50 protein-coding genes, 1 tRNA gene and 2 pseudogenes (1 of these 53 running past the window's edge) are annotated in these 57,671 nt (G+C 37.3%); 32 read left to right on the top strand and 21 right to left on the bottom strand.

Annotated elements, in window-relative coordinates; genetic code table 11:
- The 4 genes in view from B0186_RS00885 to mlaF are tightly spaced (at most 38 nt apart) and all read right to left on the bottom strand, a layout consistent with a single transcriptional unit that may run on beyond the window.
- On the bottom strand, positions 1-15 hold the 5' portion of the coding sequence (locus B0186_RS00885; RefSeq protein ID WP_078217502.1) for an ABC transporter substrate-binding protein. It extends 612 nt beyond the left edge of the window; 15 of the gene's 627 nt are visible here — the first part of the coding sequence; its start codon is at positions 13-15; its stop codon lies off the left edge, out of view.
- A 38-nt stretch (positions 16-53) separates the two neighbouring features.
- Positions 54-560, bottom strand: coding sequence for an outer membrane lipid asymmetry maintenance protein MlaD (mlaD, locus tag B0186_RS00880; RefSeq protein ID WP_078217501.1), 507 nt, complete (start codon positions 558-560; stop codon positions 54-56).
- A 35-nt stretch (positions 561-595) separates the two neighbouring features.
- Positions 596-1,378, bottom strand: coding sequence for a lipid asymmetry maintenance ABC transporter permease subunit MlaE (gene mlaE, locus B0186_RS00875; RefSeq protein ID WP_078217500.1), 783 nt, complete (start codon positions 1,376-1,378; stop codon positions 596-598).
- Positions 1,375-2,169 (bottom strand): phospholipid ABC transporter ATP-binding protein MlaF, encoded by a 795-nt coding sequence (gene mlaF, locus B0186_RS00870; protein WP_078217499.1) that lies wholly within the window; start codon positions 2,167-2,169, stop codon positions 1,375-1,377. The genes mlaE and mlaF overlap by 4 nt, the downstream gene beginning before the upstream one ends.
- Positions 2,170-2,394: 225 nt before the next feature.
- Here mlaF and lptC point away from each other — a divergent pair, with 225 nt between their 5' ends.
- From lptC to rapZ, 5 genes are read left to right on the top strand one after another with little or no spacing between them, the layout of a single operon-like run.
- Positions 2,395-2,970, top strand: coding sequence for an LPS export ABC transporter periplasmic protein LptC (gene lptC / locus B0186_RS00865; protein WP_078217636.1), 576 nt, complete (start codon positions 2,395-2,397; stop codon positions 2,968-2,970).
- Positions 2,951-3,460 carry a lipopolysaccharide transport periplasmic protein LptA gene (gene lptA, locus B0186_RS00860; protein WP_078217498.1) on the top strand — a complete coding sequence of 170 codons (510 nt, stop codon included), beginning with the start codon at positions 2,951-2,953 and terminating at the stop codon, positions 3,458-3,460. The genes lptC and lptA overlap by 20 nt, the downstream gene beginning before the upstream one ends.
- A 15-nt stretch (positions 3,461-3,475) precedes the next feature.
- Positions 3,476-4,201 (top strand): LPS export ABC transporter ATP-binding protein, encoded by a 726-nt coding sequence (lptB, locus tag B0186_RS00855; protein ID WP_078217497.1) that lies wholly within the window; start codon positions 3,476-3,478, stop codon positions 4,199-4,201.
- 2 nt (positions 4,202-4,203) lie between these two features.
- The gene (locus tag B0186_RS00850) at positions 4,204-4,776 is read left to right on the top strand and encodes a PTS sugar transporter subunit IIA (protein ID WP_078217496.1); all 573 of its coding nucleotides are present in this window, start codon (positions 4,204-4,206) and stop codon (positions 4,774-4,776) included.
- 3 nt (positions 4,777-4,779) lie between these two features.
- Complete coding sequence (gene rapZ / locus B0186_RS00845; protein WP_078217495.1) at positions 4,780-5,640, top strand: RNase adapter RapZ; 861 nt, start codon at positions 4,780-4,782, stop codon at positions 5,638-5,640.
- 47 nt (positions 5,641-5,687) lie between these two features.
- Here the strand turns inward: rapZ and metG are convergent, their stop codons facing one another.
- Positions 5,688-7,757, bottom strand: coding sequence for a methionine--tRNA ligase (gene metG, locus B0186_RS00840; RefSeq protein WP_078217494.1), 2,070 nt, complete (start codon positions 7,755-7,757; stop codon positions 5,688-5,690).
- A gap of 143 nt (positions 7,758-7,900) precedes the next feature.
- On the opposite strand from metG, the gene apbC reads away from it, so the two are divergent.
- A complete protein-coding gene (gene apbC, locus B0186_RS00835) occupies positions 7,901-9,022 on the top strand; it encodes an iron-sulfur cluster carrier protein ApbC (RefSeq protein ID WP_078217493.1) in 1,122 nt (373 codons plus the stop codon).
- Positions 9,023-9,066: 44 nt separating this feature from the next.
- Here apbC and modC read toward each other — a convergent pair.
- The 3 genes and pseudogenes from modC to modA all read right to left on the bottom strand — a co-directional run.
- A pseudogene (gene modC, locus B0186_RS00830) lies at positions 9,067-9,735 on the bottom strand (molybdenum ABC transporter ATP-binding protein); the annotation flags it as partial.
- Complete coding sequence (gene modB / locus B0186_RS00825) at positions 9,722-10,450, bottom strand: molybdate ABC transporter permease subunit (RefSeq protein ID WP_078217491.1); 729 nt, start codon at positions 10,448-10,450, stop codon at positions 9,722-9,724. The gene modB and the pseudogene modC, both read right to left, overlap by 14 nt.
- A gap of 5 nt (positions 10,451-10,455) precedes the next feature.
- The gene (gene modA / locus B0186_RS00820) at positions 10,456-11,220 is read right to left on the bottom strand and encodes a molybdate ABC transporter substrate-binding protein (protein ID WP_078217490.1); all 765 of its coding nucleotides are present in this window, start codon (positions 11,218-11,220) and stop codon (positions 10,456-10,458) included.
- A gap of 144 nt (positions 11,221-11,364) precedes the next feature.
- Between modA and B0186_RS00815 the strand changes: the two genes are divergently transcribed.
- A complete protein-coding gene (locus B0186_RS00815; protein ID WP_078217489.1) occupies positions 11,365-12,126 on the top strand; it encodes a TOBE domain-containing protein in 762 nt (253 codons plus the stop codon).
- Positions 12,127-12,198: 72 nt separating this feature from the next.
- Here B0186_RS00815 and fdhD read toward each other — a convergent pair whose 3' ends face one another.
- The gene (gene fdhD, locus B0186_RS00810) at positions 12,199-13,023 is read right to left on the bottom strand and encodes a formate dehydrogenase accessory sulfurtransferase FdhD (RefSeq protein WP_078217488.1); all 825 of its coding nucleotides are present in this window, start codon (positions 13,021-13,023) and stop codon (positions 12,199-12,201) included.
- A gap of 181 nt (positions 13,024-13,204) precedes the next feature.
- Between fdhD and fdnG the strand changes: the two genes are divergently transcribed.
- From fdnG to ycaO, 6 genes are all read left to right on the top strand, one after another.
- Positions 13,205-16,255: a formate dehydrogenase-N subunit alpha gene (gene fdnG / locus B0186_RS00805; protein WP_078217487.1), complete on the top strand. Its 3,051-nt coding sequence runs from the start codon at positions 13,205-13,207 to the stop codon at positions 16,253-16,255.
- Between the two features lies 1 nt (position 16,256).
- The gene (gene fdxH, locus B0186_RS00800; RefSeq protein ID WP_078217486.1) at positions 16,257-17,159 is read left to right on the top strand and encodes a formate dehydrogenase subunit beta; all 903 of its coding nucleotides are present in this window, start codon (positions 16,257-16,259) and stop codon (positions 17,157-17,159) included.
- On the top strand, positions 17,152-17,826 hold the full coding sequence (locus tag B0186_RS00795; RefSeq protein WP_078217485.1) for a formate dehydrogenase subunit gamma: 675 nt from the start codon (positions 17,152-17,154) through the stop codon (positions 17,824-17,826). The genes fdxH and B0186_RS00795 overlap by 8 nt, the downstream gene beginning before the upstream one ends.
- A 62-nt stretch (positions 17,827-17,888) precedes the next feature.
- A complete protein-coding gene (fdhE, locus tag B0186_RS00790; RefSeq protein ID WP_078217484.1) occupies positions 17,889-18,794 on the top strand; it encodes a formate dehydrogenase accessory protein FdhE in 906 nt (301 codons plus the stop codon).
- A gap of 5 nt (positions 18,795-18,799) precedes the next feature.
- On the top strand, positions 18,800-19,093 hold the full coding sequence (locus B0186_RS00785) for a DUF4298 domain-containing protein (RefSeq protein ID WP_078217483.1): 294 nt from the start codon (positions 18,800-18,802) through the stop codon (positions 19,091-19,093).
- A gap of 74 nt (positions 19,094-19,167) precedes the next feature.
- Positions 19,168-20,931, top strand: a complete 1,764-nt coding sequence (ycaO, locus tag B0186_RS00780) for a 30S ribosomal protein S12 methylthiotransferase accessory factor YcaO (RefSeq protein ID WP_078217482.1) — start codon at positions 19,168-19,170, stop codon at positions 20,929-20,931.
- 89 nt (positions 20,932-21,020) lie between these two features.
- On the opposite strand, the gene metF is transcribed toward ycaO, so the two are convergent.
- The 5 genes from metF to hinT form a co-directional block, all read right to left on the bottom strand.
- Positions 21,021-21,905, bottom strand: coding sequence for a methylenetetrahydrofolate reductase (gene metF, locus B0186_RS00775; RefSeq protein ID WP_078217635.1), 885 nt, complete (start codon positions 21,903-21,905; stop codon positions 21,021-21,023).
- Positions 21,906-22,048: 143 nt separating this feature from the next.
- Positions 22,049-23,242, bottom strand: a complete 1,194-nt coding sequence (gene rlmC / locus B0186_RS00770; RefSeq protein ID WP_078217481.1) for a 23S rRNA (uracil(747)-C(5))-methyltransferase RlmC — start codon at positions 23,240-23,242, stop codon at positions 22,049-22,051.
- A gap of 1 nt (position 23,243) precedes the next feature.
- The gene (nagZ, locus tag B0186_RS00765) at positions 23,244-24,290 is read right to left on the bottom strand and encodes a beta-N-acetylhexosaminidase (protein WP_078217480.1); all 1,047 of its coding nucleotides are present in this window, start codon (positions 24,288-24,290) and stop codon (positions 23,244-23,246) included.
- 6 nt (positions 24,291-24,296) lie between these two features.
- On the bottom strand, positions 24,297-24,653 hold the full coding sequence (locus B0186_RS00760; protein ID WP_078217479.1) for a YcfL family protein: 357 nt from the start codon (positions 24,651-24,653) through the stop codon (positions 24,297-24,299).
- The gene (hinT, locus tag B0186_RS00755) at positions 24,653-25,003 is read right to left on the bottom strand and encodes a purine nucleoside phosphoramidase (protein ID WP_078217478.1); all 351 of its coding nucleotides are present in this window, start codon (positions 25,001-25,003) and stop codon (positions 24,653-24,655) included. The genes B0186_RS00760 and hinT overlap by 1 nt, the downstream gene beginning before the upstream one ends.
- 245 nt (positions 25,004-25,248) lie before the next feature.
- On the opposite strand from hinT, the gene focA reads away from it, so the two are divergent.
- From focA to pflA, 7 genes and pseudogenes are all read left to right on the top strand, one after another.
- Entirely contained in the window at positions 25,249-26,100 is an 852-nt protein-coding gene (focA, locus tag B0186_RS00750) for a formate transporter FocA (protein WP_078217477.1), read from the top strand.
- An 88-nt stretch (positions 26,101-26,188) separates the two neighbouring features.
- The gene (pflB, locus tag B0186_RS00745) at positions 26,189-28,513 is read left to right on the top strand and encodes a formate C-acetyltransferase (protein WP_078217476.1); all 2,325 of its coding nucleotides are present in this window, start codon (positions 26,189-26,191) and stop codon (positions 28,511-28,513) included.
- A gap of 146 nt (positions 28,514-28,659) precedes the next feature.
- The gene (locus B0186_RS00740; protein ID WP_078217475.1) at positions 28,660-29,118 is read left to right on the top strand and encodes an HvfX family Cu-binding RiPP maturation protein; all 459 of its coding nucleotides are present in this window, start codon (positions 28,660-28,662) and stop codon (positions 29,116-29,118) included.
- A gap of 22 nt (positions 29,119-29,140) precedes the next feature.
- Positions 29,141-29,448: pseudogene (gene hvfA, locus B0186_RS11930) on the top strand (oxazolone/thioamide-modified RiPP metallophore HvfA).
- A gap of 48 nt (positions 29,449-29,496) precedes the next feature.
- Entirely contained in the window at positions 29,497-30,417 is a 921-nt protein-coding gene (locus B0186_RS00730; RefSeq protein WP_078217474.1) for an HvfB family MNIO-type RiPP peptide maturase, read from the top strand.
- Entirely contained in the window at positions 30,402-31,094 is a 693-nt protein-coding gene (locus tag B0186_RS00725; RefSeq protein ID WP_078217473.1) for an HvfC family RiPP maturation protein, read from the top strand. Before B0186_RS00730 ends, B0186_RS00725 begins: the two co-directional genes overlap by 16 nt.
- A 150-nt stretch (positions 31,095-31,244) precedes the next feature.
- Complete coding sequence (pflA, locus tag B0186_RS00720) at positions 31,245-31,985, top strand: pyruvate formate lyase 1-activating protein (protein WP_078217472.1); 741 nt, start codon at positions 31,245-31,247, stop codon at positions 31,983-31,985.
- A gap of 214 nt (positions 31,986-32,199) precedes the next feature.
- On the opposite strand, the gene B0186_RS00715 is transcribed toward pflA, so the two are convergent.
- Complete coding sequence (locus tag B0186_RS00715; RefSeq protein WP_078217471.1) at positions 32,200-33,513, bottom strand: NCS2 family permease; 1,314 nt, start codon at positions 33,511-33,513, stop codon at positions 32,200-32,202.
- Between the two features lie 184 nt (positions 33,514-33,697).
- Here B0186_RS00715 and B0186_RS00710 point away from each other — a divergent pair, with 184 nt between their 5' ends.
- The 4 genes from B0186_RS00710 (at position 33,698) to B0186_RS00695 (ending at position 39,673) form a co-directional block, all read left to right on the top strand.
- On the top strand, positions 33,698-34,978 hold the full coding sequence (locus tag B0186_RS00710; protein WP_078217470.1) for an AmpG family muropeptide MFS transporter: 1,281 nt from the start codon (positions 33,698-33,700) through the stop codon (positions 34,976-34,978).
- Positions 34,979-35,057: 79 nt separating this feature from the next.
- Positions 35,058-36,950, top strand: coding sequence for a DNA topoisomerase IV subunit B (gene parE / locus B0186_RS00705; protein WP_078217469.1), 1,893 nt, complete (start codon positions 35,058-35,060; stop codon positions 36,948-36,950).
- Between the two features lie 92 nt (positions 36,951-37,042).
- Positions 37,043-39,295: a DNA topoisomerase IV subunit A gene (gene parC / locus B0186_RS00700; protein WP_078217468.1), complete on the top strand. Its 2,253-nt coding sequence runs from the start codon at positions 37,043-37,045 to the stop codon at positions 39,293-39,295.
- Positions 39,296-39,409: 114 nt separating this feature from the next.
- Positions 39,410-39,673 (top strand): GrxA family glutaredoxin, encoded by a 264-nt coding sequence (locus B0186_RS00695; RefSeq protein WP_078217467.1) that lies wholly within the window; start codon positions 39,410-39,412, stop codon positions 39,671-39,673.
- Positions 39,674-39,701: 28 nt separating this feature from the next.
- Here B0186_RS00695 and B0186_RS00690 read toward each other — a convergent pair whose 3' ends face one another.
- On the bottom strand, positions 39,702-40,778 hold the full coding sequence (locus B0186_RS00690) for a TIGR01620 family protein (RefSeq protein WP_078217466.1): 1,077 nt from the start codon (positions 40,776-40,778) through the stop codon (positions 39,702-39,704).
- Between the two features lie 9 nt (positions 40,779-40,787).
- Positions 40,788-42,197, bottom strand: a complete 1,410-nt coding sequence (locus B0186_RS00685) for a YcjX family GTP-binding protein (protein WP_078217465.1) — start codon at positions 42,195-42,197, stop codon at positions 40,788-40,790.
- 66 nt (positions 42,198-42,263) lie between these two features.
- Here B0186_RS00685 and B0186_RS00680 point away from each other — a divergent pair, with 66 nt between their 5' ends.
- The 5 genes from B0186_RS00680 to B0186_RS00660 are packed head-to-tail and all read left to right on the top strand — an operon-like array spanning position 42,264 to position 47,688.
- Positions 42,264-43,952, top strand: coding sequence for an ABC transporter substrate-binding protein (locus tag B0186_RS00680; RefSeq protein WP_078217464.1), 1,689 nt, complete (start codon positions 42,264-42,266; stop codon positions 43,950-43,952).
- A gap of 27 nt (positions 43,953-43,979) precedes the next feature.
- Positions 43,980-44,945 (top strand): ABC transporter permease, encoded by a 966-nt coding sequence (locus B0186_RS00675; protein ID WP_078217463.1) that lies wholly within the window; start codon positions 43,980-43,982, stop codon positions 44,943-44,945.
- A complete protein-coding gene (locus B0186_RS00670; RefSeq protein WP_078217462.1) occupies positions 44,935-45,822 on the top strand; it encodes an ABC transporter permease subunit in 888 nt (295 codons plus the stop codon). The genes B0186_RS00675 and B0186_RS00670 overlap by 11 nt, the downstream gene beginning before the upstream one ends.
- An 11-nt stretch (positions 45,823-45,833) precedes the next feature.
- Positions 45,834-46,880 (top strand): peptide ABC transporter ATP-binding protein, encoded by a 1,047-nt coding sequence (locus tag B0186_RS00665; protein WP_078217461.1) that lies wholly within the window; start codon positions 45,834-45,836, stop codon positions 46,878-46,880.
- Between the two features lie 13 nt (positions 46,881-46,893).
- A complete protein-coding gene (locus B0186_RS00660; RefSeq protein ID WP_078217460.1) occupies positions 46,894-47,688 on the top strand; it encodes a peptide ABC transporter ATP-binding protein in 795 nt (264 codons plus the stop codon).
- A 210-nt stretch (positions 47,689-47,898) separates the two neighbouring features.
- Here the strand turns inward: B0186_RS00660 and znuA are convergent, their stop codons facing one another.
- The 3 genes from znuA to mltA form a co-directional block, all read right to left on the bottom strand.
- Positions 47,899-48,933 carry a zinc ABC transporter substrate-binding protein ZnuA gene (znuA, locus tag B0186_RS00655; protein ID WP_078217459.1) on the bottom strand — a complete coding sequence of 345 codons (1,035 nt, stop codon included), beginning with the start codon at positions 48,931-48,933 and terminating at the stop codon, positions 47,899-47,901.
- A gap of 93 nt (positions 48,934-49,026) precedes the next feature.
- Complete coding sequence (tcdA, locus tag B0186_RS00650; protein WP_078217458.1) at positions 49,027-49,794, bottom strand: tRNA cyclic N6-threonylcarbamoyladenosine(37) synthase TcdA; 768 nt, start codon at positions 49,792-49,794, stop codon at positions 49,027-49,029.
- A complete protein-coding gene (gene mltA, locus B0186_RS00645) occupies positions 49,794-50,885 on the bottom strand; it encodes a murein transglycosylase A (RefSeq protein ID WP_078217457.1) in 1,092 nt (363 codons plus the stop codon). The genes tcdA and mltA overlap by 1 nt, the downstream gene beginning before the upstream one ends.
- Positions 50,886-51,074: 189 nt before the next feature.
- Here mltA and B0186_RS00640 point away from each other — a divergent pair.
- Positions 51,075-51,151, top strand: a tRNA-Met gene (locus B0186_RS00640).
- Between the two features lie 37 nt (positions 51,152-51,188).
- On the opposite strand, the gene uvrB is transcribed toward B0186_RS00640, so the two are convergent.
- Positions 51,189-53,219, bottom strand: coding sequence for an excinuclease ABC subunit UvrB (gene uvrB / locus B0186_RS00635; protein ID WP_078217634.1), 2,031 nt, complete (start codon positions 53,217-53,219; stop codon positions 51,189-51,191).
- 199 nt (positions 53,220-53,418) lie between these two features.
- Between uvrB and B0186_RS00630 the strand changes: the two genes are divergently transcribed.
- Positions 53,419-56,700 carry a helicase-related protein gene (locus B0186_RS00630; RefSeq protein ID WP_078217456.1) on the top strand — a complete coding sequence of 1,094 codons (3,282 nt, stop codon included), beginning with the start codon at positions 53,419-53,421 and terminating at the stop codon, positions 56,698-56,700.
- Positions 56,700-57,395, top strand: a complete 696-nt coding sequence (locus B0186_RS00625; protein ID WP_078217455.1) for a DUF4391 domain-containing protein — start codon at positions 56,700-56,702, stop codon at positions 57,393-57,395. Before B0186_RS00630 ends, B0186_RS00625 begins: the two co-directional genes overlap by 1 nt.
- Positions 57,396-57,671 lie beyond the last annotated feature (276 nt).

Below are 57,671 nucleotides of genomic sequence, written 5' to 3'. Positions count from 1 at the left end.
AAGTTTTTTTAACATAAATATTAGCTCCTAAATTTAAAGTTTATAAAAAATTGTTACTGAGCGCTTGCTTCAGCTTCTCCTTGGCTGCTTTTGCTGTCTTTACTGCCATACAAGAACTGCCCGATGAGATCCTCTAACACCATTGCCGATTTAGTATCTACAATACGACTTCCTTCTTTTAGCATTGGAGTTTCACCATCGTCAAAACCAACACTCAGGGCGATATATTGTTCACCTAATAAACCTGAGGTTTTAATAGATAATGAACTGTTGTCTGGAATTTCATTATATTTTTCATCAATGGCGATTTTAACCAGTGGTAAATAGGTTTGCGGATCAAGTTCAATAGATGAAACTCGACCAATCACAACCCCGCCTACTTTCAATGGCGCACGCACTTTCAGTCCACCGATATTATCAAAAACGGCATTAATTTGATAAGATTTTGCTTGATTAAAGCCTTGGATATTGGCAACTCTTAACCCTAAAAAAACTAGAGCTGCAATTCCAATTAATAAAAATAAGCCTACCCAAAATTCATATTTAACTGTTTGTCGCATAAAAAAATCCTTAATTTTCTACCGCACTTTACTTATTAACTTGCACCAAACATTAAAGCTGTTAGTACAAAATCTAATCCTAAAACAACAAGAGATGCATGCACTACTGTTCTTGTTGTTGCTTTACTAATACCTTCCGAGGTCGGAATACAATCATAACCGTTGAACAAGGCAATCCAAACCACTGCAATAGCAAAGCATAAGCTCTTAATAAAGCCATTTAATAAATCATAGCTCCAGCTCACAGAGTTTTGCATTACAGACCAAAAGCTCCCCGCATCCACGCCTTTCCAATCAACACCGACCAATGAACCGCCCCAAATACCAATAGCAGTGAAAATAACTGCAAGGATTGGCATTGCAATTACCCCAGCCCAAAAACGAGGAGAAATAACTCGACGTAATGGATCAACCGCCATCATTTCTAAGCTAGACAACTGCTCAGTCGCCTTCATTAAACCTATTTCAGCAGTCAGTGCTGAACCCGCTCGACCAGCAAATAAAAGTGCGGTCACAACTGGCCCTAATTCACGCAATAAAGACAATGCAACAAGTTGCCCAAGGCTTGTTTCAGCAGAGAAATCAACAAGCACCACATAACCTTGCAAGCCTAATACCATGCCAATAAACAAGCCAGATAACATGATAATTAATAAGGATTGCACGCCTAATACATGTAGCTGTTTAATCAACAAAGGGAAATGCTTTCTAATTTGTGGTTTTCCCACTAAAGCACCAAACAGCATAAAACCAGCTCGTCCTAAAGAACGGCAAAAATCTATGCCTACTCTACCAAGAGATGAAATAAGCTGGATCATGAAAATAACTCCTGTACATAATCTTGTGCTGGGAAATGGAAATGAACAGGCCCATCTTCTTTACCTTGAAGAAATTGTACAACTTGTGGATCTTGGCTCTGTAAAAGCTGTTCTGCAGTACCTTCTGCAATCACTCTCTTATCAGCAATAATATAAGCATAATCTGCAATACTTAACACTTCTTGCACATCATGGGAAACCACTATTGAAGTTAATTGCAAGGCTTCGTTCAAGCGTTTAATCAAGCTAATAATTACCCCCATGCTAATAGGATCTTGTCCAGCAAAAGGTTCATCATACATAATCAGCTCAGGATCAAGGGCTATTGTTCTCGCTAATGCGGCTCGTCTTGCCATACCACCAGATAATTCCGAAGGCATTAAATTTGCTGCACCACGCAACCCAACCGCCTCTAACTTCATCAATACAATTTGACGAATGAGCTCTTCAGGCAAATTCGTATGCTCACGAATAGGGAACGCAACATTATCAAAGGTAGATAAATCAGTAAATAATGCGCCAGATTGAAACAACATTCCCATACGTTGACGAACTTGATACAACTGACTATTAGACATCATGCAAATATCTTGCCCATCAAACAAAATCTCACCTTTTTCTGCTTGAAGTTGTCCACCAATAAGTTTGAGCAAAGTGGTTTTACCAATACCTGAAGGCCCCATAATTGCAGTAATTTTACCTTGCTGAACCTGCAAATTAAGGTTGTCATAAATGGTTCGCTCACCTCGCTTAAAAGTTAGGTTTCTGACTTCTATTAAAGGTTTTGTCATATTTTTTGATTACTCTTTATACTTAAAAAAATGAAGTGGGATATTCTACGAATTTCCCCCTATTGTCAAATTAAATTATGGCAGCGTATTGGACTTATATTTTCCAAAAATGTTCACATAAAAAATATTTTTAAAAACACCGCTCTTTCATGGATTACTACATGTTTTATTGAAAAATATGCTATCATGGCGCACTTTTATCAAACTCAAACATTCAAGGGTTCTATGAATATTCGTTGGAATATTATTTTATCTGTACTTGCTCTAATTTCGCTTGCTTGGTTTTATAGTCTACAACCAGATGATAATGAACTAAATCAACTTATAAAATCGAATGATAGTCCGGAATATACAGGTGAAAAAATGTCAACTGCTGTTTTTTCGCCCACAGGTAAAAAACAATATTTAGCGACGGCAGATAAAGTTGAGCATTATAATAATGATGGCCGCACCGAATTCCACCAGCCTTTAGTTTATTTATTTGATATTGAAGATGAGAAATTAGGTAAACAAAGCTGGAAATTAAGCGCTCATAAAGCCAAATTAACAAAAAATAATATGCTTTATCTTGAGGGGAATGTGATCGCAGAGACCTTATTGGAAAATGCAAAATTACAAAAAGTTGTGACAGAAAGTGCGGTAGTAAATTTAACTACCCAAGATATAACTTCTGACACAATAGTCACTATAAAAGGACAACATTTTAGCTCTACAGGGCTAAAACTCCATGGTAACTTACAACAACAAATCGCAACATTAAAAGAGCAGGTAAAAACGCATTATGAAATCAGCAACAAATAAATACTTATTAATCACCGCACTTATGATGACTTCCGTTTCCGCTTTAGCATTGAAAAATGACACAAATCAGCCCATAGATATTGTGTCTGATAATCAATCTCTTGATATGGAAAATTCCGTAGTGACTTTTACAAACAATGTAGTGATTAAGCAAGGATCAATTTTGATTAAAGCGAATAAAGTGATCATTACTCGTCCTCCAGAGAAATCTAACAAAAAAGAAACTGTGGAAGCATTTGGTAATCCTGTTACATTCCACCAACTACTTGATGATGGTAAGCCTGTGGATGGTAAAGCAAGTAAAGTCCATTATGACTTAGGCGCTGAATTTTTAACCCTAACAGGTAACGCAGAATTAAAACAGTTAGATAGTAAAATTAATAGCGAAAAAATTACTTATGATGTGAAGAAACAACAGTTAAAAGCAAATGGTTCAAATAAATCTCGTGTTAAAACTGTTTTAATTCCAACACAATTAAATAAGAAATAATAAGGTTAATGAATTATGTCTATTCTTTATGCTGAGCATCTCGCTAAAAGCTATAAAAGCCGCCAAGTTGTTTCTGATGTAAGTTTAACCGTTAATTCCAATGAAATTGTCGGTTTATTAGGTCCAAATGGTGCAGGTAAGACGACAACTTTCTATATGGTTGTTGGTTTAGTACGCCATGATCAAGGAATAATTCGTATTGATGACGAAGATATTAGTTTATTGCCGATGCACAACCGAGCACAACGGGGAATAGGTTATTTACCACAAGAAGCATCTATATTCCGCCGCCTAAGCGTATATGAAAATTTAATGGCCGTTTTAGAAATTCGCCAAGATTTAAATTCTCAACAGCGTCGCGCGAGAGCTGATGAATTAATCGAAGAATTCAATATTGGTCATATTCGTGACAACTTGGGGCAATCTTTATCTGGTGGTGAACGTCGTCGTGTAGAAATTGCACGCGCTTTAGCAGCAAATCCTAAATTTATTTTATTAGATGAACCTTTTGCTGGCGTAGATCCGATTTCAGTTATTGACATCAAAAAAATCATCAAAGATTTACGTAATCGTGGGTTGGGGGTATTAATCACAGATCATAATGTACGAGAAACATTAGATGTTTGCGAGCGCGCTTATATTGTCAGTGCCGGCAAAATGATTGCTACAGGTACACCAACTGAAGTTATGAATAACGAACAAGTGAAACAAGTTTATCTTGGTGAAGAATTTAAATTGTAACTATGCTTAAATTTACCGAATTACTCTCCCCTGAAAATATTCGCCAAGGCTTAGTTTGTACAAGCAAAAAAAGAGCTTTTGAAATCATATCTTGCTTGGTAGCCAAACAACTTTCTGAACAAAACAAAGATGTAGAAAACGCAGAGGACATTGACTTACAAGATACAGAAACGCTTTGCGTTGATTGCTTATTTAGCCGAGAAAAATTAGGCAACTCTAGCTTGGGAAATGGTCTCGCAATGCCCAAAGGAAGATTACCTTTAGGGGATAAACCTATTGCCGTCTTCTTACAACTCAATGCACCTTTAGAATATGATGCACCAGATCATCGTGAAGTGGATCTGGTGTTTGCCTTATTGGCGCCGACTGAACATTGTTCTAATCTTGTGCAAGAATTACCTCATTTAGTTGAACGATTAAAGGACAAATCTCTAGTCAAGCAATTAAGAAATGCACAAAGTGCGGAGGAAATTTGGCAAATTTTCCAGTTCGCAGATACTCATGCTGAACATGAGCTGGCTGAACTGCAAATGGCAGAACAACAAAATGTAGCAGAACAAAAAGAGGAAGAATAACAAATGGAAGTTATCATTATTAGTGGACGTTCTGGCGCAGGAAAATCTGTTGCTTTACGCGCATTAGAAGATATTGGCTACTACTGTATTGATAATCTTCCTATGGATTTACTGCCACAATTGACCAATATTCTTTCGGATAAACAGCCTTTTGTTGCTATTAGTTTAGATATTCGTAATTTACCTACAGACCCAGCGACACTAGACCATATACTTCATATCTTACAAGAAAAACATCAAGTTAAAATCATCTTTCTGGATACAGATAGAAATACACTGATCCGCCGTTACAGTGATTCTCGCCGATTACATCCTTTATCAATTCAAAATTTATCTCTTGAATCAGCAATTGATGCAGAAAAAACTTACCTTGAACCTTTAGTGCATCATGCAAATTTAATTATTGATACGACCGCACTTTCTACCCATGAACTTGCGGAACGTTTGCGTGAGTTTTTGCGTGGAAATACCGAAAAAGAATTGCAAATTATTGTTGAATCTTTCGGCTTTAAATATGGTATTCCTTTAGATGCAGATTATGTTTTTGATGTTCGTTTCTTACCAAATCCACATTGGAATCCAGAGTTACGCCCAATGACAGGATTAGAAAAGCCTGTGATTGAATTTCTACAAAAGCATATTGAAGTTAATAATTTTATTTATCAAACGCGTAGCTATATTGAAAATTGGCTACCTATGTTAGAGCAGAATAATCGAAGTTATTTGACGATTGCTATTGGTTGTACAGGAGGTAAACATCGTTCTGTTTATATTGCACAACAAATTGGCGAATACTTCCAAGCCAAAGGCAAGAAAGTGCAAATTCAACATAAGTCACTAGAAAAGCATACAAAAAATCACTAAAAAAAATAACCCAAGGCGTTTAACCTTGGGTTTGTTTTTATCAAGAACTATTTCACTCTCTGACCAGCTTTTGCACCTGTATCTACATCAAGTAAATACAAATCAGCACCACCAGTTCCAGCACTTAAAATCATCCCTTCAGACATACCAAATTTCATTTTTCTTGGTGCTAAGTTTGCCACCATAATGACAAAACGACCTTCTAAATCTTCAGGCTTATTATAAGCAGCCTTAATCCCAGAAAATACTTGGCGCGTTTCGCTACCAATATCTAAGATAAACTTCAGTAATTTATTACTTTCTGGCACTGCCTCGCATTTCAACACCTTAGCTACTCGTAAATCAACCTTAAAGAAATCATCAATAGTAATGCTCTCTTCAATTGGCTCAAACTCAGAAACTTCGTTATTTTCTACCGCACTCTTTTCTGTATTTTGCTTCTCTTGTGCGCTTTGATTTACTTGTGCATTTTCCACTTTGGATGCCTCAATCATTTCTTCAATTTTTTTCATATCTAAACGTGAGAATAACGCTTTAAATGGCGCAATCTGATGGGCTAATAAAGGCTCTGCTAAATTTTCCCAAGTCAATTGGGTATTTAAAAATGCTTCAGCACGTTCAGCAAGATTTGGCAGAACAGGTTTCAAATATCCCATTAATACACGGAATAATTCAATGCCCATTGAGCAAACTTGCTGCAATTCTGCTGTACGACTTTCATCTTTAGCAATTACCCAAGGAGCTTTCTCGTCAACATATTTATTGGCTTTATCGGTAAGCGCCATAATTTCACGAATAGCTTTACCGAATTCACGATTTTCATAATAAGTGGCAATTAATTCTGATTGTGCTACAAACTCATCGAATAATGCCTGATCTTCTAATTTAGCGGCGAGTTTTCCTTCAAAACGCTTTTGAATGAAACTGGCATTTCTTGAGGCTAAATTAACTAATTTATTCACTAAATCCGTATTTACACGCTGAACAAAATCTTCCAAATTTAAATCTAAATCATCAATACGATTACTTAATTTTGCTGCATAGTAATAACGTAAACATTCAGGATCTAAATATTTTAAATAAGTAGCAGCTTGAATAAAGGTACCACGAGATTTTGACATTTTCTCGCCGTTTACAGTGACATAGCCATGCACAAAAATATTATTTGGCTTGCGTAACCCTGCCCCTTCTAACATTGCTGGCCAGAACAAACTATGGAAATACATAATGTCTTTACCAATAAAATGATAAAGTTCAGCTTTGCTTTCTTTGTGCCAAAAACTATCAAAATCAATACCGCTCTTTTTGTTACATAGGTTTTTAAAAGATGCCATGTAGCCAATTGGCGCATCTAACCATACATAAAAATATTTATTTTCAGTGTTCGGAATTTTAAAGCCAAAATAAGGCGCATCACGAGAAATATCCCATTGCTGTAAACCTGCCTCAAACCATTCCTGCATTTTATTTGCCACTTCTTGTTGTAAAGAACCAGAACGGATCCACTCAGTCAACATGCCCTCAAAACTCGGCAAATCAAAGAAAAAATGCTCACTTTCTTTTAATACAGGGGTTGCCCCTGAAACAGTTGAACGTGGATTAATAAGTTCTGTTGGACTGTAAGTGGCAGAACAAACCTCACAGTTATCGCCATATTGATCTTCAGCTTTACATTTTGGGCAAGTACCTTTCACAAAGCGATCTGGTAAAAACATAGCTTTCTCAGGATCGAAAAGCTGCGAAATAGTGCGAGTTTTAATAAAACCATTTTGCTTTAATTTCGTATAAATAGTTTCTGCTAATGCTCTATTTTCATCGCTATGAGTTGAATGATAATTATCAAAACTAATATTAAATCCACTAAAATCTGCCATATGTTTTTGTTGCACATCAGCAATTAATTGCTCTGGATTTATGCCCATTTGATCCGCTTTTAACATAATCGGCGTACCATGCGCATCGTCTGCACAAACAAAATAAATTTCATTACCACGCATACGTTGGAAACGAACCCAAATATCCGCTTGAATATGTTCTAACATATGACCTAAATGAATAGGGCCATTGGCATAAGGTAAGGCGCAAGTGACCAAAATTTGACGTGAATTATTTGACATGAATTTAACCTTTAGAAAATGAAAAAATTGTCGCACATCTTACCTTATTGGCGGTATTTTTTCTAGTTCTCAACACTTTACAATCCTAGTTATGTTATGATGCGCAACGAATTTATTTAACGTTTTTCTCTAGGAAACAGAACATGGCGATTTATTTTTCAAATAACATATCTGCATTACACCAACTTCAATTACAAGAATGTTTTCGACAATTTACACATACCACGTTGCATAAAGACTTAATCAGTTTAAGTGCGGTAAAAAAAATCGAACTTGGCGGCAATATTTTGCGCATAGAATTAGTGATGCCATTTGCATGGAATACAGGTTTTGCGCAATTAAAGACCGCACTTAGCGATAAACTCAAAACTATTGTGCAAGCCAGTGAAATCAAATGGTTACTTAATTATCAAATTGCCACTTTAAAACGAGCTAATAATCATCCAGCGGTAAAAGGGATTAAAAATATTATTGCGGTAAGTTCGGGCAAAGGTGGCGTAGGAAAATCAACAGTTTCAGTTAATCTAGCCCTTGCTTTACAAGCACAAAGTGCAAAAGTGGGGATTTTAGATGCCGATATTTACGGCCCTTCAATTCCGCATATGTTAGGAGTAAGTCATGAACGCCCAACTTCGCCAGATAATAAGCATATCAATCCAGTTCAAGCACATGGTTTAGTAGCAAACTCTATCGGTTTCTTAATGGAACCAGACAATGCAACAATTTGGCGTGGACCAATGGCAAGTAGCGCACTAAGCCAACTGTTACAAGAAACACTTTGGGCAAATCATGGCGAGCTAGATTATCTAGTAATTGATATGCCACCAGGTACGGGCGATATTCAATTGACTTTATCCCAACAAATTCCAGTTACTGGCGCAATCGTTGTTACCACGCCACAAGATATTGCATTGATTGATGCGATTAAAGGCATTTCTATGTTCCAACGTGTAAAAGTACCTGTACTTGGTATTGTGGAAAATATGTCAGTACATATTTGTAGCAACTGCGGACATCATGAGGCTATTTTTGGCACTGGTGGCGCACAAAAAATGGCAGAGAAATATCAAGTGAAACTCTTGGCACAGCAACCTTTACATATTCAATTGCGTGAGGATATGGATAATGGCGTACCAACTGTTATTTCTGCGCCAGAAAGTGAAATCGCACAATCCTTCTTACAATTAGCAGAAAAAGTCGCAGCTGAACTTTATTGGCAAGGGGAAATTATTCCTGGCGAAATCCTATTTAAAGAAGTAAATTAACATCCAAAAGGCTACCGAGTGTAGCCTTTCATTTATATAAATCGAGCAAAGTGCGGATTGTTTTGCATATTTTTTACTTCATCATAAGCTCGTACTTTCCCTTGTTCTAAAAGTACTACTCGTTCCGCTAAAAATAACAGCTCATCCATACTATGTGTCACATACAAGACTGGAATTTGAATTTCTTTGGTGAGTTTTTCCAAATAACTTAACAATTCACGCTTACGAGGCAAATCCAATGCAGATAATGGCTCGTCCATTAATAATATATCTGGGTTAGATAACAAGGCTCGCCCAATTGCCACTCGTTGCTTTTCGCCACCAGATAAAGTCAAAGGATAACGTTTTAATAAATGTCCGATGCCCAATAATTCTACAAGATGATCAAATTGCTTTTGATCTGGCTTTTTCATGCCATATTTTAAATTTCCCTGCACAGAATAATGGGGAAATAAACGTGCATCTTGGAAAATATAACCGACTTTGCGTTGATTAGCTGGTAAAAAAATATTTTTCTCTGTATCTACTAAAGTGCGGTTATTTAAACGAATAAATCCTTGATCTGCTTTTAATAAGCCGCTGACCAAATTAATTAAAGAGGTTTTACCTGAACCAGATAGACCGAAAAGTGCGGTAACACCTTTTGCCGAAAGATTCAAATCTACCGCTAATTGCATATCGCCCAGTGTCTTTTGCACATTAATTTCTAACATCAGTTTGTCCTAATTTTTGTTGGGTTCGTTTTGCAAGCCATTCGGAAATTAATAAAGAAATCAATGAAATCACAACGGCAATAATACAAAGTCTAAGGGCTGAATTTTCTGCGCCTGGTGTTTCAATAAAAGAGAACATTGCTAGAGGAATGGTTTGCGTCACATTAGGAATATTAGAGACGAACGTAATGGTTGCGCCAAATTCTCCTAAGGATCGAGCGAAACCTAAAATCATGCCCGACAAAATGCCTGGTAAGGAAAGAGGAAGAGTGATAGTAAAAAATATTCTGAGAGAAGATGCACCCAAAGTTTGTGCGGCTTGTTCCAAACGAAAATCAATATTTTCAATGGCTAAGCGAATAGAACGAACCAATAATGGAAATGCTACGATGCCCGAAGCTAAAGCAGCGCCATGCCAACTGAAACCAAAGCTAAAACCAAACCATTGCAATAAATAACGTCCAATGATGCCATTGCGTCCCATAGAAATTAGCAATAAATAACCAATAACCACTGGCGGTAAAACAAGCGGTAAATGGATAACGCCATTGATAATCGCTTTACCCCAAAAATCTTTGCGAGCCAGTAACCAAGCAACAACAATGGCGAAAGGTAAGCTCATAGAAATTGAAACCAATGCGACTTTAATACTCAAAGCTATCGCATTGATTTCAGATTGAGATAAATGTAAATAATCCATTATCACATCGAACATAATGATTACTTAATTGAAAAACCAAATTTTTGGAAAATTTTGACCGCACTTTCTGACTGTAAGTAAGCTAAAAACTGGCGACTTTCCTCATTATCCTGTCCTTTTACAATTGCCACAGGGTACTCAATCGCTGGATGAGAATTTTCAGGAAAAATCGCTACCGTTTTCACTTTCTGGCTAGCCGCAGCATCCGTGGCATAAACAACACCTAATGGGCTTTCTCCTTGCTCAACGAGTGCTAAAGCAGCACGCACATTATTGGCACGAGCAAGCTTAGTTTCTAAATCGCCCCATTGTTTTAAGAATATGAAAGCTTCTTTCGCATATTTTCCAGCAGGAACATGATCAGGATCGCCCACAGCAAGATAAGTATTTGCTAAGTGCGAATGCCATTGGGAATTAAGTACATCAACGTTTTCAATTTTACTTTCTTTAGGAGCAACCATAACAAGTCTATTGCCAACAAGATCACGACGGCTTTTTGTTTCAATCGCACCTTTTTCCTCTAAAAAATCCATCCATTTTTGGTTAGCTGAAATAAATACTTGTGCTGGTGCACCTTGACTAATTTGACGAGCCAATACAGAAGAAGAAGCAAAAGAAAAATCCATTTCGTTTTTAGGATTTGCTTTTACATATTCTGATTTAATCTCTTGCAATACATTGGTCATAGATGCAGCCGCAAAAACTGTGATTTTAGCTTGAGCCACAAAGGAAAAGCTCAGACAAGTGCTAGCAACAATACTAAGTAGTACTTTATGTAATTTCATTTTGATCTCCTTCAAATTAAAAATCATTATATTGAACTATATACAACGGTTACGCATTATATAATTATTTATATAACAAAAGCTATGCAAAAAATGAAATTCACGTAAAATAAACGCCATTTATCACATCACTTAATAAATAAAATGAACAGTGAAATCCTCTTAAGCATCAATCTCCAGCAACAACTTTTTGTTGATCCTAAACGGGTTCGATTACTCCAAGCTATTCAGCAATTTGGTTCCATTAATCAAGCCGCTAAAAATTGCAAAATTAGCTATAAAAGCGCCTGGGATCATTTGGAAAATATGAATAGTATTAGTCCTAAGCCTTTGTTAGATCGTAATACAGGAGGAAAAAATGGCGGTGGTACAATGCTCACAAGCTACGCTCTACGTCTGCTTCAACTCTATGATTTATTGGCGAAAACGCAGCAAAAAGCCTTTGATATTTTGCAAGACGAAGAAATCGAGCTGACCAGTTTATTATCAGCTACGGCAAAATTTTCCTTGCAAAGTAGCGCGAGAAATCAATTATTTGGAAAGATTATTAATTTACACCAGCAAAATTCTCATTGTCTGGTTGAAATTGCTGTTGATAATCTTGCACTCCCTTTATATGTGTCAATTACACAAAAAAGTGCGGTGCGTTTACAGTTAGTTTTAGGTAAAGAAGTGATTTTGATGATCAAAGCACCTTGGTTAAAACTTCATGAACAACAATCAAATGAGATAAATTGTTTTCCTAGTAAAGTTCAGGCGATCTCAGAGGATCAAGAAGAAATTAGCATAAAATTAGGAAATACAATTGAATGTTATGCAAGTGTTACGCAAGGGCATAATTATCAATTAAATCAGGAAATATGGTGTTCCATTGAGCCAGAACAAATTATTTTAGTGACCTTATAAAACCTCTCAATTGCAGACTAAAAACTAGCGCTATCTTAGGGGATTTTTATAGGGGCGAAAAATATTTTGCCCCTACTTAAAAACTAACCGCTCTTTTCCACTATAAATATTGGCACGTCCTTCCCGTGCAAAACCAATTAGGGTTAAATTGCTTTGTTTTGCTATGTTGACCGCTAAATCTGTTGGTGCAGAAATAGCGACAAGAATTTCAATTCCACAAGTCACTGCTTTTTGCACCATTTCATAACTAGCACGGCTAGAAATCAACACAAATCCTTTTGCTACTTGCGCTTTCGCATGCCAACCAAGCAACTTATCCAAAGCCACATGTCTTCCAACGTCTTCTCGAATAGCCAGTAAGTTCCCCTCGACATCAAAATAAGCAGCTGCATGTGTTGCGCCAGTTTGTTCTGCTAACTCTTGTGCTTGGCAAAAGGCAGATAAGCAATGATCTAAACGATGTAAATTCAAGTCTAAAGTGCGGTCTAAAATTGGTAACGTTTTTTGCACTTGAGCTAATTGCTCCGATCCACAAACCCCACAACCAGTACGTCCAATTAGCGTTCTTCTTTTTTCTTTTAATGCCACAAAACAACGTGTAGCTAACTCAATATGAACTTCGATTCCCTGACATTGTGGCTTAACTTCAATACCATAGATTTCTCTTGGATGTTGAATAATTCCCTCAGCCAAAGAGAAACCTAAAGCGAAATCTTCAAGATTTTGTGGAGAGCACATCATCACTGTATGAGAAATTCCGTTATAAACTAGTGCAACGGGAACCTCGGTAGCGAGGCTATCTTCCCTCTCACCAATTGAATAAGAATTATTCTTATTTTGTTTATAATTTGTTAAATTTTTGAAAAAATTAATTTCAATTTTTGTGATTGAAGTCAAATTTTTCCCTCCATTATCAAGAAAACTACCCTATATTTATTAGATCAAAAGGCGTACTATAAATAAGGCTATATACAAAAAAAGTATAGTTCAAAATCATCTATAAGCAAATTATCTAAAATAAATTCAATCAAATAAATATAAAAAGTCTAATTACTCATTAAAAGTTAAGGAGTGTGTTATGCAGGTCAGTAGAAGAAAATTCTTTAAGATCTGTGCCAGTGGTATGGTAGGGACATCAGCCGCAATGCTTGGTTTTGCACCTACTACCGCACTTGCTGCGCCACGTCAATATAAATTATTGCGAGCAAAAGAAACTCGTAACAACTGTACTTACTGCGCTGTGGGGTGCGGAATGTTAATGTACAGTTTGACTGATGGAGCTAAAAATGCACCAGCCAAATTATTTCACGTAGAAGGCGATCCCGATCACCCAGTAAGCCGCGGTTCTCTTTGTCCAAAAGGCGCTGGTGTGTTAGATTTTGTTAATAGTCCAAATCGTTTACATTATCCTGAATATCGAGCACCAGGCTCAGATAAATGGGTTCGTTTAAGTTGGGAAGATGCAATTCATCGTATCGCTCGTTTATTAAAAGATGATCGTGATGCAAATTTCATTGAAAAAAATGCACAAGGTACCCCTGTTAACCGCTGGTTAACAACAGGTATGTTGTGCTCTTCTGCTACCAGTAACGAGACTTGTATCTTAACGCAACGTTGGAGCCGAGGTCTTGGCTTAGTCGCGGTAAATAACCAAGCAAGTACTTGCCATGGTCCAACTGTTCCAGCCCTCGCCTCCTCTTTTGGTCGTGGAGCTATGACAAACCACTGGGTTGATATTAAAAATGCGAATTTAGTCATCGTCATGGGGGCAAATACCGCAGAAGCCCACCCTGTTGGCTTTAAATGGGTTATTGAAGCGAAAAAAAATGGGGCAAAATTATTAGTCATAGATCCGCGCTTTAATCGTACTGCTGCAGTTTCTGATTTCTTTGCCCAAATTCGCCCAGGAAGTGATATTTCATTTTTATTAGGTGTCGTTCGCTATTTATTACAAAACAATAAGCTCCATCATGAATATGTAAAACACTATACAAATGCCTCTTTACTTATCAATGAAGACTTTGAATTTAATGAAGGCTTATTTACAGGTTATGATGAAGAAATGCGCCAGTATGATCGCTCTACTTGGTCTTACCAAACAGACGAAAATGGCAATCCAAAACAAGATTTAACCTTACAACATCCTCGTTGTGTCATAAATTTATTGCGTGACCATGTTGAACGCTATACCCCTGAAATTGTGGAGCAAATCAGCGGTATTAAACAGGCAAAATTCTTAGAATTTTGTGAAATGCTTGCTGAAACTAGCGCACCAAATAAAACAGCTACTTTCCTATATGCTTTAGGTTGGACACAACATACAGTTGGAGCACAAAATATTCGTGCCATGGCAATTATCCAATTGCTGTTAGGAAACATTGGTATGGCTGGCGGTGGCGTAAATGCACTGCGTGGACATTCTAATGTGCAAGGTGCAACAGATATGGGCTTATTACCAACCGCACTTCCAGCCTACTTACAATTACCAAGCGACAATGATACCTCTTTAGAAAAATATCTTGCACGCATCACACCTAAAACACTAGTAAAAGGGCAAGTCAATTATGGGCAAAATGCGCCTAAATTTATGATTAGCTTGCTTAAATCTTTCTATGGTGAAAATGCGACTAAAGATAATGAATGGGGATTTCATTACTTACCTAAATACGATCAAGTTTACGATCAACTGCGCTATGTTGATATGATGACAGAAGGGAAAGTCAACGGCTTATTATGCCAAGGCTATAACCCCGTTTCTTCTTATCCTGATAAGAACAAAGTTGTTGATGCACTAAGTAAATTAAAATTCTTAGTTGTTTTTGATCCAACTGAAACCACAACAACTGAATTCTGGCGTAATTATGGCGAATTTAATGATGTTAATACAGCTGAAATTCAGACTGAAGTTTTCCGTTTACCAACCACTTGCTTTGCTGAAGAAAATGGCTCCATTGCGAATTCTGGACGCTGGTTACAATGGCACTGGAAAGCGGCAGAACCACCAAAAGAGGCTAAACCTGATGTAGATATTTTGGCTGAAATTCGTGAAGTGATGTTAGAAATGTATGAAAAAGAAGGTGGCCGTGGACTTGAAAGTTTTAAAGCGGTTGCTTGGAATTATGCAAATCCATTAGAGCCAAGAGCGGAAGAATTGGCAAAAGAAAATAATGGTTATGCTTTAGAAGATTTATATGATGCTAATGGCAATATTATTGCCCGAAAAGGCGAGTTACTTTCTACTTTCGCTCAATTACGTGATGATGGTAGTACGGCAAGTTCTGCTTGGATTTATACAGGTCAATGGACTGAGAAAGGCAATATCATGGACAACAGAGATAACTCCGATCCTTCAGGATTAGGTAATACGCTTGGTTGGTCTTTTGCTTGGCCTGCAAACCGCCGTATTCTTTATAACCGTGCAAGTGCGGATGTTTCTGGCAAACCTTGGGATCACAAACGTCAATTAATAAAATGGAACGGCAAAAACTGGAATTACATTGATGTGGCAGATTTTGGTAATGCGCCACCAAACAGCAAAATTACGCCTTTCATTATGCAAAACGATGGCTTAGGCGGATTATTCGCACTGAACCGTCTTGCTGATGGTCCATTCCCTGAACATTATGAACCTATTGAAAACCCAATAGACACAAACCCATTGCATCCAAATGTGGTTTCAACTCCTGTTGCTCGTATTTTGGATAACGACAAAGAACGTATGGGAACCGCTGATGAATTCCCTTATGTAGGAACAACTTATAGCTTAACTGAGCATTTCCATGCTTGGACCTCACAAGCTTTACTCAATATGATTGCTCAACCAGAGCCATTTGCAGAGATTGGCGAGGAATTAGCAAAAGAGAAAGGCATTAAACATGGTGATGTCGTCAAAGTATCTTCTAAACGTGGTTTTATCAAAGTGAAAGCAATGGTAACAAAAAGAATTAAAACCCTCACAATTAATGGAAAACCGGTTCATACCATAGGTTTACCAATTCACTGGGGATTTTCTAGTGTGGGCAAAAAAAGTTTTGTGATCAACACATTAACACCAAGGGTTGGAGAAGCAAACTCTCAAACACCTGAATACAAAACATTCCTTGTTAACATAGAGAAAGCGGAGGCATAAAATGAGTACAGTTCAATCTCAAAATATTATTAAGTCCTCAGCAACTTCAGCTTTAACACCTCCGCCACATGCTCGAGATCATCAAATTGAAGTGGCAAAATTGATTGATGTTAGCGCTTGTATCGGTTGTAAGGCTTGCCAAGTCGCTTGCTCAGAATGGAATGACTTGCGTATTGAGCCTCAGTCTTGTATTGGCGTTTATGATAATCCAATAGATCTTGCTCCAAAAGCTTGGACGGTCATGCGTTTCAATGAAGTGGAAGAAAATGATCGTTTAGAATGGCTAATTCGTAAAGATGGCTGTATGCATTGTAGCGAGCCGGGTTGCTTAAAATCTTGCCCATCACCAGGCGCCATTATTCAATATGCAAATGGTATTGTTGATTTTCAATCTGACAAATGTATTGGTTGTGGCTATTGTATCGCAGGTTGCCCGTTCAATATTCCAAGAATGAATAATAAGGACAACAGAGTCTATAAATGCACCCTTTGCGTTGATCGTGTTTCTGTAGGCCAAGAACCTGCTTGTGTCAAAACTTGTCCAACAGGCGCAATCCAGTTCGGTAGTAAAGAAGAGATGAAACACTATGCGGAAAAACGTATTGCAGATTTAAAATCTCGTGGTTACAAAAATGCGGGGCTTTATGATCCAGAAGGCGTTGGCGGTACTCATGTAATGTATGTTTTACATCATGCGGATAAACCAGAACTTTATTCAGGCTTACCAAAAGACCCGAAAATCGATCTCAGTATTACCTTATGGAAAGATGTGTTAAAACCAGTTGCAGCGGTGGCGATGGGAGGTATTATCCTTTCAGAAATCGCACATTATTTAGCGATTGGTCCAAATACAGAAGAACTTGATGAGCATGAAGAACATGAACAAGGAGAAAAAAATGAGTAAGATCAAGATCGCAAATGATCAAAAAATCATACGCCATAAACTTCCTGCAAGATTAAGCCACTGGCTCTTGGTTATTTGTTTCTTCACAACAGGCCTATCAGGTTTAGCCTTTTTCTTCCCTGATTTTTCTTGGTTAACAGAGATTTTAGGTAATCCAAGAATAGCCCGTTTTGTTCATCCATTCACTGGGATTGTGATGTTTGTAGCGTTTATTAATCTATCATTAATTTATTGGCGACATAACATCCCAGAAAAAAATGACTGGGTATGGCTAAAAAATATTGTTGAAGTTTTAAAAGGCAATGAACATGCGGTGTCTGATAATGGGAAATATAACCTAGGACAAAAAATGCTGTTTTGGACACTTATCCTGGCTATGTTTACCTTGTTAGCGACAGGTATTATTATGTGGCGCCAATATTTCTCACATAATTTCCCAATTCCAGTTATCCGCATTGCTATCTTGTTACATTCTGCAAGTGCATTCTTATTGTTTACAGGCATAATGGTACATATTTACATGGCATTCTGGGTTAAAGGTTCTATTCGAGGCATGGTCGAAGGCTGGGTTACTGTACGCTGGGCGAAAAAACATCACCCTCGTTGGTATCGTGAAGAAGTTGAACCAGAACTTGAACAAGAATTAGCGAATAAAAAGAAACATTAATCCATAACATAACAAAAGTGCGGTAAAATCTACCGCACTTTCCATATATCAAGAAGAAATCTATGAGTATTAAAATCTTATCTGAACAAGAAATACAACAACAAAAAAATGAACCTCATGCGCCACCTTTACTGTTTGCTAATCCACAAAATCTTTATCAACGTCGTTCTGAACGCCTAAAGAAACTGGCAAAGGATCATCCATTACAAGACTATCTTCTTTTTCTCTCAACATTAGTTGATGCCCAACTTAGCGTCTTAAAGGATTTTCCATTACCCAAAACCGAAAATCTTACATTCAATGCTTACTATCCTTTACACATAAAACAATGGCAACGTGATCCAATTTGGCAAGATATTCTGCAGGCTTTGCTAGCAAAACTTAAACCACAAGCCAACGAAATGATGTTGACAACCATAGAAAATTTAGAAAAATCCTCTCATACAGAAATTGAGCAACTCGCTGATCAATTGCTTGCTCAAGAATTGTCTTTAGTAAGCAGTGATAAAGCGCTATTTATTTGGTCAGCATTGTCAGTATATTGGCTCCAATTAGTGCAACAACTTCCTCGCCAAATAGAAATGGAAAGCAACAAAAATCTACAACATTGTCCAATATGCGCATCTTCCCCAACAGCAAGTGTAGTACACCTAGGTTCTCAACAAGGCCTACGTTATCTACATTGTTCATTATGTGAAACTGAATGGAACGTGGTCAGAAGCCAATGCACAAACTGTGAACAAAGTGAAAAATTAGATTATTGGTCCATTGATAATGAATTTGCCGCAGTAAAAACGGAAAGTTGTGGCGATTGTCATAGCTATTTAAAAATCTTTTATCAAGAAAAAGATCCTTATTTAGAGCCTATTGCAGATGACCTTGCCAGCATATTCTTAGATATAGAAATGGAAGATAAAGGCTTTTTGCGTAGTGGACTAAATCCTTTCTTATTTGCTAATCAAGAATAAAAGCAATGGATAATACCTTACAACAAATTCAACGAGCACAAGATAATTATGGAAAAATGCTCAAGTTACTACCCAAAATCCGCCATAATTCTGAGGTTCTTCATCAAGCCAAAAACATAATGCAAGAACTTATAGATTTTTATGAAAACCCTCATTGGTTAACCTTACATGATAATTCGGATCAATATGAATTCGATACTCATGGAAACTACAGCGTTCTATCAGAAGATGCTATTTGGAATGTGCTCGTTGAATACCATGAAATAATGGAAGAGTTACAACAAGAAAATTGTGAATAAACGCCATATTTATCTTGCTCAAAGAAATAAACTTCCCTATTATGCACCGCACTTTTAACATATAGGGAAAATTCATGACAGAACAAACTTTTATTCCGGGCAAAGATGCCGCCTTAGAAGACAGCATCGCAAAATTCCAACAAAAATTAACCACACTTGGCTTTAACATTGAAGAAGCCTCTTGGTTAAATCCAGTCCCAAATGTCTGGTCTGTACATATTCGTGATAAAGATTGCCCGCAATGTTTTACTAATGGTAAAGGCGCAAGTAAAAAAGCGGCTCTAGCTTCCGCTTTAGGCGAATATTTTGAGCGTCTTTCTACCAACTATTTCTTCGCAGATTTTTATTTAGGACAAAATGTAGCAAATGCTGAATTTGTACATTATCCAAGTGAAAAATGGTTCCCAATTGAAGATGAAGAAAGCTTACCAGAGGGCATATTAGATGATTACTTGCTCAATTATTACGATCCTAATCAAGAGCTTACGCCTGAGCTTTTAGTAGATTTGCAATCTGGTAATTATGATCGTGGTATTGTAGCAATGCCTTATATTCGCCAATCTGATCAACAAACTGTGTATATTCCACAAAGTATCGTTGCGAACCTTTATGTATCTAACGGTATGTCGGCTGGTAACACAAAATTTGAAGCTCGTGTACAAGGTTTGTCGGAAGTTTTTGAACGCTATGTAAAAAATAAAATTATCGCTGAAGCCATTAGCTTACCGCTTATTCCGCAAGAGGTCATGAACCGCTACCCTTCTATTCAAGCCTCAATTGAGAAATTGGAACAAGAAGGTTTTCCAATTCTTGCTTACGATGCCTCTTTAGGCGGTAAATATCCAGTTATTTGTGTGATTTTACTTAATCCAAATAATGGCACTTGTTTTGCCTCTTTCGGTGCACACCCTAATTTCCAAGTAGCGTTAGAACGTACGGTAACAGAATTATTACAAGGTCGCAGCTTAAAAGATTTGGATGTTTTCACTCCCCCATCCTTTAATAATGATGATGTGGCTGAACATGCGAATTTAGAAACTCACTTTATTGATTCAAGCGGTTTAATTTCTTGGGACTTATTTAAATCTGATGCGGATTATCCTTTTGTAGATTGGGATTTTTCAGGCACAACCCAACAAGAATACGATAACCTCATGGCGATTTTCCAAGCGGAACAAAAAGAAGTTTATATTATGGATTACAACCATTTAGGTGTTTACGCTTGTCGAATTTTAGTACCAAGTATGTCTGATATTTATCCTGCGGATGACTTAATCTATGCGAATAACAATATGGGCATGGATTGGCGTGAAATCTTATTGGATCTACCGCACTTTCATCACGATCAAGAAACCTACCAAGAGTTATTATCTGAATTAGATGAGCAAGGAATTGATGATGCCACTCGTGTACGTGAATTCATCGGTATTGTTGCACCAGTAAAATCAGGCTGGACAACGCTGCGTATTGGTGAATTAAAATCAATGCTTTTACTCGCAATTAATGATTTAGATGGCGCATTAGATTGGGCAAACTGGACTTTAAATATGAATAGCTCCGTCTTCACAGCTGAACGAGCGAATTATTACCGTTGCTTAATTAACAGCATTGAGCTGTTCTTAGATAAAACGAGAGATCCGCAACAATATAGAATGGTATTTGACAAAATGTACGGTCAAAGTGCGGTTGATTTTGCTTGGAATGCTATACAAGGCGGCAATCCGTTCTATGATTTACTCGCAGATGATGAGAACTTAACTCAATTTAGCGCACACCAAAAATTATTAGCCGCTTATGAGAAGTTACAAAAAGCAAAACGTGAAAATTGGTGTGAATAATTAAAATTTACAACATAAAAAAGGACTGGATTTAGCAATTCAGTCCTTCTTTTTTACCTAAAAGTGCGGTGTTTTTTTTTTTAGGGATTTTACAAACTTGGGCGAAGTCCTAAAGTATGGCAAATCGCATAACTTAATTCGCTACGATTAAGGGTATAGAAATGGAAATCTTTTACACCTTCGCGAGATAAAACTCGTACCATATCCATTGCGATACTTGCCGCCACTAAGTTTCTGGTCGTTTGGTCATCCTCTAAGCCTTCGTACATTTTCGCCATCCAGCTTGGGATTTTAACATTGGTAATTGCTGCCATTTTTTGTAGCTGTTTAAAATTGGTTACAGGTAAAATGCCTGGCACAATTTCTGCATCAATGCCGATTGATGCGCAACGATCACGAAAGCGTAAGTAGCTATCCACATCAAAAAAGAATTGAGTAATCACATGATTAGCACCAGCATCTATTTTTCGTTTCAAGTTAATTAAGTCTGCTTGAGCCGATTTTGCTTCTGGGTGAACTTCTGGATAAGCTGCTACCGAAATATCAAAATCAGCCACAGAGCGTAATAATGCGACTAAATCAGATGCATAAAAAGGCTTCTTTGCATAACCTTTTGGCTCATCTCCTCGCAAAGCAACAATGCGACGAATACCGCTATCCCAATAATCTTTAGCAATTGCCTTTAATTCTTCTGAGGTTGCATCAATGCCCGTTAAGTGCGGTGCAGCCTCTAAGCCAGTTTCTTGCTTAATATGCTTTACAATTGAATGAGTACGATCTCTTTCTCCAGAATTTGCACCATAAGTTACAGACACAAATTTTGGTTTAAGCACTTTTAAGCGATGAATTGAGTCCCACAAAAGATTTTCCATTTTTTCATTTTTGGGTGGAAAAAACTCAAAAGACACATCAATTTTTCCATTAATATCAGCGATATGCTGATTTAGAGTATCCAAACTTTTGCTGTAACTCATATCCATTTACTCCTAATAAATTTATTTTTAATATCGTTTGAAAGCATCATAAATAGAAAGTAAATATGTGTCAATTTCAGAAAAGTTATAATTTACATGAATTAAATTCATGTTCATAACTTCTAATAAAGTTCAAAACAATCTTAAAGATCGCAATTCATTTTTAGCTTTAAAAGGCTTAATACTTCATAGTGCGAAGTATGCGGGAACATATCAAATAATTGTGTTTTTTCTAACTGATAAGCAGATAAATACTGCATATCTTTTGCCATTGTCTGTGAATTACAACTTGAATACAGGATAAAGTGCGGTCTTAATTGATTGAGAAATTCAGCTAACTCTCGCCCAATTCCTCTACGTGGCGGATTTACAATAATCAAGTCAGGCGTATCATTTTGCTGTAATGCAAAAGTCGCAGCATCTAAAGATTGGAAATTCACTTGCGGTAAAGCTAATTTGTTAGCCGATAAAGTAGCTGAAAAAATCGCAGACGGAGAAATTTCGATTCCTGTTAATTTAATTGCTGGGTTTTCTTTTTGTAAAGCGCTCGCACAATGTAACCCAAACCCGCCTACACCACAAAAAAGATCCCATAAATACTGAATTTTATACTCAACATTTAAGGCTAAAACCCATTCTTGCGCAATATGATAAAGTTTCTCTGCAACAACAGGATTGGTTTGGAAAAAACCTTGTGGACGAATAAACAAAGGAATTTGATTAAAACTTTCTGCAAGAACTTGTTGTTCAGTAAGAAAAATCTCTTTTTCCCCTTCCAAAATAGCCGCATGTTGAGGTTGTATATTTAAACTGACAACCTCTAATTGCGGTAATTTCGCTAACAACGAAGGTAATTCCCGTTGAATAAGAGATAATTTCAACTCAGAACGCAAAACAAAACGCAACATCATCTTGCCTGTTGATTGACTTTCTGTCAGCAAAATATATTTGAGCTCACCTTTGCGTTTCAGAATGTTGTAAGGTACTAATCCAGCACGTCCAATAAAATCTTTGAGGATAGGAAAAATAGCTTGTAAAGAAGCTGGATAAAGTGGGCAATCAGATAAATCGACCGCACTTTGCGGATTATTATGATCTGGCAAAATCCCTAAAATTGGACGCTCAACAGAGCCACTCACGATCATTTTTGCTTTATTACGAAAGCCTGAGATTGTTGATGTGCAAGTTGGCTCCATGCGGTAATCAGGAAAAGCGGATAACTGCATAGTTAAATCTTGCATTTTCTCCTGTAATTGTTGCTCATACTCCTTTTCTAGCCATTGGCAAGAACGGCAATCGCCCTTGATATAATGCTGACAATTGATGATCGGTTGCATATTATCCCTTGTAAGCTAACCAATCTTGTTGAAGAGCGGTCAGTTTTTTGTGATTTTCTAACCAACGACGTTGAGTGCGTAAGCAGTTCCAATCTATCTGTTGTTTCTTAAATAGCTTATGCAATCTCTTTTGGCGCATGATTTGCTCATTTTGGCTTTCTTCTGGCTTGAAGTTATCCAAAACTTGCACCACTGCCTCAGGCTCATTACATAACAGCAATAAATCACAGCCAGCAGAGAGAGATTGTTCACAACGCGCAACACAATCGCCCATAAAACCCGCCCCTTTCATGCCAAGATCATCGGAGAAAATTGCCCCTTGAAACCCGAGTTGTTGGCGCAAAATTTCTTTTAACCAATAAGATGATCCGCTTGCAGGCTGATTATCACATTGAGTGTAAATCACATGCGCAGGCATAACCGCATCCAATAAACCTCGATTAATTAGGTATTGAAAAGGTTGAATATCTTGTGCAAAAATCAATTCTTTTGCACGATCATCATAAGGCGTTTCCAAATGAGAATCAGCCAAAACATGTCCATGACCTGGAAAATGTTTACCTGTTGATGACATGCCAATTTGTCCCATGCCTTGAATAAATTTCTCTGCAAGTTCAATGAGTTTATTTTGCTCATGATGAAAACTACGATCGCCAATTGCCTTACATTGATGACCGAGATCGAGAACAGGCGCAAAGCTCAGATCAATATCAAGTACGGTCATTTCTGCGGCCATCTGCCAGCCAGCTTGTAAAGCCATTTCTTGTTGTTGCTGAGGATCGGAAATTAAACAAGCAAAGGATTGCATTGCAGGTAACTGAGTAAAACCTTCTCGAAAACGCTGTACACGTCCACCCTCTTGATCAACGGTGATTAATAAAGGCTTTTTAACTTTTTGACGTACAGAACGAATAAGGTGTTGAATTTGCTCAATATCATAAAAATTACGACTAAATAAAATTAATCCCGCAACTAAAGGATGCTCAAGTAATTCTATTTCCTCTTGGCGTAACTCTTGACCAGCTAAGTCGATTAGTAATGTTGACATATTGATCTATAAACCTAAATAAAGGCGGTAATTTATACTTTCTGTTGTTGGCGGTTGTAGCCTTAATTGGATTTTTTCCCTTGGCGCTAAACTAAGCATAGGGGGATTTTTCAAATTAGGTTCATTGCCTTGAGTTACACCATTTTTATCGTACCAAAAAACATAGTGACTAAACGTCACTTGCTGTTGTGAAATATTTTTCACCGAAGCTGATGAATGCGTTGTGTTTACTTCAATTAATGGTGCAAGTCCAGAACTAATATTTACAATAGGTTGCTGAGAATGGAGTAAATTCACTTTCTCCGATGAACTACAAGCCATTAATCCCAAACTCAGCGTAAAGGCGATGAGTAACTTTTTCATTATTTTGCCAACATTTTACCTAAAGGCTCACCACCAACTAAATGCATATGTAAATGATAAACTTCTTGTCCACCATGCTTATTACAATTCACTATCAAACGATAGCCATCTTGCGCAATACCTTCTTGTTCAGCAAGTTTTGCCGCCACGGTAAACAAACGTCCTAATGTTACTTCATCTTCAGAAGTCACATCATTCACTGTAGGAATAATTTTGTTGGGAATAATTAAAATATGAGTAGGCGCTTGTGGAGAAATATCACGAAATGCAGTAACTAATTCATCTTGATAAACAATATTTGCTGGAATTTCTTTGCGGATAATTTTGCTAAAAATAGTTTCTTCTGCCATATTTTTGTCCTCTTATAGTATAAAAATTATGGATACATTTTTTATCAGAAATCCTCAAAAATAGCAATTTAGATTGAATTTGTTAATTAATTGTTAAATTTGAAAATATTGAAACATTTAAATGTAAAACATTTGTTAAAAACAAAAATATTTAACAAATTTTATAAAAAATAAAATTTTTTTTAGTTTAAAGTTTCTAGCTAATGACTTAAAATAACGCCAGTTTAATTTTAGTAAGGTCTGTGATGAAAACTGAAAATACAACGATAATCGCCTCTCCTAGTGAAATGGCACAAATTGGTGAAAATGTAGGTACTTATAAAGCAACAAAACACCAATTCTATTCATTCTTATCTGCAATTTCTGCGGGCGCATTTATTGCCCTTGCTTTCGTTTTCTACACTACAACTCAAACTGGTTCAGGTAGCGCCCCATGGGGATTGACGAAACTGGTTGGTGGTTTAGTTTTCTCTCTTGGCATCATTATGGCTGTTGTATGTGGTTCAGAGCTTTTCACATCATCAACCATGAGTCTTATTTCTCGTGTCAATAAAAGCATTACCACAACACAAATGCTGAAAAACTGGATGGTTGTTTATCTTGGCAATTTTGTTGGCTCATTAATTATTGTGCTATTAATTTGGTTTGCAGGACAAACTATGGCAGCAAATGGACAATGGGGCTTAACCATTCTTAAAACTGCACAGCATAAAATTCATCATACTTGGATTGAAGCATTTTGCTTAGGTATTTTATGTAACATCATGGTGTGTATTGCGGTTTGGATGAGTTATGCAGGCAAAACCTTAACAGACAAAGCCTTTATTATGATTTTACCGATTGGGATGTTTGTTGCATCAGGCTTTGAGCACAGTGTTGCAAATATGTTTATGATCCCAATGGGAATAATTACTTCACATGCCAGCTCAGCAGATTTCTGGCAAGCAATTAATATTAATCCATCGCAATTTGCCGATTTAGATATTTATCATTTTATCTTTAAGAATTTAATTCCTGTGACTTTAGGAAATATTATCGGTGGTGGTGTTTGTATTGCATTAATGCAATGGTTTACCAATAAACCACATGCGCATTAATAGATGATTTGGGTGTAAGAGCGGTCTGTTTTTCGGCTGTTTTTACAAAGTTCAACAGTTTTATTTACTAAAAAGGAAGTTATTAACAATGACTCAATTAACAGAAACTCAACAAAAAGCGTGGGAAGGTTTTGTCGGTGGTAACTGGCAAACTGAAGTAAACGTTCGTGATTTTATCCAAAAAAACTACACTCCGTATGAGGGTGATGAATCATTCTTAGCGGAAGTAACCGAGGCAACATCAAAGCTTTGGACAGATGTAATGGAAAAAATCAAAGTGGAAAACAAAACCCACGAGCCTTATGATATTGATACAGATATTCCATCAACTATCACTTCTCATAAACCTGGTTATATCAATAAAGATTTAGAAAAAATCGTTGGTTTACAAACAGATGCGCCATTAAAACGTGCAATTATGCCATTTGGTGGTATCAACATGGTAAGAGGTTCATGTAAAGTTTATCGCCGTGAACTCAACCCTGAAGTTGAAAAAATCTTTACTGAATACCGTAAAACTCATAACCAAGGTGTATTTGATGTTTACACACCAGATATTTTACGTTGCCGTAAATCAGGCGTAATCACTGGTTTACCAGATGCTTACGGACGTGGTCGTATTATCGGTGACTATCGCCGTATGGCACTTTATGGTGCAGATTTCTTAATGAAAGATAAATATAAACAATTTACTTCATTACAAGAAAAATTAGAAAGCGGCGAAGATATTCAAGCGACTATTCAATTACGCGAAGAAATCGCTGAACAACACCGCGCTTTAGGCAAAATGAAAGAAATGGCTGCATCTTACGGCTATGACATTTCAGGTCCAGCGACAAATGCACAAGAAGCAGTTCAATGGACTTACTTTGCTTACCTTGCAGCTGTTAAATCACAAAACGGTGCTGCAATGTCTTTTGGTCGTGTATCAACATTCCTAGATATTTTCATTGAACGTGACTTAAAAGCAGGCAAAATTACTGAACAAGAAGCACAAGAATTAATTGACCATTTAGTTATGAAACTACGTATGGTTCGTTTCTTACGTACTCCAGAATATGATCAATTATTCTCAGGCGACCCAATGTGGGCGACAGAAACCCTTGCAGGTATGGGCTTAGATGGTCGTACATTAGTAACTAAAAATAGTTTCCGTATTTTACACACACTTTACACCATGGGTCCTTCACCAGAACCAAACTTAACTATCCTTTGGTCTGAAAAATTACCTGATGGTTTCAAACGCTATGCAGCGAAAGTATCAATTGATACATCATCTGTACAATACGAAAATGACGACTTAATGCGTCCAGATTTCCAAAACGATGACTATGCAATCGCATGCTGTGTAAGCCCGATGATCGTAGGTAAAATGATGCAATTCTTCGGTGCTCGTGCAAACTTAGCGAAAACATTGCTATACGCAATCAACGGCGGTATTGATGAGAAATCTGGTGATCAAGTCGGTCCAAAAACAGCTCCAATTACTAGCGAATACTTAGATTATGACGACGTAATGACTCGCTTAGATAGCTTCATGGATTGGTTAGCAAAACAATATGTTACTGCATTAAACATCATTCACTTCATGCACGATAAATATGCTTATGAAGCCGCATTGATGGCATTACATGATCGTGATGTATTCAGAACAATGGCTTGTGGTATCGCGGGTCTTTCTGTTGCTGCAGACTCACTTTCAGCAATTAAATACGCTAAAGTAAAACCAATTCGTGGCGATATTGAAGTGAAAAACAAAGCTGGCGATGTGATCGGTATTTCTAAAAATATGGCAATCGACTTTGAAATCGAAGGCGAATATCCACAATTTGGTAACAATGATTCTCGTGTAGATGATATTGCGGTTGACTTAGTTGAACGTTTCATGAAAAAAATTCAAAAACTTAAAACTTACCGTAACGCAACACCAACACAATCTGTTTTAACTATTACTTCAAACGTAGTATATGGTAAGAAAACAGGTAATACACCAGACGGTCGCCGTTCAGGTGCACCATTTGGACCAGGTGCAAACCCAATGCACGGACGTGACCAAAAAGGTGCGGTAGCATCATTAACTTCTGTTGCTAAACTTCCATTTGCTTACGCTAAAGATGGTATTTCTTATACATTCTCTATCGTACCAAATGCCTTAGGTAAAGATTACGAATCACAAAAACGTAACCTTGCTGGTTTAATGGATGGATACTTCCACCACGAAGCAACTATTGAAGGCGGTCAACACTTAAATGTGAACGTACTAAACCGTGAAATGTTATTAGATGCAGTAGAAAACCCAGAGAAATATCCACAATTAACTATTCGTGTTTCTGGTTATGCTGTACGTTTTAACTCTTTAACTAAAGAGCAACAACAAGACGTAATCACACGTACTTTCACAACTTCAATGTAAGTTTTAAAGTAAACGCTTCAAAAGGTCAGATCAAAAAATCTGACCTTTTTTATTTTTTACATTTTTTTAAAATTTTCTTAAATTCTTTGTAAGATTTAAATTCCTCACTCGTCTAACTTCTAGAAAGCAATTTTTAGGAGTAGAAAATGTCTAACTGTCATATTTTTAAACAAACCGCACAGGGAATATCTTTATTCGTTTTACGTTGTTTTATTGCTTATGAATTTTTTGAAGCAGGATTAGAAAAATGGAACGGTGAAAATTGGTTCCATGCTGTACAAGACAACTTCCCATTCCCTTTCTCAATTTTACCAGCGGACTTAAATTGGGCTATCGCAACTGGTGCGGAGTTAATTTTTCCAATTCTATTAGTTTTAGGTCTAGCCACTCGCTTTAGTGCTTTAGGCTTAATGGTTTTAACAGCTGTTGCTTGGGCAACAGTACATAGCGGACTAGGTTATAACGTATGTAACAATGGTTACAAATTACCTCTCATTTATTTAATTACCTTACTTCCTTTGCTATTACAAAGTGCGGGGGTAATTTCACTCGATTTTCTGTTACGGAAAAAATACCCAGCTAAAAAATGGCTGAATTTACTTTAATCATTTATATAGGAGAAAAAACATGAAAAAAACAACTTTAGCAGCTTTAGCAAGCGCATTAACTATGGCAGTTTCAGCACAAGCGCACATGGACAAAGATGGACATCATCATTGCGCAGACATGAATGGAAAAAAATGTGTTTCCACAAAATCTTCTGAAGGTAAATGTGGCGAAGGCAAATGTGGCGCTGCTACACCTAAATGACCGAAGCAAAATCAGCTGAAGGAAAATGTGGCGAAGGTAAATGTGGTGCAACAGCACCTAAAATGGCAGAGCCAAAAGCTGCAGAAGGTAAATGCGGTGAAGGAAAGTGCGGTGCTTCTAAATAAAATTTTTAAGGGGTGCATCGCACCCTCTTTTTTACATAGGGGAATATAATGCGACAAGGTGCAGGTTTAGGTTACAGGAGAGATCTCGCTGAAGGATTTCTACAGTTAAGCAATAATGAGCGAATTCAATTTATGGAAATTGCACCAGAAAACTGGTTAAAAATGGGCGGTTTAGCACGTTATCAATTCGATAAAGTCGCAGAAAAAATCCCTATGCTAATCCATGGATTATCTCTTTCTCTAGGTGGGCAAGCACCTTTAGATAAAGAATTGCTGTCTGGTATTAAGTCCATGATAAAGCAATATAATACCCCTTTCTTTTCCGATCATTTGAGCTATTGTGAATGTGAAGGGCATTTATATGATCTCTTACCCATGCCCTTTACCGATGAGGCAGTAAAACATACAGCTGCAAGAATTCGTGAAGTTCAGGATTTTTTAGAAATTCAAATTTCAGTAGAAAACACCTCTTACTATTTACATTCTGATACCAGTACAATGAATGAAGTGGAATTCCTTAATGCCATTGCACAAGAAGCAAACTGCGGTATCCATTTAGATGTAAATAATATTTATGTCAATGGCGTTAATCATGGATTACTTGATCCTTATGTGTTCATTGATAATGTAGATTTAAAACGAGTGAATTATATTCATATTGCTGGGCACGATGAGGAACATTCAGCAGCAGATCCTCAAATACAAACATCAGAGTCATTTAATAAAATTAAAGGGGATTTTCGTCATTTACCTCAGTTATTGGTAGATACCCATGGTGAAAAAGTGAAAGGTACAGTTTGGGATTTATTGGAATATACCTATGATCGCTTACCTCATATCCCACCCACTTTACTTGAACGGGATTTTAACTTCCCACCTTTTGAAGAACTATGTAAAGAAGTGGACATTATTCGCAATTTACAACAAAAATATGTAGATAAAAGAGGATTATCATGGCTAAAAATCTAGCACAAACACAACAAGAATTCGTGCAAGCCATTCGTGAGAAAAATCCAGCTGGCTATGATGCTAGACGATTAAATGTTTATGTTCGTTTAATACGCAATAATACCTTTGGTTTTATTGAAAAATGTTTTACTGAAACACCAACTCATTTAAGCCCACAAGATTGGGACAATGCAAAAGAAGATTTCGTTAAAAATGGAAAAGCACATTCGCCCTACTTTCAAGATATTGCAGGCGAATTTCTACAATTTTGCCAGCAGCACGAGATTTTCGATAAAGCTATTCTTGCACTCATGCAATTTGAATTTGATCAACTTCAAGCGGAAGTATCCACATTTCAGGTTCCAGCTCAATTTGATATAACCGAATATCGTCCGATGAAATGCTCAGAGGTTTGCTTTATAAAAGAGTATCCTGTTGACTTTCTCTCAACTGAATTTAGCCAAATTATCGAACAACCGTCCAAAACAATTATTTGGCGTAATGCTCAATTTGAGGTGTATTACCAAATGCTCACAGAATTAGATCATTTTTTATTAACTCTATTACAAGAACGGTCTTATTCTTTACAAGAATTGAAAGCGTCTTTAAAAGATTTGTCTATAGATGAAACTACATTAAAATTCTTACAACAAATTTGGCACAAATGGATTGAATTGGGCGTTATTGTTCCAGCCTAAATCAGCGAAAATATAGAAGACATCAATAAATAAATTATTGGTGTTTTTTATACCGCTCTTTTCTCCCTCCACAAAGAATAAATAAGTTACAAATCAAAAGAGCATGATATAATTGCGGCCGTTTAATTTTTTAGCTTAGAAAGAGGAATTATGTCTGTACTCGCGCGTTATCATTCTTATGAATCTTGTGGAACTGTTGATGGACCGGGAATTCGTTTCATTTTATTCTTACAAGGTTGCTTAATGCGTTGTAAATATTGCCACAACCGAGATACTTGGGACCTACATGATGGCAAAGAAATTTCAGTAGAAGACTTAATGAAAGAAGTAGTCACTTATCGCCATTTTATGAATGCCACAGGCGGAGGCGTGACTGCATCTGGAGGTGAAGCTGTATTACAAGCTGAATTTGTGCGAGATTGGTTTAAAGCCTGTAAAGCTGAAGGAATTAATACTTGCCTAGATACAAATGGCTTTGTACGTAATTATGATCATGTCATTGATGAATTATTAGATGTAACAGATCTTGTATTACTCGATTTAAAACAACTGAATGATAAAGTACATCAAAATCTTATCGGCGTTCCGAATAAACGCACTTTAGAATTTGCTAAATACTTACAAAAACGTAATCAAAAAACTTGGGTTCGTTATGTGGTGGTGCCGGGTCATACTGATGCTGATGAAGATATAAATTTATTAGGCCAATTTATTCAAGGAATGACGAATATCGAACAAGTTGAACTTCTCCCCTACCATCGTTTAGGTGCGCATAAATGGGAAGCAATGGGAGAAAAATACGAGTTAGAAGATGTTAATCCCCCAAGCAAAGAATCCCTAGAACATATCAAATCTATTATTGAAAGCTACGGGCATAAAGTGAAATATTAATAAAAAGAAAGCACTTACGAAAATAGTAAGTGCTTTTTTATTGTCCCTAAGAAAAGTAGGGACGCCACGCTGGCGTCCGAATAAAGATTTTTAAAATTCTTTGTAAAATCAACCGATTGTTCTGATATTCGAACGGGCGCCAGCGTGGCGCCCCTACAAATACTCTGCTATTTAACTATTGTGCAACTCAACTGCTACACAAATACTTCTGTAATTAAATCGCCCAGCCGCCAATATAGAAAGCAACTAGCACCACAGCAATAATCACTGTACCAACATTAAGTTTTTTCCAATCGCCACACACTAAACGACCGATCACTAAGCTCGCAAAACCAAGCATAATACCTGTTACGATATTTGCTGTTAATACAATAAATACACCACAAACTAATCCGCTCATTGCGCCAACAAAATCGTCAAAATCAAGTTTGCTAACGTTACTTAACATTAATAATCCTACATACATTAATGCTGGTGCTGTTGCGTAGTTTGGCACTAGACTTGCTAATGGTTGGAAGAACAACATTAATAGGAATAAAACACCGACCACAACAGCAGTAATACCTGTTTTACCGCCAGCAGCAGTTCCCGCTGCAGACTCAATATATACAGCAGCAGGTGCGGTACCAAATACACCAGATAATAAGCTACTTACAGAGTCTGCAGTTAATGCTTTACCGCCATTGATGATTTGACCATCTTTGTCTAATAAATTAGCTTGACCAGCCACAGCACGAATTGTTCCTGTTGCATCAAAAACTGCGGTCATAACTAAAGCAAAAACCACAGGTAAAATCGCTGGTTGCAATGCACCCATGATGTCTAATTCTAAAAATAAAGATTGCTCACCAAAAGTTGGTAAACGGAAAATTTCGCCTTTAAACTGCACATTCGGATCGAAAATAAGTCCAGCGATAGTAATTGCGATGATGACCCACAAAATACCGCCTTTTACTTGCATTTTTTCCAAGCCAATAATAAAAGCTAAACCAACTAAAGACATCAATACAGGGAAAGAAGCAAAATCACCAAGTTTTACTGGTAAACCCGCTTGATTGCCAACAACGATACCCACATTATTTGCGGCAATCAGTAATAAAAATAAACCGATACCGATACCAGCACCATGTGCAATACTGGAAGGAAGGTTGCGTAAAATCCAAGAACGGATACCAGTTGCAGAAATTAAGGTAAAGACAACCCCCATTAAAAATACTGCACCTAATGCTACAGGAACACTGACGCCTTGCCCTAACACTAAACTAAATGCGGTAAATGCAGTTAATGAAATCGCACAACCAATTGCCATTGGCGCATTTGCCCATAAACCAATGAGAATTGAACCTAAACCAGCTACTAAACAGGTTGCAATAAATACACTTTCTGCTGGAAAACCCGCCGCACTTAGCATATTTGGTACAACAATAACCGAGTACACCATTGCTAAAAAGGTGGTTAAACCTGCAATAATTTCCTGACGAACGTTAGAACCACGTTTTGTCAGTTCAAAAGTTTTTTCTAAAGACATATTGTCCCCTAAATGTAAGTTAAAATGAATGAAAAAAAGTGCGCGTATTTTACCTGAAAGTTTTAAATAGTAAACGTTTGCGCAAAGGATTTTATTGGCTTTTTGTTTAAAAATAAAAAATCCGCCACTGAAAATCGAAAAATCATCTATACTAGCGAGAAATTTTATTCATGGAGAAAAAATCATGGAAAAATCGAACTCAATTTTTAAGCAAATGTTCAGCCGTAATATGCTGATTTGTGTATTTACTGGATTTAGCTCTGGATTACCTCTTTATATCATCATTTCATTGTTACCACTTTGGTTACGCAAAGAACAAGTAGATTTAGAAACTCTCGGTTATTTTACCGCTGTGACACTGCCTTTTACTTGGAAGTTTCTTTGGGCGCCATTACTCGACCGTTTTGTACCGCCCTTTTTAGGACGTCGCCGCGGTTGGATGCTTATTTCACAAATATTACTGATTGTTTCACTCTCATCTTTTGGTTTTTTACAACCAAATTCCTCTTTTAATTTACAACTGATTGCTGGAATTGCCACATTAGTTGCGTTCTTTTCTGCAAGCCAAGATATTGTACTTGATGCTTATCGCCGTGAAATTTTGTCGGATCTTGAATTAGGCTTAGGCAATTCCATTCATGTGAATGCTTATCGTGTGGCGGGGCTTATTCCTGGTTCACTTTCTTTAATTCTCGCGGATCATTTACCTTGGAAAACCGTCTTTATTATTACCGCACTTTTCATGCTACCCGGTATTTTGATGACCTTATTCCTAAGTAAAGAACCACAAATTGAACTCAAAAGTCACCGCACTTTAAAAGAAAATGTCATTGAACCTTTTAAAGAGTTTTTCACTCGCAAAGGAACTTACTCTGCTCTTGGCATTCTAGCCTTTATTTTTCTATACAAAATTGGCGATAGCATGGCGACTGCCCTTATTTCCCCATTTTATTTAGATATGGGCTACAACATGACCCAAATTGGTCTTGTAGTAAAAAATTCATCTTTATGGCCAATGCTCATCGCCAGTATTGTGGGCGGAATAATTATGCTGAAAATTGGCATTAATCGTGCGCTATGGCTTTTCGGTGTTGTGCAGATTGTAACTATTTTAGGTTTTGCTTGGTTAGCCAAATTAGGCCCATTTAAAGAAGTAGATAATTTTGCACTGATTTCCCTTAGTTTAGTGGTTGCCGCTGAATATATTGGCATTGGTTTAGGTACTTCGGCTTTTGTGGCATTTATGGCAAGAGAAACAAATCCGCTTTATACCGCAACACAATTAGCGCTCTTTACCAGCTTTGCCGCCTTACCTCGTGCCACCTTAAATACACAAGCTGGGGTTTTAATCAAGTATTTTGGTTATTACGACTATTTCTGGTTCTGTTTCTGGCTAGCAATCCCCGGTATGCTTTGCTTGTTTTGGGTTGCCCCTTGGAATGAAAAAGCAAAGGCTACAGAATAAGCCCACGAAAAAATAGCAAGATGAAAGACCGCACTTTTTTTGTTAAAATTCGTCAACTTTTTACTTACTAAATAGCACTATGACAAATTATTCAGCGAATGAAATCACCGTATTAAAAGATCTCGAGCCCGTTCAACTTCGTCCTGGAATGTACACAGACACTTCTCGCCCAAACCATCTAGGGCAAGAAGTTATTGATAATAGTGTGGATGAAGCACTTGCAGGGCATGCAACTAAAATCGAAGTCATTTTATATAAAGATCAATCTTTACAAGTTATTGATAATGGGCGTGGAATGCCCGTTGATATTCACCCAACAGAAAAAGTCTCTGGTGTTGAAGTGATTTTGACTAAACTGCACGCCGGGGGAAAATTCTCTAACAAAAACTATGAATTTGCGGGCGGTTTACATGGCGTAGGGATCTCTGTGGTAAATGCTTTATCTGAACGTGTAGATGTTCAAGTAAAACGCAATGGCGAAGTGTATAAAATTGCGTTTGAAAACGGAGCAAAAGTCGAAGAGTTAGAGGTTATTGGTACTTGCGGAAAGCGCACCACAGGAACATCAGTCCATTTCAAACCAAATCCTAAATATTTTGATAGCGCAAATTTTTCAGTCAGCCGCTTACGCCATTTATTACGCGCAAAAGCCGTTTTATGCTCAGGCTTAGAAATTAAATTTGTCGATAAAATCAACAACACCGAAGATACTTGGTTATATCAAGACGGCTTGTCTGATTATTTAATGGAAAGCGTCAATGGCTATACCACTCTGCCACAAAAAGCCTTTACTGGCGATTTTAGCGGAAACAAAGAGGCAGCAAGTTGGGCATTATTATGGCTACCAGAAGGCGGAGAATTATTGACTGAAAGTTATGTCAATCTTATCCCAACCATTCAAGGCGGTACTCATGTCAATGGTTTACGCCAAGGATTACTTGATGCCATGCGTGAATTTTGTGAATTCCGTAATCTATTACCCAAAAATGTTAAATTAACCGCAGATGATATTTGGGATCGTTGTGCTTATGTATTGTCAGTAAAAATGCACGATGCACAATTTGCAGGACAAACAAAAGAACGTCTTTCCTCACGTCAAAGTGCGGTCTTTGTTAGCGGTGTAGTGAAAGACAGTTTCAGCTTATGGCTCAACCAAAATATTCAAGATGCGGAAGAGCTCGCCAAAATGGCAATCAGTTCAGCTGAACGCCGTTTGCGCGCGGCAACAAAAGTGGTACGCAAAAAACTGGTCAGTGGCCCCGCACTTCCTGGGAAACTAGCGGATTGCAGCGAACAAGATTTAAGTAAAACTGAATTATTTTTAGTGGAAGGGGATTCTGCTGGCGGTTCCGCCAAACAAGCTCGTAACCGAGAATACCAAGCAATTCTGCCACTGCGAGGAAAAATTTTAAATACATGGGAAGTTTCAGCGGATCAAGTTTTACGCTCACAGGAAGTCCATGATATTGCCATTGCTTTAGGTATTGATCCTGACAATGAAGACTTATCTCAATTGCGCTATGGTAAGGTTTGTATTTTAGCCGATGCGGATTCTGACGGATTACATATTGCCACATTACTTTGTGCCTTGTTCCTACGCCATTTCCCGAAATTAGTACAAAATGGCCATGTTTATGTGGCAATGCCCCCGCTTTATCGGATCGATTTAGGCAATGAAGTTTTTTATGCCCTTGATGAAAATGAAAAAGAAGGGATTTTAGATCGTTTAAAAAATAAAAAAGGCAAATTTAATGTGCAACGTTTCAAAGGGTTAGGCGAAATGAACCCGAGCCAGCTACGAGAAACGACAATGGATCCGAATACTCGCCGTTTGGTGCAATTAACTTATGAACCTCATGAAGAAGATGTATCTACGTTGGAATTAATGGATATGTTATTAGCCAAAAAACGTTCTGAAGACCGCAAAAATTGGTTACAAGATAATGGTGATCAAGTAGATCTAAGCGCTTAATTTAAACTGTTTCGCAAAAAGTGCGGTGATTTTTTAAAACTTTTATGATGAATACCGCACTTTCTTATCATTAAAATATGCAAGATAAAATTATGACAACTGAAATGAATTACGAAGGCATTGAGCAAATGCCTCTCCGTCAATTTACGGAAAAAGCCTATTTAAATTACTCCATGTACGTCATTATGGATCGTGCTTTGCCTTTTATTGGCGACGGACTAAAACCAGTACAACGTCGTATTATTTATGCCATGTCGGAATTGGGACTTAATGCCAGTGCAAAATATAAAAAATCGGCGCGTACCGTAGGTGATGTGTTAGGTAAATTCCACCCTCATGGCGATAGTGCTTGTTATGAAGCCATGGTGCTGATGGCACAACCTTTTTCCTATCGCTATCCCCTTGTTGATGGACAAGGTAACTGGGGTGCACCTGATGATCCTAAATCTTTTGCGGCGATGCGTTATACAGAATCTCGCTTATCAAAGATTTCCGAAATTTTACTCTCAGAATTAGGGCAAGGCACTGTTAATTATCAAGCGAACTTTGACGGAACCTTAGAAGAACCCCAATATTTACCCGCTCGTTTACCTCATATTCTACTTAACGGCACAACGGGGATCGCCGTAGGTATGGCAACAGATATTCCACCCCATAATCTCAATGAAGTAGCTGATGCAGCTATTATGCTATTGGATAATCCGAATGCAGATGTAGATCAGCTAATGACTGTGCTACAAGGTCCAGATTTTCCAACTGAAGCGGAGATCATTTCGCCAAAAGAAGAAATTCGTAAAATCTACGAGCAAGGGCGTGGTTCAATCAAAATGCGTGCTGTGTGGAAAAAAGAAAATGGCGAGATAATTATTACCGCACTTCCACACCAATCTTCGCCTTCAAAAATTATCGTGCAAATAGCCGAACAAATACGTGCTAAAAAATTGCCAATGGTAGAAGATATTCGTGATGAAGCTGATCATGAAAATCCAATTCGCCTCGTTATCGTTCCTCGTTCAAATCGAGTGGATACCGATATGCTTATGGCGCATTTATTCGCTACCACAGATTTAGAAAAAAGCTATCGTGTCAATATGAATATGATTGGTTTAGATAATAAACCAGCGGTCAAAAACCTTGTTCAAATCCTCAATGAATGGCTCACATTCCGCCGTCAAACTGTGACTCGCCGCTTACAATATCGCTTGGACAAAGTCTTAAATCGCTTGCATATTTTGGACGGTTTACTCATCGCTTTTTTAAATATTGATGAAATTATTGAGATTATCCGTCACGAAGATAAACCAAAAGAGGTCTTAATTTCACGCTTTAACTTAAGCGATGAACAAGCAGAGGCAATTTTAAATTTACGCTTGCGCCATTTAGCCAAATTAGAAGAGCAAGAATTGCAAGCGGAGAAAAACAATTTAGAAAAAGAACGAGATAGTTTAGAGCAAATTTTAAATTCTGAACGCCGTTTAAATAATTTGATCAAAAAAGAAATTCAACAAGATGCGAAAACCTTTGCAAGTCCACGCTTATCGCCTTTAGTGGAACGAGCCGAAGCAAAAGCCATTTCAGAAACAGAAATGACCCCAGCGGAACCTGTGACCGTTATTTTATCGGAAATGGGTTGGGTGCGTTGTGCCAAAGGGCATGATATTGATGCAGCAGGCTTAAGCTACAAAGCAGGTGACAAATATTTGAGCCATGCTTATGGTAAGAGCAATCAACCAGCGGTATTCATTGACAGTACTGGACGTAGCTATACTTTAGATCCGCTTTCCTTGCCTTCTGCTCGTTCACAAGGAGAACCACTAACAGGCAAATTAACCTTACCCGTTGGCGCAACGGTTGAGCATTTACTTATGGAAAATGACAGTCAATCTTTACTTATGGCATCTGATGCTGGCTATGGGTTTATTTGTAAATTTGAAGATTTAGTTTCTCGTAATAAAGCAGGAAAAGCAGTAATTTCGCTACCCGAAAATGCAAAAACATTGCCGCCTTTAATTGTGCAAAATTCTACCGCACTTTTAGTTGCCTTAACTTCAGCCAATAGAATGTTAGTTTTCCCTGTGGCTGACTTACCAGAATTAGCCAAAGGTAAAGGCAATAAAATCATTAATATTTCTTCTGCAAATGCAAAAGAGCGGTCGGAATTATTAGTGAAATTATTCTTAATCAGCGATAAAGCCAGTTTGGTCTTCCATGCAGGAAAACGAAAAATTACCTTAAAACCCGAAGATGTACAAAAATTCCGTGCAGAACGAGGACGTAAAGGTTCCCCATTACCACGTGGATTACATCATGGCGTTGAGATTGAAGTAATTGATAATGTGGAGTAATCTCCAATATTGATAGGAATAAGATTTTTTAGTGGCAACAATGCTAAAAATCTTGCCAGAAATGCGCTAGAATATTGTTGCTTTTTTTATTAACAAGACAGAAGGAAAATAAATATGTACGCTGTTATTTTTGGTCGTTCAGGTTGCCCATATTGTGTTCGTGCAAAAAACCTCGCAGAAAAATTAAAAACTACTCTTGATGATTTTGACTACCGCTATATTGATATTGTTGCTGAAGGTATTAGCAAAGCAGATTTATCATTATCTGTCGGTAAACCAGTGGAAACTGTGCCACAAATTTTCATTGATGAAAAACCAATTGGCGGTTGCACTGATTTTGAAGCATTAATGAAAGCACAATTTAATATTGTAGCTTAATGATTTGAGTGTAAAAAGTGCGGTATTTCTACCGCACTTTTTCTTTGTTCTTTTCTGAACTAAATACAGCTGTTTTCAATGTCCCCAATAATTCTTTTTGAATATGGCTTAAGCGTAGTTTTTCCTCTGGGGTAACGGCAATTGGGCGACAAAATTCCATGGCTTTGATACCTAAACGGGCAGTCAATAAACCCACGCCGATGCCTTGCGCTATTCTTGCTGAAAGTTTTGCGGTGATGTTTTGAGAGAGCCAATCTAGTCCAATATCTTGAATAACTTCCGTTGCACCAGCAAACGCCATATTCAAAAACACCATGCGCAACAAACGAATACGGCTAAAATAACCGAGCTCAATACCATAAAGTTTGGCTAATTGATTAATGAGACGAATATTGCGCCAAGCAATAAAAAACATATCTACAATCGCTAAAGGGCTAACCGCCACAATCAACGCACTTTCAACGGCATTTTTGCTAATTAATTTTTTCGCTACTTGATCAAAGGGGATAAGCACATTTTGACTAAATAAGCGCATTATCTCTTGCTCTGTATAGGCATCGTGAATTTGCGCCTGCCAGCTGACTAAGTGCGGTGACTTTTCATCAATATCCATCAGTGAGGCAATTTTTAAACAAAAATCTTTGGCTTCAGAGGAAGAAACTTGCGCTAAATTAACCGCACTTTTGTTGATTAATTCTCGGCTTTGTTCTTGCAATAACAAGCGTTTCTTTAATTTCACTAAACGGCGCCATTCTTTTATGATGGCACCAAGCCCAAGCAAGACAATAAACAAGCTCACCAAGGCAAAAACAAAGATAATCCATTGATTATCTCGCCAACTATCAAGTAGCCATTGCACAGATTGCGCCAAAGTACCGCTCACAAATAAGCCGATAGTCGCCATCAATAATCTTTGCCAAAAAGTCGATTTTTTACTAACAAGGCGTTCAAAATGAACGTCAGTATTTGCTTGTTCTATCGCACTTTCAGGCTGGGAAAGATCAATTTCTACCGATAAATTATCCTGCGCAAATTCTTGCTTCGGCACGAAATTTTCCTCCGCACTTTGTTCAATATCTTCTGCTTGAAAAACTTTTTTTTGCATATTTATATCCTAATCTAACTTATCAGCTAATAAAAATTGGAAAACAGCGTCCATGCGTAAATGGGCAATGGGCTCGCCTTGTTGTACGGGAAGTGGCTCAAATTGATCGAAGGCAAAACTGTGTTTTTGCCAAAACTCAGCACTTGGCAATTTACTCGGCACAGAGCCCGGATAGACAATAATTTTTTGTTTATCCGTTGATCTAATGCCTTGTAGCGCTTTAATTTTTTTGCCATTTTGCGTCACTTGCACTTGTTGCGTTGAGCGAATGGCTGAAATGGCGGTGTATTCCGTATCTATGCCTTCGTATTCCACATAGCGCCCCCCTTCTTGCACTAATTGGCGCATTAGGCTGACTAAATTGGGGAATTGCTCCAAAGTAATATGATCGGCTTTTGTGGCAATAAACATCAATTTATCAATTTTTGGCGAAAACAAGCGGTTAAATAAGGTTCGTTTGCCATAATGAAAATTTTTGAATAATTGTTGCAAGGCATTTTGCATATCTTGAAAGGCTTGACGACTATGGTTAAGTGGCGTTAAGCAATCCGCTAAAATGACTTGGCGATCAAAAGTGGAAAAATAATCTTGATAGAAACCTTTGACGATTTTTTGTTGATAATAAGCATAGCGTTTGTTCAAAATTGCAAAATAACTGCTAGATTTAGACCGCTCTTTTAAGCTTTGCCACTCTTGTTCCGTTAAATGAATAAGCGGGAAAAATTGTAATGCGGGCGCACCTTTTAACTCACCAGGCAAGACAAAACGCCCCGGCTGTATTAAGTGCAAGCCCTGTTGCTTACAAGCAAATAAAAAATCCGTATAGTCTTGGGCAAGTTGAGCAAGAATTTCTTCGTCTGCGGTTGCTGTGAGATCTAAAGTGCGGATCTTATTAAGCCAGTTTTGCGCTAAATCTTGTCGTTTTCCGTTCAATAGTTCCTGCTGTTGTAAAGACCATTGCTTAAAATCTAAATCCAACAAAGGCAGATCCAATAGCCACTCTCCCGGATAATCAAAAATATCTAAATACAATGTGCCTTTTTCTTTTATGTGGCGCATTAAGCCCTCTTTGCGCACATAGCGAATTGCTAAACGAGTTTCGCTGACACCTTCTGTTGACTTAAACCAACTGGCTGGCTCATTTGTTAGCGCCTTCATATTTTGCTCATAGTCAAAACGGGGAATACTGAGATCGATTTGCCCAATACGTTTTACCCCCTGAATACTGTTATTTTGCGCGGGTAAAAAGAGAGGAAGATGTTTATTATCAACGGAATTAATATGTAAGAGTTGGTTAATAAAGCTGGTAATAAAAGCCGTTTTGCCACTACGACTTAAACCAGTGACCGCAATACGCAAAGTGCGGTCCATTCCACGATTAATGAGAGTATCAATTTCTTTCTGGATAAAATTAAACATTTTTATTTCTATATTGTCTTAATATGCCTTACAATTCCCGCATAATTTATCATAATTAATTGAGTTATGCTGACGAAAAACATTTTCACTTTTTGGAGTTTATTAGGCGGGTTACTTTTTAGTTTACCCGCTTTTAGTGCACCTAAAATCCCAAAAGTTCTTACTGATAATGGTTTAATTTACTGTACCAATGCTGGCAGCTTTTCTTTTAATCCTCAAACAGCCGATGCGGGAACTAGCATGAATGTGGTGACAGAGCAAATTTACAATAAATTATTTGAGATCAAAAATCACAGCGCTAATCTCGAGCCAGTATTGGCTAAATCTTACGAAGTTTCACCAGACGGCAAAATCATTACCATTAACTTGCGCAAAGGCGTTAAGTTTCATCATACAAATTGGTTTACCCCAAGTCGTGATTTTAATGCGGATGATGTAGTTTTTTCATTAAATCGTGTACTTGGTCATAACATGGCACTCCCTGAGCTAGATCAAAGTAGTATTAGTTACAAAAATCCGCAATATAAGGTCTATCATGAGCAAAGCAAAAAAGTGCATTTTCCTTATTTTGAAAGTATTAAGTTAAATGAAAAAATTCAAGAAGTTAAAGCGCTTAACCCTTACCAAGTTGAGATTAGGTTGTTTAAACCTGATGCCTCTGTACTTTCTCATTTAGCGAGTCAGTATGCCATTATTTTTTCGCAAGAATACGCATTACAATTGAATGCGGACGATAATTTAGCACAATTAGATAATTTACCCGTCGGCACTGGTCCATACCAAGTTAAAGATTATTTCCGTAACCAATATGTACGCCTTATTCGTAATCCGAATTATTGGCAAAAAGATGCCAAAATCGAGAATGTAATTATTGATCTTTCTGCCAATCGTTCTGGTAGGTTAATTAAATTTTTTAATAATGAATGCCATATTTCTTCTTATCCTGAAGTAAGCCAATTGGGATTGTTAAAACAAAATAATGAAAAATATTACATAAAATCCATTGAGGGCATGAATTTATCTTATCTCGCATTTAACTTTCAAAAACCGCTGATGCGAGATTTAGAAGTGCGCCGTTATATTTCTCATGCAATTAATCGTCAACGCATTATCAACCTGATCTATCACAATACTGCAAGCGTGGCGAATAATATTATTCCGTCAGTTTCTTGGGCGGCGGTTGTAAATACGCCTGATTTTGCTTATGACTATAATATAAAAAAAGCAACAGAATTTTTTGAAGGGAAAAATATTCATCTTGATATGTGGGTAATAAATGAAGAACAGGTTTATAACCCTTCTCCAGTAAAAATGGCAGAATTAATTAAAGCTGATTTAGCCAAAGTGGGAGTTAATGTAAATGTTCGCAATGTTACCCGCACTTATTTAATACAACAGCTACAAGAACGAACTGAAGATTACGATATGATCTTAACAGGTTGGCTGGCGGGAAATTTAGATCCTGATAGCTTTATGCGCCCCATTTTAAGTTGTGGAACACAAAATGAAATTACGAATTTTTCAAATTGGTGTTATGCGCCTTTTGAAAATGCACTAGATAAAGCATTAACTGCATCAAATTTACGTGAGCGTGCAAGATATTATAATATTGCCCAAGAGCTGATTTTATCTGAGGTCCCTATAATTCCTGTTGCTAACGTAAAACGAGTTTTGCTCGCAAATGGAAAAGTACAGGGGGTAGAAATGACACCTTTTGGCAATATCAACTTTTCAAAACTTTCTCTTAAAAAATAATAGATTATGTAACTGGACAATAGAACAATGCTATCTTCCTTTTTTCGCCACTGCATTTTAGTCATTATTACGCTATTTATTTTATCTTTAATCAGTTATGGCATATTACTGAAAGATCCGTTAAATCAAGTGTTGGCGACACCGCACTTTTTTTCAGGTTATTTGTTTTATTTAGAAAATTTATTGCAAGGTGACTTTGGTATTACCTATCAAGGCGGAGAATCGCTAAAAGGCTTAATTTTTGCTGTTTTACCACCTACATTAGAACTTTGCATAAGTGCAATTCTTTTAGCGCTCATTTTTGGTATTCCACTTGGACTGATCAGTGCGCTATACGGTGATCATATTTGTGGTAAAGTCATTCGTACGCTGCATATTATGGGGATTTCCATTCCTGTATTTTGGCTTGCTCCAATCTTGTTGTATTTTTCTGCTATTCAAAATTGGGAAATCTCAGCTATCGGCCAATACAATTTATTGTATGAAATAAAAACGATTACAGGTTTCCCGATCATTGATGTTTGGTTTATAGAGGAGCCATATAGAATTAAAGTCATTCAAAATGTTTTACAGCACCTTGTGTTACCTACATTAGTTCTGACAATTCTACCCACTATGGACATTATTAGAATTGTGCAACAACGGGCTGATTTTTTGTTTAACCAAAATTACGTCAAAATTGCGGAAACAAGAGGTTGGTCAAAAGGAAAAATCTTGCGTAAATATATTTTGCGCAACACTCTCCCCATATTAGTTCCTCAAATGAGTCGATTATTTACGCTTGTTATGGCGCAATGTATGTTAATTGAAAGTACATTTGGCTGGCCGGGAATTGGGCATTGGTTAATTGATGCTGTTAGCCTACAAGATTATAACAGTATCTCAGTGGGTATTATTGTCGTAGGACTTTGTATCATTGCAGTTAACTTATTCATTGAATTTATCACATTCATTTTAGATCCATTTAATAAGAAGGGTTGGTATGCTAGATAAAGAACCTGAAGAATTTCGTGAAACACGCGGATTATGGCATATCTGGCAAATTTTCTATCAAGACAAATTAGCATTAGCCAGTTTTTATCTTTTTTTATTGTTAATTATTACCGCACTTTTCCATCAATTTATTGCCCCCTATGGTAGTAATGAGCAGTTTATTGGTTTTGAATTATTGCCACCCTCTTGGTCTGAAAACGGTAAAATCGCTTATTTCTTAGGAACTGATGATATTGGTCGAGATATTTTAAGCAGGCTAATTGGCGGCACAACTTATACTTTTGGAACCGCACTTCTTGTTGTCTTGTTTACTTCAGTCTTAGGCGGAGTTCTAGGAATTTGTGCTGGATTATCCCAAGGCTTAAAATCCAGAATATTAGGGCATTTTTTTGATAGTTTTCTGTCTATCCCTATTCTGCTTATTGCTATTATCATTGCTACATTAATGCAACCAAGTTTAATCAATGCAATGCTTTCTATTACTCTGGCACTGTTGCCTTACTTTATTCATGAAATTTATCAAGCTGTACAGCAAGAGCTAAAAAAGGAATATATTTTGATGTTACGACTTGATGGCGCAAGCGATTGGTTATTAGTAAAAGAAACTATTTTGCCAAATATTGCTATTCGTTATATTTGCGAAATTACTCGAGCTTTTATCATTGCAATCGTTGATATTAGTGCATTGAGTTTTATATCTCTAGGCGCACAGCGCCCAACACCAGAATGGGGCGTCATGATCAAAGATTACATGGATCTTATTTACCTCGCCCCTTGGGCAACAATCTTACCGGGTGTTGCCATTATCATTACTATTGTTATAGTTCTCATTATGGCTAATGGGCTGTGTAAAGCCATTGAAAAATATTATGAATAAGGATAACTAACATGGCTTTACTGGATATTCGTAATCTTTGCATTGAAATAGAAACAGGAAAAGGGCGAGTTAAAATTGTTGATAATGTGAATTTAACCTTAAATGAAGGGGAAATTTGCGGACTAGTTGGAGAATCTGGATCGGGAAAAAGCCTCATTGCTAAAGTCATTTGTAATGCAATTAAAGAATCCTGGATTATTACCGCAGATCGTTTTCGTTTTAATGATGTGGAGTTATTGAAACTCAGCGCCAAAAAAAGACGAAAATTAGTCGGTAAAGAAATTTCCATGATTTATCAAGAACCGCTAAGCTCATTAGATCCAAGCCAAAAAATAGGCCGTCAGCTTATTCAGAATATTCCGTCTTGGACATTCAAAGGTCGTTGGTGGCAATGGTTTGGCTGGAAAAAGCGCAAAGCCATTGAGTTATTACATCGTGTAGGGGTAAAAGATCATAAAGACATCATGCAAAGCTACCCACATGAAGTCACTGAGGGTGAAGGACAGAAAATAATGATTGCGCTTGCTGTAGCGAATCAACCTCGCTTACTCATTGCCGATGAACCCACAAACTCTCTTGAGCCCATTACAAAAGCACAAATATTTCGCTTGCTAGCAAGTATGAACCAAAATCAAGGAACAAGTATTTTACTGGCAAGCAATGACATAAACAGTATTAGCGAGTGGTGTGATAGTTTTTCTATACTCTATTGTGGGCAAAATGCTGAAGCTGGACCAAAAGAAAATATTTTAGATACGCCTCATCACCCTTACACAAGAGCGTTACTTTATTCTATCCCTGATTTTAAACTGCCTTTAGTGCACAAAAGTCGTCTAGGTACACTAAAAGGCACAGTCCCACTACTAGAGGATATGCCTATTGGTTGTCGTTTAGGTCCACGTTGCCCTTTTGCTCAAAAAGAATGTATTCGTAAACCCATTGCACAACGAATTAAACAACATGAGTTTTGCTGCCATTTCCCAATTAACTTAAAAGAAAGCCAACGTAGAGAAAAAGAAGTAGAAACTAGTCCATTAGTTGTGAATGCAACCAAATAAAATAGGAAAAAAAATGAATTTGCTAGAAGTTTCCAATTTATCAAAGTGTTTTAAAGATCATGTTGGTTTATTTGGTGCAAGCCAATTTAAAGCGGTAGAAAATATCAGTTTTACTTTAGCACGCAAAAAAACCTTGGCGATTATTGGTAAAAATGGCTCAGGAAAATCAACAGTAGCCAAAATGATTGTGGGCATAATCAAGCAAACCTCTGGTGATATTCGTTTTAAAGGCCATCCTTTAGAATATGGCGATTATCAATATCGCTCGCAGCATATCCGTATGGTCTTTCAAGATCCCAATACTGCATTTAATCCACGCCTGAACGTAGGACAAATTTTGGATGCGCCTCTGCGTCTTGCCACAACATTAGATGAAGATGAGCGCAATCTTAAAATTGGTGACACACTACGCCTAGTGGGACTTTATCCCGATCATGCTAACATTAAAATTAACACCATGTCTGTCAGTCAAAAACAACGTGTTGCGATTGCTCGGACACTCATTCTTGAACCAGAAATTATTATTGCTGATGATGCCCTTGGTTCACTTGATGCCACCGTTAAAACCCAGCTGATGAATTTAATGTTAAAAATTCAAGAAAAACTCGGCATCTCTTATATTTATGTCGGTCAACATTTAGGCATAATCAAACATATCGCAGATCATGTATTAGTGATGGATGAAGGAAAAATGGTTGAATACGGCGATACAAAAACTATTTTTACCCAACCACAAAGTGACATCGCAAAACGTCTAGTAGAAAGTCATTTTGGACAAATTTTAGATGAAAGTTCATGGCGAATATAGCAATAGCAATAATGCAATTCTATAGATATATCAAAGGGGCGAAATTTTCGCCCCTCATTCTTTTCTAGCGACCCCACAGCTATCGCTCGTGCCCTCACTAGTGCTGAAAATAGCGCATTTACTACCGCACTTTTGAATAAAAAAAGCACCCATGAGGACACGGGCGCTATCGGTTAAATTTCAGGTTTGTGTATTACTACACAATGTCGTTTATTTCAAGCAACTAAAATAGCTATCTGCTGTGTATTGTAAGAAGTTAGCATAAGAATTTTTCCCTAATTTAACTTCCTCGCCCATTGGATCTAAACGACCAACTTTCACACCAGTTGCTTTACTTAAACTCTCAATAACTTTTGGCGTAAATTGTGGTTCAGCAAACAAGCAATTGACTTTATGTTCAGTAATTTCTTCTTTGATTTTCGCTAAGGTTTTAGCGCCCGGAGCCACTAATGGATTAATAGTGAAATAGCCTACTTGATTTAAGCCATAAGCATGATTGAAATAGCTGTACGCATCATGGAATACATAGAAACCTTTTGCTTTTACTGGTGCTAATTGTTTTTTAATTGCTTCATTTTTTTCAGCTAAAGTGCGGTTAAATTCTGCAAGGTTTTGTTCAATCAATGCTTTTTTATCTGGATATTGTAAGGTTAATTTCTCTGCTACTTTTTGTGCAACGATTTTGCTAATTTCTGGTGAATACCAAATATGCCAGTTAATACCTAAATCATCATGAGCGTGTTCATGTTTGTGTTCATGGTCATGTTTGTCGTCATGGTCATGCTTGTGGTCATGGTCATGTTTGTGGTCATGGTCATGCTTGTGGTCATCATGGTCATGTTTGTCGTCATCATGGTCATGGCCATGTCCGTGATCATGGTCATGATGGTGACCTGTAATTAAATGTTCTTTAGTGTCAATTTCTGAAATTTCAGCAATCGTCACTACTTTTTTAAGATCTATATCACGTAGAGTTGCATTATCTAAGAACATATCCACATCTTCGCCAACCCAAACAACTAAATCTGCTGATTTTAACTTTTGGATATCAGAAGGACGGAAACTATAATCATGTGGTGATGCGCCTGGTGGCACAATTACTTGAGTATCAGTCACACCATCAGCAATAGATGAAGCAATAAAACCTAAAGGTTTAATTGAAGTGACAACACTCGCACTCGCCGCTGCTGATACAGAAAAAAGTGCGGTACTAATTAGGGCTTTTTTAAAAGTAAATTTAGACATCAGAATACTCCCTTTTATAATTAATAATGATTATCAAAAGGCTGATTAGATTACCACTTTTTCATTAAATTACTAGAATTTTTGCAAAAGTTTTTAGGCTTTAGTCAATTTGTCTATCACTTTTGCCACAGCGAAAAAGCCAAAAGTCGCAGTAATCATGGTTGCCGCACCAAAACCATTGGCACAATTCATGCTCGCTGAAATGGTACAATCGCCGCTCATTTTGGGGAAAATTAAAGGTTGTGTAGAAAAAACACAATCTACCGCAAACTTACGTTTAGGGTTTTGTGAGAAATTATATTCTTTGCGCAAAACTGACCGCACTTTTGCCAGTAATGGATCTTGAATAGTTCGGCTAAGATCTGCTACTTGAATTTGACTAGGGTCCGTTTGCCCACCCGCACCACCAATAGTAATAATTTTGATTTTGTGGCGTTTACAATAGGCAATAAGCGCAGCTTTTACTCTCACATTATCAATGGCATCAATTACATAATCATAGCCAGTATGAATATATTCCGCCAAATTTTCCGCCATCAAAAAATCATCAATAATGTTCACTTGGCAATGAGGATTAATTAATTGCACTCGCTCTTGCATGACTTCCGTTTTTAACTTGCCAATATTGCCGGTTAATGCGGGTAATTGACGATTAATATTGGTCACACAAATATCGTCCATATCAATCATGGTAATTTGCCCGATACCAGATCGAGCAAGCGCCTCCACCACCCATGAACCCACGCCACCAATTCCGATCACACAAATATGTGCCTGTTTTAGTCGTGCTAATGCCTCTACACCATATAAGCGCCCAATGCCACCAAAGCGCTGTTCATAATTATCTATACGTTCTGTCATTATTGTAACAACCACACTCGACCATAATGTTTTGATAAGCCAGCAATATGCCCAGCTTTATCGCCAATTCCACGATATAAATCAAAATGATGACCTTTTACTGCCCCACCAACATCCAATGCCACCATTAAATGCAATGTATGCTCTCCCGTCCAATGACCTGCATCATCAATTTGCGGTACTTCTACCAAAACAACTGAGCCAGTAGGAATGACATTTTTATCACTTGCAATAGATGCCATTGGTACTAAAGGTACGCCCGCAGAGCCTCGTACTTTACCATTTGGATCTTTTTTAAAGAAAACATAAGAAGGATTACGTTCTAATAAGGCTTGTAAACGTGAAGGATTTGCCTTTGCCCAATCTTTAATTGCTTGAATAGACATTTTTTCTTTAGCAATTTCGCCATCTTCCACCAGCAATCGTCCCACTGCCACATAATCAAAACCATTTTGTCCTGCGTAAGCAAAATAACTTAAATCGCCATTACCAAAATCCACATAACCACTACCTTGCACTCCGAGTAAAAAGTTATCAATCATCGAATCGGAATAAGCTAATTCAAGCCCTTTGCCTTGCAATGCACCAGCATAAATTTGTGCACGAGAAAAACGTTTATTCTTTGGCATGGCATAAATAGGTTGGTTATATTTGCCTTGTGGCTTATGACGAGCATGAATAACTGGCGAATAATATCCTGTCATTAATACATTTTGATAGCCATCATGTCCCTTCATAATTTGCGCTTGGATACCATAATTGGCTAGTTCTTTCGTATTGGCGCCAGACAAGACCCAATTAGTCACTTTTCCATAAGTATTAGCAAATTTATCTACTAAACGGCTTGATGCTTGGCGAATATTAGAAAGCTGAGTTAAGAAATCTCCTTGATTTATGACCGCACTTTTATTATCAACAGAAGAAACTGGCATTAATGTGGTTTGTTGATAGCTACGTCCAGCATATTTTGCCCCAAACTGCTCAGGACCAGTTTGATAGTTTGTTTTAGGTTGATTAGTAGAACAAGCAGCCAAAATAACCGCTGAAAATAAAATACTTGGTTTAAATATTGTTTTTATAGAAAAATTCATATTGAGCTTAAATAAAAGGAAAGTTTGCAAACGGCGTAAGGTAGCAAAAAAACAATAAAATATATAGCGTTTTCTCTCTCGGTTCGGACAAAAAAATGACAATTCGTTTAATTTTATGCCAAACAAACATAAATCATTAAATTTATACTTGCATTCAAATTTTAAAAGCGTATATTACGCCCTCACAGACGCGGGGTGGAGCAGCTTGGTAGCTCGTCGGGCTCATAACCCGAAGGTCGTTGGTTCAAATCCAGCCCCCGCAACCAGATTCATAAGCCAGTGATTTTATCGCTGGCTTTTTTGTTAAAATTCAACCTTAAATCTCTCCTTTAATTCTTGTAGTTGATCTCTTATTGCTGCCGCTTTCTCAAACTCAAGATCCTGAGCAAATTTATACATTTGTTGCTCAAGTTTTTTCACTTGTTGCTGATAGTCTTTTGGCGATTTTATTTGATAAAGCGCGGTCGGTTCTGCCACAGTTTGTGCTCGAGATTTTGCCTTAGCTTTGGTTGTTGCACCTTGTCCAATATCCAATAACTCACCCACTTTTTTGTTTAACGCCTGCGGCACAATGCCTTTTTCTGCATTGTATTTCATTTGTTTTTCACGGCGGCGTTGGGTTTCATCAATGGCTTTTTGCATGGATTTTGTCATGCTATCAGCATATAAAATCGCTTTTCCTTTCAAATTGCGTGCCGCACGTCCAATGGTTTGAATAAGAGAACGTTCGGAACGTAGAAAACCTTCTTTATCTGCATCTAAAATTGCCACCAGCGATACTTCTGGAATATCCAACCCTTCTCGCAACAAGTTAATTCCAACTAAAACATCAAATTCACCTAAACGTAAATCACGAATAATTTCAACACGTTCAACCGTATCAATATCAGAATGTAGATAACGTACGCGAACACCATGCTCTTCCAGATAATCGGTTAAATCTTCTGCCATACGCTTGGTCAAAGTGGTAACCAAAACTCGCTCATTTTGATCCGCTCTTTTTCTTGCTTCAGATAACAGATCATCCACTTGAATAGCCACTGGACGTATTTCAATTTCTGGATCAAGTAATCCCGTTGGACGTACAACTTGATCAATAATTTCATTGCCTGATTTTTCTAGCTCATAAGGTCCCGGCGTTGCAGACACATAAATAGTTTGCGGTGCCAAACGCTCAAATTCCTCAAAACGCAACGGACGATTATCTAATGCCGATGGCAAACGAAAACCATATTCCACAAGAGTTTCTTTACGAGAACGGTCACCTCGATACATTCCACCAATTTGTGGCACAGTAACATGGCTTTCATCAATAATTAACAACGCATCAGAAGGCATATAATCAAATAATGTTGGTGGCGGTTGCCCTTCATCACGCCCTGACAAATAGCGTGAGTAGTTTTCAATTCCCGAGCAATAACCAAGCTCATTCATCATTTCAATATCAAATTGAGTGCGCTGAGTTAATCGTTGTTCTTCTACCAGTCGATTATTCGCTAACAAATATTCACGCCGCTCTTTAAGCTCCAATTTAATTTTTTCAATGGCATCTAAAATTCGTTCTCTTGGCGTTACATAATGAGTTTTTGGATAAATGGTATAACGAGGCACAGCGCCAAAACTTGTATTTGTGAGCGGATCAAATAAACTCAAACGCTCAATTTCATCATCGAATAACTCAATACGCACAGCACGATCATCAGATTCGGCTGGGAAAATATCAATAATTTCCCCCCGCACTCTAAAGGTTCCACGCTGAAAAGCTTGATCATTACGAGTGTATTGCAACTCCGCTAATTTGGCTAAAATCTGACGTTGGTTAATAATGGCACCACTTTGCAAATGCAACATCATTTTTAAATAGCTATCAGGATCGCCCAAACCATAAATAGCAGAAACAGAGGCGACTACAATGGTATCTCGGCGCTCAAGGAAAGATTTCGTTGCAGACAAACGCATTTGTTCAATTTGATCATTAATTGACGCATCTTTTTCAATAAAAGTATCGCTACTTGGTACATAGGCTTCAGGTTGATAATAATCATAATAAGAAACGAAATATTCCACCGCATTTTCAGGGAAAAAAGCTTTCATCTCTGCATAAAGTTGTGCTGCTAAAGTTTTGTTTGGCGCCAACAACATCGCTGGACGATTAAGTTTTGCAATCACATTAGCAATAGTAAAAGTCTTACCTGAGCCAGTTACACCAAGTAAAGTTTGATGTGCTAACCCATCATTGAGATTTTCCGCTAATTTCTCAATAGCCTGTGGCTGATCGCCCGAGGGTTGAAATTCAGAATGTAAAATAAAAGGCTTAGTATTAATCTTGGTCATAGCAATAAAAATAGGGAGAAAAGTGCGGTGCATTTTAGCATAAAATATGAAAACGCATTTTAAATGTGGCTAGACTTTTATAAAAGAAGTACCTCGAATATAGAAAGTTTTAATTATACAAATTTAAAACTGCTATTTAGATCGCTTAATAACAGATATAATTATCGAAGATCAAATAAAAATCTGAAGTGAGGAAACTATGCTAGTTATTGATAACATTAATACATTGCTTGGCGATGAAATCAAAAAATCCTTACGCTCGAAAGACAAACTCAAAATTTCAGCTTCTTGCTTTTCAATTTATGCTTATGAAGCATTACGAGACGAACTTGCCCAAATTGACTCACTTCAATTTCTCTTTACTTCCCCTACTTTTACAAAAGATGCGATTAGTGACAGCTTGCCGAAAACTCATCGTGAATTTTTTATTCCGAAAATAAATCGTGAAAAAAGCTTATATGGCACAGAGTTTGAAATTCAACTTAAAAATAAGCTGACTCAAAAAGCCATAGCGAAAGAATGTGCTGATTGGATTAGACGTAAAGCTATTTTTAAAACCAATAAAACAAATGCCTCAATGCAACAGTTTGCAATTATTGAAAACAATTCAGACAAAGAGAGCTTTTTTCCCATTGATGGCTTTACGGCGGTAAGTTTAGGCTATCAGCAAGGCAATGCTATTTCTAGTTTTACTCACAAATATGAACCGGCAGAAATCGCAGTAACACAAAACTACATTAATGTTTTTGAACAAATTTGGCACGATGATGAAAAATTGCAAGATGTCACAGAAACGCTCTGCCAGCAAATTGAGAATGTATATAAAGAGAATGCCCCAGAATATCTTTATTTTTTAATTATCTATCAAATTTTTAGCACTTTTTTAGAAGACATTAATGCTGATGTTCTACCAAATGATCGCACTGGTTATCAAGACACACTAATCTGGAATAAATTATTTGATTATCAAAAAGATGCCGTAAATGGCATTATCAATAAACTTGAAACTTATAATGGCTGTATTTTGGCAGATAGTGTTGGTTTGGGTAAAACTTTCACTGCATTGGCGGTTATCAAATATTACGAACTGCGCAATCGTGCTGTACTCGTGCTTTGTCCAAAAAAATTAGCTGATAACTGGCTAACTTATAACCGCAATTTAACCACCAATCTTTTTGCTAAAGATCGCTTTAATTATGATGTGTTATGCCATACGGATTTAAGTCGTACAAGCGGTGAATCTTTTGGAATGAAGCTAAATCAAGTGAACTGGGGAAATTATGATCTAGTCGTCATTGATGAATCGCACAATTTCCGCAATAGCGAAGCATTAAGAGGAAAAGAAACCCGCTATCAAAAACTGATGAACCAAGTGATTAAGTCAGGCGTAAAAACCAAAGTGCTAATGCTTTCTGCAACGCCAGTAAATAACCGATTTATGGATTTACGCAATCAACTTGCCCTTGCTTATGAAGGACATTCGCAAAATTTAAGCAAATTATTGAAATCCACCCGAAGTATTGAGGAAATTTTCCGTAATGCACAACGAGCTTTTAACGAATGGACAAAATTACCAGCACCAAACCGCACAACCAAAGCGATTTTAGACAAATTAGATTTTGATTTCTTTGAACTCTTAGATAGCGTAACCATTGCTCGCTCACGCAAACATATCCAAAAATTTTACGATACAAAAGAAATTGGTGAATTTCCAACACGTTTAAAACCAATATCTTATCGTTGTCAATTAACGGATTTAGATAATGTTGATCAGCTTAATGATTTATTGGCGAAGCTGTTACGCTCATTAAAATTAACGGTCTATACGCCGATTAACTATATTTTCCCAAGCCAATTGGCAAAATATGAAGATATGTATGATACGGAGTTGAGCAATCAAAAGGTAAAATTTAAACAATCTGATCGTGAAAAAAGTTTAGTGGCTTTAATGTCCACCAACTTACTAAAACGTTTAGAAAGCTCAGTTTATGCTTTCCGTTTAACCTTAGAAAAATTATTAACGCAATATAAGCAAAACCTATCTGCCATTGAAGTATTTAAAAAGCAACAAACAAATACCGAAATAGAAAGTGCTATTGTTTATGACGATCAAGATGAAGATCTACCAAGTAGCATTGAAATTGGTGACAAAATTAAAATCAAACTGGCAGATATGGATATTACCTCTTGGGAGCAAGAACTGCGTGTAGATCTTGTCATCATTGAAGAAATGCTTATGTCTGTTGGGCAAATCACCGAAAAATATGACTATAAACTCCAGCATTTGGCGAATAAAGTGCTGGAAAAAATGCAAAATCCAATCAACCCGAATAATAAAAAGATCATCATTTTTACCGCTTTTGCCGATACCGCACACTATTTGTATCAACATCTATCGCCATTGGTTAAACAACAAATGGGACTACATACTGCCTTAGTCACAGGTTCAGATAACCCACAAAGCACTCTTCAGCCTCATTATCGCCGCCAGCATTATGACTTGCAGGAAATACTGACACTTTTCTCGCCAATGTCTAAATCAAAATCAGCTGTTTTACCTCAAGAAAATGCAGAAATTGATTTATTAATTGCCACAGACTGTATTTCCGAAGGGCAAAATTTACAGGATTGTGATTATCTAATTAACTACGATATTCATTGGAACCCAGTACGCATTATCCAACGTTTTGGGCGAATTGACCGTATTGGCTCGCCAAATGAAAAAATTCAGCTAGTCAATTACTGGCCTGATGTTGATTTAGATGAATATATCAACCTCAAAGAGCGTGTTGAGAAGAAAATGACCATTGTTGATATGACTGCAACGGGCGATGATAACCTACTCTCGCAACATACCGATGAAATGGCTTATCGCAAAGAACAGCTTAAACGTCTACAAGAAGAGGTTATCGACTTAGAAGATGTCAAAACAGGCGTATCCATTATGGATTTAGGGCTAAATGAATTTAGAATGGATCTTCTCAACTTTATTCAGCAATATGGCGAACCAACCACAGCGCCAACAGGCTTACATGCCGTTGTGCCAACAAATAACGAGTTAAATTTACAAGCTGGTATCATTTTTGCGTTGAAGCACATCAATGCTACAACACCACTTGATCAACAAAACCGCTTGCACCCTTATTATTTAGTCTATATCGGCAATAATGGCGAAATTATTACCAATCATTTAGAAATTAAAGCCATGTTGGATCTACTGCGTAGCTGTTGCAAAGGGAAAAATAAACCTATCACGCAAGTCTGCAATATTTTTAACCGTCTCACAAAAGATGGGCAAAAGATGCAACATTGTTCAGAGCTACTAAATCAAGCCATTCACTCTATGGTTGAAACCAAAGAGCAGAAAGATGTTTTGAGCCTCTTTTCAGAAGGGGAAACAACGGCATTAACTAATCAAATCAAAGGATTAGAAGACTTTGAGCTAATCGCATTTATCGTCATCCAAGAGGAAAATGCCTAATGCAAGTGGTCGGATTTTGCTGGAATTTTCCAAAAACAACAGAAACCAAAATGCGGATACCTAAAAATGTGCTGTACGAAAAACTTGAAGCCAATACCGCACTTAAACAACTTTTTGTAGAGGAAGTGGAAGAAATCATTCTTACAAATATTCTTGCACCAAGAACACTCAACATTAATCCACATTCAGAAGTGCCAGAGCTAAATATCATCACCATAACTCTGCGAAAAAAAGAATTAGATATCGCATTGATTGAAGCCATTGATAAAGCAATGCCACGCCAAGTGATATGGCAACTGCAACGCCCAATCGAAAAAGAAGAAACAGAAGAAATGGAAACATGCTATTTCGCTTGTTATAAACACAAAATGGATAACGGAAAATGGCACATTTCAAACTATTTCAAGAGCTATTGGGTTTTGCAAAAAAATGCTGAAATCAGACCGCTTCCCATTGCAACGGATAGCAAATCCCTTTATGAAACAATGCTCAAAGCCTTACTGCCGATTGATGCCAATATTCAGCCACAACAAAATATGGCAGAAATTACCGCACTTTTGGCAAAACGCACAGAGTTAGAGAAAAAAATCGCTACTCTAAGAAATAAGTTAGCAAAAGAAAAACAATTTAATCGTAAAATTAGCTTACATCATCAACTCAATGAGTTAATTGCCGAATTGGAAATGAACAGTTAACCCTATTTATAGGGATTTTTCAGTTTAATTTACGATAGCATCTTAAATTAAACTTGATTTGGGTGTTTTTATACATTTTGATGATTAAAGATAATACAGACGCTATCGGATTTTATAACGGACGCCAGCGTGGCGTCCCTACATCTACTTCGGATTTAGATGCCATAAAATAGTTGATTAAAGCTGATTGGTAACCACACCTGTTCGAAACCCTAACTAGGAGCCCAAACATCATCAACCTTATGTGGGTCTCCACTACAGAGAATAACGATTTCT

It is taken from the genome of Canicola haemoglobinophilus (assembly GCF_002015075.1).
Lineage (GTDB): Bacteria > Pseudomonadota > Gammaproteobacteria > Enterobacterales > Pasteurellaceae > Canicola > Canicola haemoglobinophilus.
Note: the sequence above shows the minus strand (reverse complement) of the source record. Positions and strands in the feature narration are given on the sequence as shown.

Coding starts and splice junctions, on each gene's coding strand:
- metF (WP_078217635.1), bottom strand. CDS start 21,905: ATGAGTTACAGCAAAAGTTTGGATACTCTAAATCAGCATATCGCTGAT.
- B0186_RS00760 (WP_078217479.1), bottom strand. CDS start 24,653: ATGAAAAAGTTACTCATCGCCTTTACGCTGAGTTTGGGATTAATGGCT.
- B0186_RS00815 (WP_078217489.1), top strand. CDS start 11,365: ATGAACAGTGAAATCCTCTTAAGCATCAATCTCCAGCAACAACTTTTT.
- hinT (WP_078217478.1), bottom strand. CDS start 25,003: ATGGCAGAAGAAACTATTTTTAGCAAAATTATCCGCAAAGAAATTCCA.
- fdhE (WP_078217484.1), top strand. CDS start 17,889: ATGAGTATTAAAATCTTATCTGAACAAGAAATACAACAACAAAAAAAT.
- fdxH (WP_078217486.1), top strand. CDS start 16,257: ATGAGTACAGTTCAATCTCAAAATATTATTAAGTCCTCAGCAACTTCA.
- tcdA (WP_078217458.1), bottom strand. CDS start 49,794: ATGACAGAACGTATAGATAATTATGAACAGCGCTTTGGTGGCATTGGG.
- B0186_RS00690 (WP_078217466.1), bottom strand. CDS start 40,778: ATGCAAAAAAAAGTTTTTCAAGCAGAAGATATTGAACAAAGTGCGGAG.
- uvrB (WP_078217634.1), bottom strand. CDS start 53,219: ATGACCAAGATTAATACTAAGCCTTTTATTTTACATTCTGAATTTCAA.
- B0186_RS00630 (WP_078217456.1), top strand. CDS start 53,419: ATGCTAGTTATTGATAACATTAATACATTGCTTGGCGATGAAATCAAA.
- B0186_RS00740 (WP_078217475.1), top strand. CDS start 28,660: ATGTCTAACTGTCATATTTTTAAACAAACCGCACAGGGAATATCTTTA.
- lptB (WP_078217497.1), top strand. CDS start 3,476: ATGTCTATTCTTTATGCTGAGCATCTCGCTAAAAGCTATAAAAGCCGC.
- rlmC (WP_078217481.1), bottom strand. CDS start 23,242: ATGCAACCGATCATCAATTGTCAGCATTATATCAAGGGCGATTGCCGT.
- mlaD (WP_078217501.1), bottom strand. CDS start 560: ATGCGACAAACAGTTAAATATGAATTTTGGGTAGGCTTATTTTTATTA.
- B0186_RS00850 (WP_078217496.1), top strand. CDS start 4,204: ATGCTTAAATTTACCGAATTACTCTCCCCTGAAAATATTCGCCAAGGC.
- B0186_RS00725 (WP_078217473.1), top strand. CDS start 30,402: ATGGCTAAAAATCTAGCACAAACACAACAAGAATTCGTGCAAGCCATT.
- nagZ (WP_078217480.1), bottom strand. CDS start 24,290: ATGTCAACATTACTAATCGACTTAGCTGGTCAAGAGTTACGCCAAGAG.
- B0186_RS00715 (WP_078217471.1), bottom strand. CDS start 33,513: ATGTCTTTAGAAAAAACTTTTGAACTGACAAAACGTGGTTCTAACGTT.
- apbC (WP_078217493.1), top strand. CDS start 7,901: ATGGCGATTTATTTTTCAAATAACATATCTGCATTACACCAACTTCAA.
- lptC (WP_078217636.1), top strand. CDS start 2,395: ATGAATATTCGTTGGAATATTATTTTATCTGTACTTGCTCTAATTTCG.
- pflA (WP_078217472.1), top strand. CDS start 31,245: ATGTCTGTACTCGCGCGTTATCATTCTTATGAATCTTGTGGAACTGTT.
- metG (WP_078217494.1), bottom strand. CDS start 7,757: ATGTCAAATAATTCACGTCAAATTTTGGTCACTTGCGCCTTACCTTAT.
- B0186_RS00710 (WP_078217470.1), top strand. CDS start 33,698: ATGGAAAAATCGAACTCAATTTTTAAGCAAATGTTCAGCCGTAATATG.
- pflB (WP_078217476.1), top strand. CDS start 26,189: ATGACTCAATTAACAGAAACTCAACAAAAAGCGTGGGAAGGTTTTGTC.
- lptA (WP_078217498.1), top strand. CDS start 2,951: ATGAAATCAGCAACAAATAAATACTTATTAATCACCGCACTTATGATG.
- parC (WP_078217468.1), top strand. CDS start 37,043: ATGACAACTGAAATGAATTACGAAGGCATTGAGCAAATGCCTCTCCGT.
- mlaF (WP_078217499.1), bottom strand. CDS start 2,169: ATGACAAAACCTTTAATAGAAGTCAGAAACCTAACTTTTAAGCGAGGT.
- rapZ (WP_078217495.1), top strand. CDS start 4,780: ATGGAAGTTATCATTATTAGTGGACGTTCTGGCGCAGGAAAATCTGTT.
- mlaE (WP_078217500.1), bottom strand. CDS start 1,378: ATGATCCAGCTTATTTCATCTCTTGGTAGAGTAGGCATAGATTTTTGC.
- B0186_RS00660 (WP_078217460.1), top strand. CDS start 46,894: ATGAATTTGCTAGAAGTTTCCAATTTATCAAAGTGTTTTAAAGATCAT.
- znuA (WP_078217459.1), bottom strand. CDS start 48,933: ATGTCTAAATTTACTTTTAAAAAAGCCCTAATTAGTACCGCACTTTTT.
- modB (WP_078217491.1), bottom strand. CDS start 10,450: ATGTTCGATGTGATAATGGATTATTTACATTTATCTCAATCTGAAATC.
- fdnG (WP_078217487.1), top strand. CDS start 13,205: ATGCAGGTCAGTAGAAGAAAATTCTTTAAGATCTGTGCCAGTGGTATG.
- ycaO (WP_078217482.1), top strand. CDS start 19,168: ATGACAGAACAAACTTTTATTCCGGGCAAAGATGCCGCCTTAGAAGAC.
- B0186_RS00625 (WP_078217455.1), top strand. CDS start 56,700: ATGCAAGTGGTCGGATTTTGCTGGAATTTTCCAAAAACAACAGAAACC.
- B0186_RS00730 (WP_078217474.1), top strand. CDS start 29,497: ATGCGACAAGGTGCAGGTTTAGGTTACAGGAGAGATCTCGCTGAAGGA.
- modA (WP_078217490.1), bottom strand. CDS start 11,220: ATGAAATTACATAAAGTACTACTTAGTATTGTTGCTAGCACTTGTCTG.
- focA (WP_078217477.1), top strand. CDS start 25,249: ATGAAAACTGAAAATACAACGATAATCGCCTCTCCTAGTGAAATGGCA.
- B0186_RS00785 (WP_078217483.1), top strand. CDS start 18,800: ATGGATAATACCTTACAACAAATTCAACGAGCACAAGATAATTATGGA.
- B0186_RS00675 (WP_078217463.1), top strand. CDS start 43,980: ATGCTATCTTCCTTTTTTCGCCACTGCATTTTAGTCATTATTACGCTA.
- B0186_RS00665 (WP_078217461.1), top strand. CDS start 45,834: ATGGCTTTACTGGATATTCGTAATCTTTGCATTGAAATAGAAACAGGA.
- B0186_RS00695 (WP_078217467.1), top strand. CDS start 39,410: ATGTACGCTGTTATTTTTGGTCGTTCAGGTTGCCCATATTGTGTTCGT.
- B0186_RS00670 (WP_078217462.1), top strand. CDS start 44,935: ATGCTAGATAAAGAACCTGAAGAATTTCGTGAAACACGCGGATTATGG.
- mltA (WP_078217457.1), bottom strand. CDS start 50,885: ATGAATTTTTCTATAAAAACAATATTTAAACCAAGTATTTTATTTTCA.
- B0186_RS00680 (WP_078217464.1), top strand. CDS start 42,264: ATGCTGACGAAAAACATTTTCACTTTTTGGAGTTTATTAGGCGGGTTA.
- B0186_RS00685 (WP_078217465.1), bottom strand. CDS start 42,197: ATGTTTAATTTTATCCAGAAAGAAATTGATACTCTCATTAATCGTGGA.
- parE (WP_078217469.1), top strand. CDS start 35,058: ATGACAAATTATTCAGCGAATGAAATCACCGTATTAAAAGATCTCGAG.
- B0186_RS00795 (WP_078217485.1), top strand. CDS start 17,152: ATGAGTAAGATCAAGATCGCAAATGATCAAAAAATCATACGCCATAAA.